Annotated in this window: 52 protein-coding genes, 3 tRNA genes and 3 pseudogenes; 37 read left to right on the plus strand and 21 right to left on the minus strand. The window is 63.7% G+C overall.

What is annotated here, in order from left to right; genetic code table 11:
• Positions 1 to 70 precede the first annotated feature (70 nt).
• Positions 71 to 448 (minus strand): annotated as a pseudogene (locus tag L6639_RS10385) (IS5/IS1182 family transposase); the annotation flags it as partial.
• Between the two features lie 995 nt (positions 449 to 1,443).
• Between L6639_RS10385 and L6639_RS10395 the strand changes: the two are divergent.
• Positions 1,444 to 1,611, plus strand: coding sequence for a hypothetical protein (locus L6639_RS10395; protein WP_237861325.1), 168 nt, complete (start codon positions 1,444 to 1,446; stop codon positions 1,609 to 1,611).
• Between the two features lie 165 nt (positions 1,612 to 1,776).
• Positions 1,777 to 1,941 (plus strand): hypothetical protein, encoded by a 165-nt coding sequence (locus tag L6639_RS10400; RefSeq protein WP_237861326.1) that lies wholly within the window; start codon positions 1,777 to 1,779, stop codon positions 1,939 to 1,941.
• Between the two features lie 1,447 nt (positions 1,942 to 3,388).
• Here the strand turns inward: L6639_RS10400 and L6639_RS10405 are convergent.
• Both L6639_RS10405 and L6639_RS10410 read right to left on the minus strand, forming a co-directional pair.
• Complete coding sequence (locus L6639_RS10405) at positions 3,389 to 4,588, minus strand: IS256 family transposase (protein WP_237861327.1); 1,200 nt, start codon at positions 4,586 to 4,588, stop codon at positions 3,389 to 3,391.
• Between the two features lie 780 nt (positions 4,589 to 5,368).
• On the minus strand, positions 5,369 to 5,665 hold the full coding sequence (locus L6639_RS10410) for a helix-turn-helix domain-containing protein (RefSeq protein WP_237861328.1): 297 nt from the start codon (positions 5,663 to 5,665) through the stop codon (positions 5,369 to 5,371).
• Positions 5,666 to 5,718: 53 nt separating this feature from the next.
• Here L6639_RS10410 and L6639_RS10415 point away from each other — a divergent pair, with 53 nt between their 5' ends.
• Together L6639_RS10415 and L6639_RS43450 are read left to right on the plus strand one after the other, a co-directional pair.
• Complete coding sequence (locus L6639_RS10415) at positions 5,719 to 5,910, plus strand: hypothetical protein (protein WP_237861330.1); 192 nt, start codon at positions 5,719 to 5,721, stop codon at positions 5,908 to 5,910.
• A pseudogene (locus tag L6639_RS43450) lies at positions 5,891 to 6,958 on the plus strand (recombinase family protein); the annotation flags it as partial. The gene L6639_RS10415 and the pseudogene L6639_RS43450, both read left to right, overlap by 20 nt.
• A gap of 565 nt (positions 6,959 to 7,523) precedes the next feature.
• Here the strand turns inward: L6639_RS43450 and L6639_RS10420 are convergent.
• Positions 7,524 to 7,598 (minus strand) — tRNA-Thr (locus L6639_RS10420).
• Positions 7,599 to 7,763: 165 nt separating this feature from the next.
• Entirely contained in the window at positions 7,764 to 8,216 is a 453-nt protein-coding gene (locus L6639_RS10425) for a hypothetical protein (RefSeq protein ID WP_237861332.1), read from the minus strand.
• A gap of 304 nt (positions 8,217 to 8,520) precedes the next feature.
• Here L6639_RS10425 and L6639_RS10430 point away from each other — a divergent pair, with 304 nt between their 5' ends.
• Together L6639_RS10430 and L6639_RS10435 are read left to right on the plus strand one after the other, a co-directional pair.
• Positions 8,521 to 9,006, plus strand: coding sequence for a hypothetical protein (locus L6639_RS10430; RefSeq protein WP_237861333.1), 486 nt, complete (start codon positions 8,521 to 8,523; stop codon positions 9,004 to 9,006).
• Between the two features lie 41 nt (positions 9,007 to 9,047).
• Positions 9,048 to 9,548 (plus strand): hypothetical protein, encoded by a 501-nt coding sequence (locus tag L6639_RS10435; protein ID WP_237861334.1) that lies wholly within the window; start codon positions 9,048 to 9,050, stop codon positions 9,546 to 9,548.
• Positions 9,549 to 9,610: 62 nt separating this feature from the next.
• Here the strand turns inward: L6639_RS10435 and rlmB are convergent, their stop codons facing one another.
• Entirely contained in the window at positions 9,611 to 10,441 is an 831-nt protein-coding gene (gene rlmB, locus L6639_RS10440) for a 23S rRNA (guanosine(2251)-2'-O)-methyltransferase RlmB (RefSeq protein ID WP_237861335.1), read from the minus strand.
• 207 nt (positions 10,442 to 10,648) lie between these two features.
• On the opposite strand from rlmB, the gene L6639_RS10445 reads away from it, so the two are divergent.
• A tRNA-Tyr gene (locus tag L6639_RS10445) sits at positions 10,649 to 10,734 on the plus strand.
• A gap of 114 nt (positions 10,735 to 10,848) precedes the next feature.
• On the opposite strand, the gene L6639_RS10450 is transcribed toward L6639_RS10445, so the two are convergent.
• On the minus strand, positions 10,849 to 11,172 hold the full coding sequence (locus L6639_RS10450) for a GNAT family N-acetyltransferase (protein WP_271605984.1): 324 nt from the start codon (positions 11,170 to 11,172) through the stop codon (positions 10,849 to 10,851).
• Between L6639_RS10450 and L6639_RS10455 the strand changes: the two genes are divergently transcribed.
• Positions 11,121 to 11,528: a hypothetical protein gene (locus L6639_RS10455; protein ID WP_237861336.1), complete on the plus strand. Its 408-nt coding sequence runs from the start codon at positions 11,121 to 11,123 to the stop codon at positions 11,526 to 11,528. The two genes, L6639_RS10450 and L6639_RS10455, sit on opposite strands and share 52 nt — an antisense overlap.
• 75 nt (positions 11,529 to 11,603) lie before the next feature.
• On the plus strand, positions 11,604 to 12,386 hold the full coding sequence (locus L6639_RS10460; RefSeq protein ID WP_237861337.1) for an efflux RND transporter periplasmic adaptor subunit: 783 nt from the start codon (positions 11,604 to 11,606) through the stop codon (positions 12,384 to 12,386).
• A gap of 58 nt (positions 12,387 to 12,444) precedes the next feature.
• On the opposite strand, the gene ppk2 is transcribed toward L6639_RS10460, so the two are convergent.
• From ppk2 to L6639_RS10480, 4 genes are all read right to left on the minus strand, one after another.
• A complete protein-coding gene (gene ppk2 / locus L6639_RS10465) occupies positions 12,445 to 13,578 on the minus strand; it encodes a polyphosphate kinase 2 (protein WP_237861338.1) in 1,134 nt (377 codons plus the stop codon).
• A gap of 85 nt (positions 13,579 to 13,663) precedes the next feature.
• Positions 13,664 to 14,695, minus strand: coding sequence for an LLM class flavin-dependent oxidoreductase (locus L6639_RS10470; RefSeq protein ID WP_237861339.1), 1,032 nt, complete (start codon positions 14,693 to 14,695; stop codon positions 13,664 to 13,666).
• 96 nt (positions 14,696 to 14,791) lie between these two features.
• Complete coding sequence (locus L6639_RS10475) at positions 14,792 to 15,772, minus strand: NADPH:quinone oxidoreductase family protein (RefSeq protein ID WP_237861341.1); 981 nt, start codon at positions 15,770 to 15,772, stop codon at positions 14,792 to 14,794.
• Between the two features lie 56 nt (positions 15,773 to 15,828).
• Positions 15,829 to 17,886, minus strand: a complete 2,058-nt coding sequence (locus L6639_RS10480; RefSeq protein ID WP_237861342.1) for an ATP-dependent helicase — start codon at positions 17,884 to 17,886, stop codon at positions 15,829 to 15,831.
• 138 nt (positions 17,887 to 18,024) lie between these two features.
• Here L6639_RS10480 and L6639_RS10485 point away from each other — a divergent pair, with 138 nt between their 5' ends.
• Positions 18,025 to 18,615, plus strand: coding sequence for a TMEM175 family protein (locus L6639_RS10485; protein ID WP_237861343.1), 591 nt, complete (start codon positions 18,025 to 18,027; stop codon positions 18,613 to 18,615).
• Positions 18,616 to 18,630: 15 nt separating this feature from the next.
• On the opposite strand, the gene L6639_RS10490 is transcribed toward L6639_RS10485, so the two are convergent.
• A complete protein-coding gene (locus L6639_RS10490; protein WP_237862547.1) occupies positions 18,631 to 19,017 on the minus strand; it encodes a YciI family protein in 387 nt (128 codons plus the stop codon).
• A 205-nt stretch (positions 19,018 to 19,222) separates the two neighbouring features.
• Between L6639_RS10490 and L6639_RS10495 the strand changes: the two genes are divergently transcribed.
• A complete protein-coding gene (locus L6639_RS10495; protein ID WP_237861344.1) occupies positions 19,223 to 19,402 on the plus strand; it encodes a hypothetical protein in 180 nt (59 codons plus the stop codon).
• 22 nt (positions 19,403 to 19,424) lie between these two features.
• On the opposite strand, the gene L6639_RS10500 is transcribed toward L6639_RS10495, so the two are convergent.
• On the minus strand, positions 19,425 to 20,138 hold the full coding sequence (locus tag L6639_RS10500; RefSeq protein ID WP_237861345.1) for a substrate-binding periplasmic protein: 714 nt from the start codon (positions 20,136 to 20,138) through the stop codon (positions 19,425 to 19,427).
• A 334-nt stretch (positions 20,139 to 20,472) separates the two neighbouring features.
• Between L6639_RS10500 and L6639_RS10505 the strand changes: the two genes are divergently transcribed.
• From L6639_RS10505 to L6639_RS43045, 3 genes and pseudogenes are all read left to right on the plus strand, one after another.
• Positions 20,473 to 22,878, plus strand: a complete 2,406-nt coding sequence (locus tag L6639_RS10505; RefSeq protein WP_237861346.1) for an ATP-binding protein — start codon at positions 20,473 to 20,475, stop codon at positions 22,876 to 22,878.
• A 348-nt stretch (positions 22,879 to 23,226) separates the two neighbouring features.
• Positions 23,227 to 23,300: transfer RNA gene (locus L6639_RS10510), tRNA-Gly, on the plus strand.
• A gap of 130 nt (positions 23,301 to 23,430) precedes the next feature.
• Positions 23,431 to 23,601 (plus strand): annotated as a pseudogene (locus L6639_RS43045) (HlyD family type I secretion periplasmic adaptor subunit); the annotation flags it as partial.
• Positions 23,602 to 23,689: 88 nt separating this feature from the next.
• Here L6639_RS43045 and L6639_RS10515 read toward each other — a convergent pair.
• The 4 genes from L6639_RS10515 to L6639_RS10530 are packed head-to-tail and all read right to left on the minus strand — an operon-like array spanning position 23,690 to position 27,580.
• Positions 23,690 to 24,679 (minus strand): ABC transporter substrate-binding protein, encoded by a 990-nt coding sequence (locus L6639_RS10515; protein ID WP_237861347.1) that lies wholly within the window; start codon positions 24,677 to 24,679, stop codon positions 23,690 to 23,692.
• A gap of 33 nt (positions 24,680 to 24,712) precedes the next feature.
• Positions 24,713 to 25,834 (minus strand): ABC transporter permease, encoded by a 1,122-nt coding sequence (locus L6639_RS10520; RefSeq protein WP_237861349.1) that lies wholly within the window; start codon positions 25,832 to 25,834, stop codon positions 24,713 to 24,715.
• Positions 25,834 to 26,757 carry an ABC transporter permease gene (locus L6639_RS10525; protein WP_333909341.1) on the minus strand — a complete coding sequence of 308 codons (924 nt, stop codon included), beginning with the start codon at positions 26,755 to 26,757 and terminating at the stop codon, positions 25,834 to 25,836. The genes L6639_RS10520 and L6639_RS10525 overlap by 1 nt, the downstream gene beginning before the upstream one ends.
• On the minus strand, positions 26,747 to 27,580 hold the full coding sequence (locus L6639_RS10530; protein ID WP_237861351.1) for an ABC transporter ATP-binding protein: 834 nt from the start codon (positions 27,578 to 27,580) through the stop codon (positions 26,747 to 26,749). Before L6639_RS10530 ends, L6639_RS10525 begins: the two co-directional genes overlap by 11 nt.
• A 198-nt stretch (positions 27,581 to 27,778) precedes the next feature.
• Here L6639_RS10530 and L6639_RS10535 point away from each other — a divergent pair, with 198 nt between their 5' ends.
• The 7 genes from L6639_RS10535 to L6639_RS10565 are packed head-to-tail and all read left to right on the plus strand — an operon-like array spanning position 27,779 to position 35,695.
• Complete coding sequence (locus L6639_RS10535) at positions 27,779 to 28,657, plus strand: FAD binding domain-containing protein (protein ID WP_237861352.1); 879 nt, start codon at positions 27,779 to 27,781, stop codon at positions 28,655 to 28,657.
• Positions 28,647 to 29,138, plus strand: a complete 492-nt coding sequence (locus tag L6639_RS10540; RefSeq protein ID WP_237861353.1) for a (2Fe-2S)-binding protein — start codon at positions 28,647 to 28,649, stop codon at positions 29,136 to 29,138. Before L6639_RS10535 ends, L6639_RS10540 begins: the two co-directional genes overlap by 11 nt.
• A complete protein-coding gene (locus tag L6639_RS10545) occupies positions 29,135 to 31,480 on the plus strand; it encodes a xanthine dehydrogenase family protein molybdopterin-binding subunit (protein WP_237861354.1) in 2,346 nt (781 codons plus the stop codon). Before L6639_RS10540 ends, L6639_RS10545 begins: the two co-directional genes overlap by 4 nt.
• Positions 31,477 to 32,592 carry a cyanuric acid amidohydrolase gene (gene atzD / locus L6639_RS10550; protein WP_237861355.1) on the plus strand — a complete coding sequence of 372 codons (1,116 nt, stop codon included), beginning with the start codon at positions 31,477 to 31,479 and terminating at the stop codon, positions 32,590 to 32,592. The genes L6639_RS10545 and atzD overlap by 4 nt, the downstream gene beginning before the upstream one ends.
• Positions 32,593 to 33,795 (plus strand): FAD-dependent oxidoreductase, encoded by a 1,203-nt coding sequence (locus L6639_RS10555; protein ID WP_237861356.1) that lies wholly within the window; start codon positions 32,593 to 32,595, stop codon positions 33,793 to 33,795.
• A 12-nt stretch (positions 33,796 to 33,807) separates the two neighbouring features.
• Positions 33,808 to 34,314 (plus strand): VOC family protein, encoded by a 507-nt coding sequence (locus tag L6639_RS10560; protein WP_237861357.1) that lies wholly within the window; start codon positions 33,808 to 33,810, stop codon positions 34,312 to 34,314.
• Position 34,315: 1 nt separating this feature from the next.
• A complete protein-coding gene (locus tag L6639_RS10565) occupies positions 34,316 to 35,695 on the plus strand; it encodes an amidase (RefSeq protein ID WP_237861358.1) in 1,380 nt (459 codons plus the stop codon).
• Positions 35,696 to 35,745: 50 nt separating this feature from the next.
• On the opposite strand, the gene L6639_RS10570 is transcribed toward L6639_RS10565, so the two are convergent.
• Positions 35,746 to 38,121: a glucose/quinate/shikimate family membrane-bound PQQ-dependent dehydrogenase gene (locus tag L6639_RS10570; RefSeq protein WP_237861359.1), complete on the minus strand. Its 2,376-nt coding sequence runs from the start codon at positions 38,119 to 38,121 to the stop codon at positions 35,746 to 35,748.
• A 252-nt stretch (positions 38,122 to 38,373) separates the two neighbouring features.
• Between L6639_RS10570 and xylB the strand changes: the two genes are divergently transcribed.
• From xylB to L6639_RS10610, 8 genes are all read left to right on the plus strand, one after another.
• Positions 38,374 to 39,819 (plus strand): xylulokinase, encoded by a 1,446-nt coding sequence (xylB, locus tag L6639_RS10575; RefSeq protein ID WP_237861360.1) that lies wholly within the window; start codon positions 38,374 to 38,376, stop codon positions 39,817 to 39,819.
• A 124-nt stretch (positions 39,820 to 39,943) separates the two neighbouring features.
• Entirely contained in the window at positions 39,944 to 41,467 is a 1,524-nt protein-coding gene (locus L6639_RS10580) for a sugar ABC transporter ATP-binding protein (protein WP_237861361.1), read from the plus strand.
• Positions 41,460 to 42,500 (plus strand): ABC transporter permease subunit, encoded by a 1,041-nt coding sequence (locus L6639_RS10585; RefSeq protein WP_237861362.1) that lies wholly within the window; start codon positions 41,460 to 41,462, stop codon positions 42,498 to 42,500. The genes L6639_RS10580 and L6639_RS10585 overlap by 8 nt, the downstream gene beginning before the upstream one ends.
• 94 nt (positions 42,501 to 42,594) lie before the next feature.
• On the plus strand, positions 42,595 to 43,542 hold the full coding sequence (locus tag L6639_RS10590) for an ABC transporter substrate-binding protein (RefSeq protein WP_237861363.1): 948 nt from the start codon (positions 42,595 to 42,597) through the stop codon (positions 43,540 to 43,542).
• 171 nt (positions 43,543 to 43,713) lie between these two features.
• Complete coding sequence (gene fcl / locus L6639_RS10595) at positions 43,714 to 44,673, plus strand: GDP-L-fucose synthase (protein WP_271605980.1); 960 nt, start codon at positions 43,714 to 43,716, stop codon at positions 44,671 to 44,673.
• A 57-nt stretch (positions 44,674 to 44,730) separates the two neighbouring features.
• Positions 44,731 to 45,183, plus strand: a complete 453-nt coding sequence (locus L6639_RS10600) for a DUF2231 domain-containing protein (protein ID WP_237861364.1) — start codon at positions 44,731 to 44,733, stop codon at positions 45,181 to 45,183.
• Entirely contained in the window at positions 45,180 to 46,517 is a 1,338-nt protein-coding gene (locus tag L6639_RS10605; protein ID WP_237861366.1) for a PQQ-dependent sugar dehydrogenase, read from the plus strand. Before L6639_RS10600 ends, L6639_RS10605 begins: the two co-directional genes overlap by 4 nt.
• A gap of 29 nt (positions 46,518 to 46,546) precedes the next feature.
• Entirely contained in the window at positions 46,547 to 46,750 is a 204-nt protein-coding gene (locus L6639_RS10610; RefSeq protein WP_237861367.1) for a hypothetical protein, read from the plus strand.
• Between the two features lie 5 nt (positions 46,751 to 46,755).
• On the opposite strand, the gene L6639_RS10615 is transcribed toward L6639_RS10610, so the two are convergent.
• Both L6639_RS10615 and L6639_RS10620 read right to left on the minus strand, forming a co-directional pair.
• Positions 46,756 to 47,691, minus strand: coding sequence for a diacylglycerol kinase catalytic domain-containing protein (locus L6639_RS10615; protein ID WP_237861368.1), 936 nt, complete (start codon positions 47,689 to 47,691; stop codon positions 46,756 to 46,758).
• Positions 47,675 to 48,718 (minus strand): SPFH domain-containing protein, encoded by a 1,044-nt coding sequence (locus tag L6639_RS10620; RefSeq protein ID WP_237861369.1) that lies wholly within the window; start codon positions 48,716 to 48,718, stop codon positions 47,675 to 47,677. The genes L6639_RS10615 and L6639_RS10620 overlap by 17 nt, the downstream gene beginning before the upstream one ends.
• A 102-nt stretch (positions 48,719 to 48,820) precedes the next feature.
• Here L6639_RS10620 and L6639_RS10625 point away from each other — a divergent pair, with 102 nt between their 5' ends.
• From L6639_RS10625 to L6639_RS10645, 5 genes are all read left to right on the plus strand, one after another.
• Positions 48,821 to 49,549: an NUDIX hydrolase gene (locus L6639_RS10625; RefSeq protein ID WP_237861370.1), complete on the plus strand. Its 729-nt coding sequence runs from the start codon at positions 48,821 to 48,823 to the stop codon at positions 49,547 to 49,549.
• A 226-nt stretch (positions 49,550 to 49,775) separates the two neighbouring features.
• Positions 49,776 to 51,164, plus strand: a complete 1,389-nt coding sequence (locus L6639_RS10630) for an MFS transporter (RefSeq protein ID WP_237861371.1) — start codon at positions 49,776 to 49,778, stop codon at positions 51,162 to 51,164.
• Positions 51,165 to 51,281: 117 nt separating this feature from the next.
• Positions 51,282 to 52,109 (plus strand): 3-oxoadipate:acetyl-CoA acetyltransferase, encoded by an 828-nt coding sequence (locus L6639_RS10635; RefSeq protein ID WP_237861372.1) that lies wholly within the window; start codon positions 51,282 to 51,284, stop codon positions 52,107 to 52,109.
• 144 nt (positions 52,110 to 52,253) lie between these two features.
• Positions 52,254 to 53,459, plus strand: coding sequence for an MFS transporter (locus L6639_RS10640; RefSeq protein WP_237861373.1), 1,206 nt, complete (start codon positions 52,254 to 52,256; stop codon positions 53,457 to 53,459).
• Between the two features lie 169 nt (positions 53,460 to 53,628).
• Entirely contained in the window at positions 53,629 to 54,855 is a 1,227-nt protein-coding gene (locus tag L6639_RS10645; protein WP_237861374.1) for a CaiB/BaiF CoA transferase family protein, read from the plus strand.
• A gap of 42 nt (positions 54,856 to 54,897) precedes the next feature.
• Here L6639_RS10645 and L6639_RS10650 read toward each other — a convergent pair whose 3' ends face one another.
• Entirely contained in the window at positions 54,898 to 55,098 is a 201-nt protein-coding gene (locus tag L6639_RS10650; RefSeq protein WP_338076537.1) for a helix-turn-helix domain-containing protein, read from the minus strand.
• Between L6639_RS10650 and L6639_RS10655 the strand changes: the two genes are divergently transcribed.
• The 3 genes from L6639_RS10655 to L6639_RS10665 all read left to right on the plus strand — a co-directional run bounded on the left by L6639_RS10655 (position 55,065) and on the right by L6639_RS10665 (position 56,233).
• Positions 55,065 to 55,394 (plus strand): autotransporter domain-containing protein, encoded by a 330-nt coding sequence (locus L6639_RS10655; RefSeq protein WP_237861376.1) that lies wholly within the window; start codon positions 55,065 to 55,067, stop codon positions 55,392 to 55,394. The two genes, L6639_RS10650 and L6639_RS10655, sit on opposite strands and share 34 nt — an antisense overlap.
• 137 nt (positions 55,395 to 55,531) lie before the next feature.
• On the plus strand, positions 55,532 to 55,747 hold the full coding sequence (locus L6639_RS10660; protein WP_045008240.1) for a hypothetical protein: 216 nt from the start codon (positions 55,532 to 55,534) through the stop codon (positions 55,745 to 55,747).
• Positions 55,748 to 55,840: 93 nt separating this feature from the next.
• Positions 55,841 to 56,233: a RidA family protein gene (locus L6639_RS10665; RefSeq protein ID WP_237861377.1), complete on the plus strand. Its 393-nt coding sequence runs from the start codon at positions 55,841 to 55,843 to the stop codon at positions 56,231 to 56,233.
• Positions 56,234 to 56,297: the final 64 nt, after the last annotated feature.

Here is a 56,297-nt window from a genome sequence, read left to right on the forward strand (position 1 = left end):
ATGACCAAGACCTCCTGCGAGCGTTGCTGTTGTCCTGGTCCGATGCGCTGGCTAAATGCTGGCGGCGATCTCGCTCAGCGACCGCCTCGAGTTTGTCCACTTCGAGCACTTCTTTGGCTTGCTTCGACATCCGAGCAAGCTGCCCACGGTCGTTGCCGACGTTTATGACCTCATGCGTAACAATCAGATGGTGTTCGGTGTCCACCGCGACCTGGACATTGTAGCCGACGACACCCGATCCGCGTCCGCTGGTGGCCATCGAACGGGCATCCGGGTCGGTCAGCGATATCTGTTGATCCGGCGTGTTGCGCATCTGCGCATCAAGCACTTCCAGGCGGCTCATCTCCTGCTTCAGCCGAGCGATCTTTTTCTTGATCCTCGTCGTCTTGATGCTGATCGCTTCCGATGGCTCCTGCCGATCGGCGCTATCGAGTTGGCGCAGATACCGCAGATGAATTCTTGCGTTACCTTCAGGACCTCGCTGATGGGGCGCCGGATTCAGTCAAAGCCTGTGCTAGTCGCATTTATGGAATTTTGTAAGTCGTTAAGATTCAATCGTACCAATCTTTTCGGTCACGCGGCAGCACGCGACCACGCGCGTAGCCTGGCGAAGCAAGCTCCTCTAGCCGCCGCTCAAGAAATTCGTTGGCAACGATCAAGGCTTTGACAGCTTCACGCGCGTCTCCGCCGCAAGCTTCTATCGCCTGATCGGCCGCGGCTTCGAGGTGGTCGGAATCGGGCTGGCTCGAAGCGGAAACAGGCATCCGAGGAGTGTACCAGTTTTGTTCATGTTCGCAATATGTTCTTATGAGAGGTGGGGCGCTGGCCTATTTCCGAGCGCAGTGATCTGCCTCACGGCACGTTGCGCGGTGGGGCATCTAGTCTCCTCAACCTAACGAGGCGGGTGGTCGCTTCGTTGAACAACAGGAGACAGAGACATGGAACGCGAAATCAATCTGCTTTCGTGCGACGAACTGGAAATGATTTCGGGCGGGGAACCGAATCTTCTCCTCCAGATCCATATTCCTGGGTTTGATTTCAAGTACTATGATAACGGGTCAGGAATAGGCTATTCGTGGGGGCATGTGTGCGCCACCAACGGATCAAGCATAAGATGCGATTAGCAGATAAATGGGCGCTGAAAGAGGCCGCCTCAGTTGGCGGCCTCTTTCACTTAAAGACGACTGATTTATCCGCGCGCAAAACAAAGGCCCCGGTACTCGCGATAGCCGGGGCCTTATCCGCGAGTGGGGGTTGAGAGCATCCCACCCGTCCCCGGACAGCCTGAGGCTAGCCGTCGTCTCCTAATTTCAGGTTATGAATGCTGCGTGGTCGAAGGACGAGAGGGTGTTGGCGCGAAGAATCTGCGTCTTACTACGGATTGCGCGTCTGTCTACGAGCGGTTCATCGTTTGCTTTTTTCATGGCAACTGGATTGCGCCATATGAGCGTGAAGGCGATGCTGGCCAAACTTCTTGAAAGCGAGCTTGCCGCACGTGGCGTGAATTCGCTCGCTCCATCTGATTGCGAAGAAATTGTAGAGCGGCTGATCGAACGGCTAACCGATTTGGAGCTAAGTCTGGCGGCCAACAAAATCAACGGCGAGTCGTGACCTGATGTCGGCATCCAACTCGCGAGCATTTGCAGGAAATACAACTAACGGATAAATGACGAAAATTTGTGCGCCAATGCTGTGAATTGCTTCACAGCGACTTGGCAGACCAAACCTAAAATGGTGTGGCGCAACGAAGCGCCATTTCAGACAGGGAATTTGGTCATGGCAATTGCACACACCATTCCGTCTTCTGTTCGCAGCCACGATGGCTTGATTATTCTCGGCTACATCGCATTCGCAGGAGTTCTACTCGCCGCAATCTATTTTGCATCGGGCGGTCCAAGCTTCAGTGATGCCGATCTGTCAGTAATGGCGATGGTGCCGTGATACGATTGGCAGCGTGGACCGTTTTCAGCGCGCTTGTCTTGTCCCTCGCTATCTGGGCTCTAGTCGGCCCGCCAGAGGCCGACGCGACAAGCGTGCTTCCGGTCATTGCAAGATTGCGCTGAGCAGGGGTCGCGACGCTGTAGCGAGGTTCTTACGTACCAAAGTGCACAGTCGATCCGAAGGATTCATCTGCCGGTAGGAACGACGGCGGCGCTCGTCCTGTTGGGCGGTTGGTGCGCTAGTGTATTCGAGTTGGCGCGCTCGCGGCGCCGGCGTCCCCGTTCCTCTGCCCCTCGCGGCGCTGGGGGCCGTCGCGCTTACTTGGTGACGATATAAACGATGTCCCCCTGCGCGTTCATCACGCAAGCGCGTGTTGCCTTCTTACGCTCGGCTAGAAGGGTGTGCGCTGTCTTGCGCGCTGCGAGTGGGTTGTTGGCCCAAACGGTCGTTCGGTGAATAAGCCACTCTGAACCGTCTAAGGCAGTCCCGTAGATTTCGACCGTGAACGTCATTGACGTGAACGGGCCCATGCTGAACTGGTTCCCGGGCCAAGTCAGGAGCGCGCGATCTGTCTCGGCAGGGATGGCAATCGTGTCGACCCTCCGACAGGGCAAGCAGCGATACGCGTAGGGCTGCAACTCTATTTGACCCTTCGTCGAAATTGACAAGTTCATTCGGCTTCGTGCAAGCCGAGAGGGCTGGGGGTGCAGATGGGATGGATTGCGAATTGGCTTCGCCTGCCGGATGTCGGAGTGAGGCCACGGAAAGGCGCGCAGGTAGACCTGCTACGCTCTCCAAGCGCGGCGGCCGATGGCTAAAGCACAATCTTTTTCGTTTCCCAGGTGCGGTGTGGTCTCGCAAGCGCGGCTGCTTAGAATTGGCAGAGGGCGACGTGATCGCGCTTCATCTTGTCGTCGAGCGGCTGCGGGAAGCTGGGGTACGAGTGCGGTTCGACGGACGCCTGCGACGCTGGGACGGTGCGTCACCTGTTTGGACGTTGCTTGTGCGGGGAAAGCGCTAACGAAGAAGAAAGGGCCGCCTGATCGGACGACCCTTTCCGCTGGTCAAAATGATCGGTCTTAAATCCAGCCCCGGGTGAAATACGTTTAAGGATGAAATCTCGCTCCCGGACGTACGGATTGAAGCGGCAGATTGTTTCAGGATGATTTCGTCGCACATTAAATCGTTGTTCCGTCAGAGGAACACACGTCGGTGTGGCGATTTTAGCACGCCGCTGAATTACTAGCTGTACGGCATTGCTCTCGATTCCAGACTCAGACTTCTTTTGGTTGGGGTCGGAATTGGGGGGACTCGCGTGCACGGCGAAGCCGGATGCATCGTTTGCTGCCGAGCCAGAGCGCTGATTGCGCTTTTTCCGATGATCGTGTCCCGTTGCGTGGTGTAGCTGGCGTCGGGGCACCGCATTCACCGGCAGGAGCCGGGCAGGTCAGCTGGCGATCGCCGGAAGGCTGACGGTTGGATCATCGCTCAATGGCGCGATGGTTTCCAGTGTCATGTAGCGGGCTCGCTGGACGGCCCATTCATCGTTCTGCTCGAGCAGGATCGCGCCGATCAGTCGCACGATCGCATCTTCATTGGGGAAGATGCCGACCACCTCGGTCCGCCGCTTGATCTCGCCGTTGAGGCGCTCGATTGGGTTAGTCGAGTGCAGCTTGGTTCGATGCTGCGGCGGGAAGGTCATATAAGCGAGCACATCGGTCTCGGCCTCATCGAGGAAGCTGGCAAGCTTGGGCAGCTTGGGGCGGAGCTGATCGGCGACCTTCCGCCATTGCGCCCGGGCCGCCTCGGCATCGTCCTGGGCAAAGGCCGTGGCGATGAAGGCTGAGACGACGCGTCGTCCGCTCTTGCCGGCATGGGCCAATGCGTTGCGCATGAAGTGCACGCGGCAGCGTTGCCAGCTGGCATTGAGCACCTTGGCGACGGTGGCCTTGATGCCCTCATGGGCGTCGGAGACGACCAGCTTGACGCCGCGCAGGCCGCGGCGGGCGAGCTTGCGCAGGAACGCGGTCCAGAACGTCTCGGCTTCGGACGGGCCGATATCCATGCCGAGAACCTCGCGCCGGCCGTCACTGTTGACGCCGACGGCGACGATCACTGCGACCGAGACGATGCGGCCATTCTGCCGCACCTTCACGTAGGTTGCATCGATCCACAGATAGGGCCAGTCGCCCTCGATCGGACGGGCGAGGAAGGCCTTCACCTTGTCGTCGATCTCGCCGCACAGCCGGCTGACCTGGCTCTTGGAGATGCCGGTCATGCCCATCGCCTGCACCAGGTCGTCCACCGAGCGGGTCGAGACGCCCTGCACATAGGCTTCCTGCACCACGGCGGTGAGCGCCTTCTCGGCCATGCGGCGCGGCTCCAGGAAGCCCGGGAAATAGGAGCCCTTGCGCAGCTTGGGGATGCGAAGCTCGACCGTGCCGGCCCGGGTCTCCCAGATCCGGTCGCGGTAACCGTTGCGCTGGGCCAGACGCTCGGGGTTCTTCTCGCCGTAAGCCGCCCCGGTCTGGCCTTCGACTTCCAGCTCCATCAGGCGCTGGGCAGCAAAGCCAATCATCTCGCGCAAGAGATCGGCATCAGGGGTCTTCTCCACGAGCGTGCGCAGGTTCATCATGTCGTCGGTCATCGGTGGTTCCTCGGTTGCGTTGGCGTGTCGCAACCCGATCCTACCGGAGAACTGCCGGTGACCACCGCAAAGCCGCCCGCCCGCTACGGCGCTATTTGGGGGCGCGCGTCCGGGCGGCTTTGCTCTACCCAGCTACACCACCCTCGGGGACACGACCTTTTCCGATGGCTGAAGGATGCGAGCTAAAGCTCTATGAATGTGCTGGCTGTGCTAGCAGCATGTGGCTAATCACTAGAGCATCGACGCCGAAGCGCGCGAGAGCAGAAGTGCAGTTCACGACAATCGACGCTGCGTTCGAGGCAGCGGCCTTCCAAGTACGCAGAAATCCTACCGCGCTGGTATAGGGATCGTGTCGACCCTCAGGCAGGGCAAGCAGCGGTAGGCATACACAGCCGGCAAACCTGCAATCTTTGGGAGTGTCGCAAGGTACTCCATGGGCCGCCTGCATTGCCTGCAAATGAGAATAGGAGGATCGGCCCGCCTCATTCAAATGCCCTTAAAAAGCGGGCACCTTAAGGTTTTGGAATTCCGAGCGCACCTCCGGTCGAATACTGCCGATTATCGAAAATTGGCAGCATCTGCGGGGTCCGGGCTTTGCGCTCTGCGCATAGTAACGATGAGTTAGCTTGAACGTGGAACGTGAGAGAGTGCAGGCGCGTTCTGCTGGCCCCATCCTGCTGAACGCACCTTCTGGAAATGAAGCCCTAGCTCTGGCCGGAGCTAGGGTTTTTCCGTTTTCGGTTTGGCGTGGTGTCTCGGGACAGGCCGTCCTGCAGGCGATCACTTCTTCTTCGGGTTCTTGATACCGGCTGGCACATAAGCCTTCGGCGGCCACTTCCGAAACTCAACGCCTGTCTCTGTGAAGACGACACCCGCTGCGGCTAGCTCGCTCATTAGAACCAACAGCGTCGCTTCATGCGGCTCGCGCTTGCCAGTTTCAAGATCGGCTAGCGTGCTGCGATGTATCTTGCAGCCTTTGGATAGGTAATCCTGCGACCAACCAAGCAACCCGCGCGCGGCCCTAATCTGCGCTGCCAACAGGGAGAAATCTCGCTCAACCATTATTTCTGCGGACACATTGAAATCCGACCAATCGTCGGATAATGAATCGGACGATTATTGGAGAAAATATGCAGCCAAATCAATTGCCGACACCGGCCAATAACAATGTTTCTCCGGCCTTTTTGTTTGCCGGGAGCGCCGTCTTAGATGCTCACCTGGAAACCGCGTTGGATCAGTTCGTAATTGCGCTCGCCCGCAACCAAGCCCGTATCGACCACCTTCAGGCAATGAGCGCAGCCGATGACAACACGATCCACTAAGCGGGCCGCGATCTACTCGCGTTATTCGTCTGACTTGCAAAACGATAGGTCTATCGAAGACCAAATTGCTGTCTGCGAAAAGTTTGCAGCGAAGCAGGGCTGGAAGGTCGTAGGAAACTTCTATGATCGCGCCGCGTCGGGTGCTTCGATTTTTGGTCGGCCCCAGTTCGCAAAGATGGTCAGTGAAGCGCACGCAGGATCGTTCGATATTATCCTATCGGAAGACCTAGACAGACTGTCGCGTAGCCAGTCGGATATTGCACAGCTATTCGAAGATATGAATTTCGCGGAAGTGGAGATTCATACGATGGCTGACGGTCTGATCAATGAAATGCACATTGGTGTCAAAGGCACCATGAGCGCCTTGTTCTTGAAGGGGCTTGCTCAGAAGGTTAGGCGCGGACTCGGTGGCGTAGTTCGTCAGGGGCGTAGTGCGGGCGGCGATCTATACGGCTACACACCACGAAAGGGCGAAGCCGGCGTTCTCGATATCAATCCGGAGACCTCCGCAATCGTGCAGCGCATCTTCGAAGAATACGCTGCCGGTTCGTCGCCGCGCGCCATAGCTGCAGGGCTGAATGCGGACAACATTCCCGCGCCTCGTGGCGGTAAGTGGAACGCTTCCACGATCAACGGCAACACCGCGCGCGGGCAGGGCTTACTTCTAAACGAGCGGTACGTGGGTCGTGTGGTTTGGAACAAGAGGCGGTCGATTAAAGACCCAAAAACCGCGCGACGCGTGACCCGAACCAATCCTGAAAGCGAGTGGGTTGTTCAGGAGGTGCATGCGTTGCGCATCCTTGACGACGAACTGTTCGACGCGGTCCGAGCACGACGCCTTGAGGCTGGAACGCCTGCCTCTCGCAGGCGGCCTAAGTCTACCCGCCTTCTGTCTGGTTTGCTCTGCTGCGGTGCCTGCGGTTCCGGCATGTCGTTGATGGGCCATGACCGCTCCGGCCCGCGCGTCCAATGCACGCGCCATCGGGAAAGCGGTTCCTGCGACAACGGCACGCGGTACTATGTCGAGAAAATCGAGGGGCTTGTTCTTACCCGGCTGAAAGCGCAGATCGACAACCCCAAGCAAATGGGCAAGTTTGTCGAAGCCTATCTCGCCGAGAGGAGGGCGCTATCCGCGAGCGCGCGCCGCGATAGGACAAAGATCACGGCGCAGATTGTGGGCTGTCAGAAGGCAATCGACAACTTGATTGCCGCCGTCGAGAAGGGGCTCCTCGGAATGGAGGAAATTGCTTCTCGGCTGGAGCCTCAACGCGCTGAGAAGGCGCGGTTAGAGCGGGAGTTGGCAACGGCAGACGAGAAGATCGTTTCGGTAGACCTGCATCCCACTGCCGTGGCTCGCTTTAGGCAGAATTTGGAGCAAATCGCCGGTGCTGGGGATCGCGCAGACCCTCAAATCGCGGCCAGCTTTCGGGAGCTAGTTGAAAGCGTCGTGGTGCTGCCCAGAAAGCCCGGTGAGCCTTACACAGTGGAAACCCGTGGCCGGCTGGCAGCATTGATTGGGGCGCCCGTTGGGCGCCCTGAGGCCGTGCAGGCGGCCTTAACTATGGGGGGCAGATCGGCCCGCATAGGTAAGTCCGTTGTGTCGGCTAAACCAATGGTGCCGGCTGAGGGGATTGAACCCCCGACCTTCGGTTTACAAAACCGCTGCTCTACCGCTGAGCTAAGCCGGCGACGCGCTTGAGGAAGCGGGCAGGGGCCAGCATGTGCCGGGCCGCCCGTCCGCGCGTCGCAATACCAGACTTGTTTGCCAAGTGCCAGAACCCGCGGCGGCGATTTACCCGGCATGAAACAGGCGGCCCCTCGGCCGCCTGAACCATTTCGCCTGACATCGGGCCTTACTGGCAGAGGTGCTGCCGGCCGTCATCGCCCTTGAACCAGGTGCCGGGTCTGCACACGATGCCGTTGCGGGCGGCATAAGCGTTCCAGTCGCCGTACCAGGCAGGTCCGCCGCGGTCGTAGCTCGCGTAGGAATTGCCCCAGCCCTGGAACGGGGCGCTGGCGACCGCTGCCGCGGTACCGACGGCAGCGCCGGCCACTGCATCCGCGGCGTCGAGCGGCGCGAATCCCGATTGTGTTCCATCATTCGGATTCATCTGCCGATGCGCCATGTGCCGGCGGCGATAGGCGCGGTCATTGGCGGGATGGCCTGGACCGAGATTCTGGCAGCTGGGATCCTGGAAGAGACCTGCGCAGCGGGCCGCATTGTCAGCCGCGGTTTGCGCGAGGGCTGGCGTCGCCAGCGCAGACGCGACGATTGCGGCCAAGCCAACTAGCTTCAGGCTCGTCATGGCACTTCCTCCACGTTTGTTGAGATCAGTGCTAAGTACGACCTGCGGTAGTCGTTCCGCACCTTCTTCGCAGCTGGGGTCACATCGACGTGAGCGCGCCCAGGATGTGAAGTCTATGCCGCGCAACTGCAGGCACATCGGCGCCGGGATGGCGTGTCCCGTTAACACTTCGCTAGTGCGCGTCACGGCATTTGAGCAGTGCGAGATCCTTACGCGTTAGGCTTACCTGAATTTGGTCAGCTGTCCTTAACCCTCTCTGCGTCGCGATCGGATAGTTTGCGGGCCGGATAACCGGGACTCTTTCATGCGCGCATCCGCGCTCGCAATCTTTCTGATCGGACTGCCCGCGACGGCCTTTGCCGGCGGCGGCTTCGACATCGTCGTGCCCGGCCGTCCCGGCGTGCCCATCATCATCAACAATATCGATGCGTCCTACGCCGTGGTCGAAGGTGTCTGGGGCCTGGGCAAGAACGTCCAGGTGCAGCCCACGATCTATGGCGGGGTGTACGTCCCGGAACGGCAGCCCTCCGACGTCGGCCATTATTATCCGAGCCTGGGCCTGCAGCCCGGCTACGGCCGCCTCGAGGTCGAGCCGCCCGCGAACCGCAAATTGCCAAAGCCCGCGGAGAACTACCACCAGAGCTGGGGCGCATCGTCGGCGCCGCTGCCGCCACAGATGGATGTGCCGGTCAACCCGCCGCCGGTGATCCTCGCGCCGGAGATCAACGACCAGCCGCGACCACCACGGCCACGGCCGCGTACAGGAATGCCCGGCAGGCCGCCGGGTTAAGAAACGTCAGACAACAAGACGGAAATCAACAGGAGAGAGTAATGCGTCAGATGATTTCAGGACTGGTCGCGGCAGCTGCCGTGATGTTTGTGGGCGCTGCGCCCGCGATGGCCTGCGGCTTCAACCCGTGCCAGCCGGTTGCCCCGGTCTATTCCGGCTGCAACACCGGTTGCGGCGGTTATGGCTACGGCGCCGGCTATGGTTATGGCTATGAGCGCCTCGCCGAGCCGACCTCGCAGTATTACTACGTCAACCAGGGCCCGACCTACACCGGTCCGGGTGCCTTCGCGCCGACCCCGACCTACCAGGAAGACGCGGTCGTCGCGCCCGCCAATTATGGCTACGGCTATGGCTATCGCGCGGCTGCCGTTGCGCCGTACGCCTATCATCACCGCCCGTACTACCGTCCGTATCGCTACGGCTACGGCCCGCGCTACGGCTATCTGCCGCGCCCGCATTACGGCTACGGTCGGCGCTATGGCTACGCCCATCGCTACGCGCCGTACTATGGCGGCCATCGCGTGCTGCGCCGCTATTACTGATCTCTGATCGGCTGAGCCAACGAAGCGCCCGTTCGCGTGGATGCGGACGGGCGCTTTGCTTTTTAGGGCTTCATCAGCCCCAGCCTGACAGCACCGACATAAAGCGAAAGCACGGCGGCATTCGAGACGTTGAGGCTCTTGATCTCGCCGGGCATGTCGAGCCGTGCCACGACGCTGCAGGTCTCACGCGTCAATTGCCTGAGGCCCTTGCCCTCGGCGCCGAGCACCAGGGCGAGCGGCTCGCGCAAGGTCACGTCAGAGAGATCCGCGCTGCCCTCGCTGTCGAGGCCGACGGTCTGGAAGCCGCGCTCGTTCAGGGCGGTCAGCGCACGGGCGAGGTTTTGCACCGTGACCATGGGCACCAGCTCCAGCGCGCCGGAGGCGGCCTTGGCGAGCACGCCGGTTGCTTCCGGACTGTGACGCGCGGTCGTGACGATCGCCTTCACCGCGAACGCCGCGGCCGAGCGCAGGATGGCGCCGACATTGTGCGGATCGGTGATCTGGTCGAGCACCAGCACCATGCCTTCCTGCTTCAAAGTCTCGATGTCGGGCGAGGGCAGGGGATCGGCCTCGGCGAGCAGCCCCTGATGCACGGCATCGGGCGAGAGCAGGCGGTCGATCTCCTGGGGACGGACGATCTCGGGCGCGATCCGGGTTTGGATGTTTTCATCGGCCAGGCGCCGTGCGGCGTTCTCGGTCAGCGTCAGCTTGCGGATCCGCCGCTGCGGGTTTGCGAGCGCCATGGTGACGGTGTGCCAGCCGTAGAGAATGACGGGCCTATCGGGGTGCGAATCGCGCTCGCGCCAGGCCGGCCGGCCAGCCGATTTTCCTGTTCTGTTGAAGGGCTTAGCCCCGCCACGGGGCCCCCTCGGGGCAATCTTTTTGTCCTTCATGGGCTCGCTTGTGTCACGGGTGCCGGAATATGGCAATTTGGGTGCCTTCAAGGGCGATTTTAGCTGTTCGCCTCGGTTGACTTTGCCCCACCGCATCGCCCATAAACGCGCCCGGTCGCGCCCCCATCCGGGCTGTCGCGGCCTTCACGTTCCATGGCCGTCTTCGGTCCGCCGGCAAGGTCCGGCCCGATTGTGCTGCCGTCGAGCGGGGGAGTGTCCCGAGTGGCAAAGGGAGCTGACTGTAAATCAGCCGCCTCATGGCTTCGCAGGTTCGAGTCCTGCCTCCCCCACCAGCCTTCGCTCGCTTCGCGAGCTACGGCTCGGCAGGCCAGCCCAGATGCTCGTCGCGAAGCTAGCGAAGGCTGCCGCGCCGTAGCCCGAAGGGCGCAGGCGGGCTGTGTACCGGCTCATTCTACCCTTCGTTGCGATCCGTCGACGCTCCATGCGAGCTCGGTATAGAGCGGAAGCGCACCGACCGGCGCGAAGCCGAGACGCAGATAGAGCCGCAGTGCCGCGGGGTTGCTGGATGCGACCTTGAGGCGGATCTCGCGGTTTGTCTGTCGCGCTTCCTCCATGAGGGACTGCAGGATCGCCGTGCCGATGCCGCGGCCGCGCATCTCTGGCACGATCGCCCAATCGACGATCGCGATATGATGACCAGCACGATCGGTGACCAGCCGTGTTCTCTGAACTGCGGCGGTACCAGGCCTATGCCGAGGCGCAGGCTGCACTCGGACGCATCTATGCGACGCTGGGCGTCGATCCGGTGCCGAGCGCGGCCGCTTCCTATGACGTCATCGAGCTGTCCAGGGAGATCAGGCGCGGCATGCTGGAATGGCAGCGCGGCCAGATCGCTGAGCCGGTGGCGGATGCAGGGCAGGGCGCCGCGCCGTCCGACGTTGCCAGCACGGCAACCGCCAAGACTGCAACGACCAAGCCGGAAACCGCCAAGCCGGAAGCGGTGAAGTCAGAAACGGTCAAGTCGGAGACCGCCAAGACCGTTCCGCCGAGCGCCGCGCCATCCAGCGTCGCCACCGCCACCACGGCTGCACCTCCGGCGTCCGATCAGAAGACCGGCGTCAACTGAGCAGGGGCGATGCCGGCGCATGAGCAGAAATGCGGGGCAGATCGAGCAGTCAATCTGCCCACGCGACGCCGCGGCGTGAAGCGCCGCTTTGCTCGGCTCGCTGCACTGGCGGTCCTCCTCGGCGTCTCGGCACCAGGCGCGCGTGCCCAGGCTCTGCCTGATGGCCCGGATGCTGCCGTGCTGGAATCGGGCCAGGAAATTCGCGCCCAGCTCACGCCGCGCCAATACACCACGCTATCGAGCGAGATGGCGGCGCGGATCGATCGCATCGCGACCCGGGTCGGCGAGCGCTTCAAAAAGGGCGATGTTCTCGTGGCTTTTGACTGTGCCGCCCAGAAGGCGCAGCTGGCGCATGCCCAGGCGGTGCTGACCCAGGCTGAGAAAACCTTCGTCATCAACCAGCGGCTGATGCAGCTGAAGTCGACCGGCCAGCTCGAGCTCGATATCGCGGCCGCGGAGGTCGAGAAGGCCAAGGCCGATCGCTCCGCCGCCGAAGCCGCGGTGGCCAAATGCACCATCATCGCACCCTTCGACGGCATTGCTGTGGACCAGAAGGCGCGCGAATTCCAGTACACCAATGCCGGCCAACCTCTGCTCGACATCCTCGATGACCACGGCCTCGAGGTCGAATTGATCGCGCCGTCGCGCTGGCTCGCCTGGCTCAAGCCCGGCATGGCTTTCAAGGTCGAAATCCACGAGACCGAGAAATCCTATACCGCAAAGGTGACGAGGCTCAGCGGGCGGGTCGACCCCGTCAGCCAGACCATCAAGGTGATCGGCGAGATCTCGCAGACCGCGCCGGAACTGATGGCCGGCATGAGCGGCCGTGCGGTGATCGCCCCACCGAGCGGGCAGTGAGGCGCGGCAAACATTTGCCGTTCGCTCGCTGTTACGCCGAATATCGGCCGTTCTCTTCCTATCTTGCGTGCTCTTCGCGCTCGTGGATCACGTTGGCGCGCCCGACCAGGAGATCGTCGACCATTCCGATCCGCTTGGTGTCCTTGCCGGCATAGGGCATCGCATGCAGCACGTAGCGCATCGCATTGAGCCGCGCGCGCTTCTTGTCGTCGGACTTGATGACGATCCACGGGCAGTCCGCCGTGTCTGTGTGGAAGAACATGCCTTCCTTGGCCCGCGTGTAGTCGTCCCATTTGTCGAGCGAGGCGAGATCGATCGGCGACAGCTTCCACTGCTTCAGCGGATGGCCCTCACGCTCCTTGAAGCGGCGCCGCTGCTCCTCGCGGCTGACGGAGAACCAGAACTTGATGAGATGCAGGCCGCTGCGAACGAGGTTGCGTTCGAATTCCGGAACCTGGCGCAGGAATTCATCGTATTCCGTCGGCGAGCAGAAGCTCATGACGCGCTCGACGCCAGCACGATTGTACCAGCTGCGGTCAAACAGCACGATCTCGCCGGCGGTCGGCAGATGCTGCACATAGCGCTGGAAATACCATTGCCCGCGTTCGACATCGCTTGGCTTTTCCAGGGCCACGACGCGGGCGCCGCGCGGGTTGAGATGCTCCATGAAACGCTTGATTGCGCCGCCTTTACCGGCCGCGTCGCGGCCCTCGAACAGAAGAACGAGGCGTTGCCTGCTCTCTTTCATCCAATTTTGCAGCTTCAACAACTCTGTCTGAAGAACGAACTTCTGCTCTTCGTAGTCGCGGCGGTACATCCGGGACTTGTAAGGGTAGCCGCCAAACCGCCAGTCGTCGGCCAACTCGTCGCTGGTGGTCCGCTTGGCACGCTTGGCTTCCTTGCCAACCAGAAGCGCCTGCAGATGCTTCGCATCGTCGGGCGCCGCGCCCGTGAGAATGGCTTGTACCGGCTCGCTATCCGGTCCGAGGGCCGGCGGCCCCGTCAAGACGCTGTCGAGTGCGGCCATCTCGGCCTGCAATGCGCCGGCGGATGATTGCTCGGCGAAGGAGCGCTCGATCGGAGTAAGCTCGATCGCTTGCGTCCGCGCGGCCGCTGATTTGGCCCGCCGGACCGGCTTGACGTCATTCTTTCGAGCGCGAGCCTGCCGGGACTGCCGGGGAAGAGATGTCATTCGTCTGCCTGCCCTGAGATGCGCCGGAATCCGCTTCTACCCGGAAATCGCCCGCATGCGGCTTGACGTGGATCAAACGGGAGCTTCAGGCGAGCATCTCCCTGACCATCGGCACCACCTTCCGCCCGTAAAGCTCGATGCCCTTCATCAGCTTTTCGTGCGGCAGCGGCCCCGCCGAATATTTCAGCTGAAACCGCGCAATGCCGAGCGCCTTGGCCGTCTTCGCGATCTTGCGCGCCACCGTTTCCGGTGAGCCCACATAGAGCGAGCCGTGCTCGGCCTCGCTGACGAACTCGTCGCGACCCATCGGCGGCCAGCCGCGCTCGCGGCCGATGCGGTCGCGCATCGCCTTGTAGTCGGGCCACAGCTCCTCGCGCGCCTGCTCATCCGTTTCGGCGACATAGCCGGGCGAATGGACGCCGATCGACTGCGCCGGACGGCCGAACTCCTTGAAGGCACGGTGATAGAGATCGACGTAAGGCGCGAAGCGCTCTGGATCGCCGCCGATGATGGCGAGCATCAGGGGCAGATCGTAATGCGCGGCGCGCACCACCGATTTCGGACTGCCGCCGACGCCGATCCAGGTTTTGAGCTGGCCGTTCTCGACCGGCGGATAGACCAGCTGCTCCTTCAGCGGCGGGCGCAGCTTGCCTTGCCACGTCACCGGATTCTGCGCCAGCAATGCGGCGAACAGATCGAGTTTTTCCTCGAACAGCTCTTGGTATTTGCGCAGGTCGAAGCCAAACAGCGGGAAGGACTCCGTGAACGAGCCGCGGCCGAGGATGACCTCGGCGCGTCCATTGGAAAGTGCATCCAGCGTCGCAAAGCGCTGGAACACGCGGATCGGATCGTCCGAGCTCAGCACCGTTACCGCTGAGCCGAGATGAATGCGCTTGGTGCGCGAGGCGACCGCCGCGAGCACGGTCTCCGGCGAGGAGATCGCAAAATCAGAACGGTGGTGTTCGCCGAGGCCGATGAAGTCGAGGCCGAGCTCGTCGGCCAGCACTGCCTCGTCGACGACGTTGCGGATCACCTGCGCATGCGGAAGCATGTTGCCGGTGGCGTCCTTGGTGACGTCGCCAAAGGTATCCATTCCGAATTCGAGCGGTGCGGTCATCGATCAGGTCTCTGTGGGGAGGATCGACCAGATTTAATTGATAGCCGCGACGTCACAAGGCTGCATTCCGGAAATGCTCGGTTTCCGTTTGTGCGTCTATTTCGAGATGCGCACGACCATCTTGCCGAGCGCCCCGCGTGTCTGCATCGTCCTGAACGCCTCGCGAAAGTCTTCCAGCGAGAAGACGCGGCCGACGACGGGCTTCAGCTTGCCGTCGGCGAGCCAGCCGGTCAGCTGCGCCATCAGGCGCTTCTGCACATCGGGCTCGCGTGTGGGGATCTGCGCGAGGTCGACACCCAGCAGGGCGCCGCCCTTCAGCAGCGGCAGATTGAACGGCAGCGCGGGGATCGCACCGCCGGCAAAGCCGACCACCAGGTGGCGCCCGCGCCAGGCGATCGAGCGAAAGGCCTGCACCGAGATGTCGCCGCCGACGGGGTCAAAGATCACGTCGGCGCCATGTCCTGACGTCAATTCTTTCAGCGTGTCGCGCCAGCCGGCCTGCGTGTAGTCGATGACAGCATCGGCACCGTGCGCCAGTGCGAATTCGCGCTTCTCCGGCGTCGACGCCGCTGCGATCACGCGAGCGCCGAGCAGCTTGCCGATCTGCACCGCCGCGATGCCGGTGCCGCCCGCTGCCCCCAGCACGAGTAGCTGCTCACCCGCGACGATTGTGGCGCGCGCACTCAGCGCATAGAGCGCCGTCAGATAATTGGCGCGAAACGAGGCGGCGACCTCGGCGGCAACGCCGTCCGGCAGAGGATAGACCGCCGACGGGTCGACGACGATTTCCTCGGCAAGTGCGCCCGACCGCGTCATTCCCACCACGCGCATGCCGGGCTGAAAGCCGCCAGGCCTGCCCGGAGCCTCGGCCACGACCCCAGCGAATTCAGTCCCGGGAGTGAAGGGCAGTGGATCCTTGGTCTGATAGCGTCCCTCGATCTTCAAGCCGTCGACAAAGCCGATTCCGGCTGCTTCCACCCGAATGCGCAGCTGCCCGGGCTCCATGATCGGGTACGGGATGTCCTTCAGCTCGATTTGATCGATGGGCGCGTATTGCTCGACGACGACAGCTTTCATCTCGGACCTCAGTTGTTCCAGTCATCCTAGCAGATCCCGAGACCAGCCTCTTGCGTCTACCGCCACATCCCCCGCATCCGCGCCCCGATGTCAATCTTCGGCCCCTGTGATCCGGTGCGCGCGGCTCCCGCAGCGGCCTTCGGCCAGGCGGTACGCTCGAACAGATAGACGAGCTGCTCCGGGATGAAGCGGGTGCGCGAGGCGTAGACATGACGATCGCCCTTGGCGGCCTGGCCGTGCACGAAGAAGCGCTGCGGCACGACGAGATGCAGATCATCCTTGGCGCGGGTCATCGCGACATAGAGCAGGCGGCGCTCTTCTTCCAGCTCGGCGCTGGTGCCGGCGCCGAGATCGGAGGGCATGCAGCCGTCGACGACGTTGAGCACGTACACCGACTTCCATTCCTGGCCCTTCGCTGAGTGAATCGTGGAGAGGATCAGATAGTCCTCATCGCGGAGCGGAGGTCCGGATTTGTCGCTGGTCGCGTCAGGCGGATCGAGCGTGAGCTCGGTCAGGAATTTCTCGCGCGAGGAATAGCCGCTCGCGATCTGCTCGAGCTGCATCAGATCGGCGCGTCGTGTCTCGGAATCCTCGTGGATGCGATCGAGATGCGGTTCATACCAGAGCCGCACGCGCTCGAGATCCACAGGCCATTCCGAGTAGCGCAAATTCTCGACCGTGCGGACGAAGCTGGTCCAGTCATCGCCGGTGCGCGCCGGCACCGGGAGATGGGCGAGCGCGTGCAGCGGGTCCATACTCTCCGCCATCTGGTCGAGCACGCGCTGCGCGGTGGCTGGGCCGATGCCCGGCAATAGATGCAGGATGCGAAAACCGGCGACGCGGTCGCGCGGATTTTCGGCGAAACGCAGCAAGGCCAGCACGTCCTTGACATGCGCGGCGTCGAGGAATTTCAGCCCGCCGAACTTCACGAACGGAATGTTGCGGCGGGTCAGCTCGATTTCGAGCGGGCCGGAGTGCGAGGACGTCCGGAACAGTACCGCCTGGTGCTTGAGCAACGCACCTTGCTCGCGGTTCGCCAGCACCTGCTCGACGATATAGCGCGCCTGGTCGGCCTCGTCATGGACGGTGACGAGCTGCGGCTTTTGCGTGGAGGTGCGGTCGGTCCAGAGGTTCTTGGTGAAGCGCTCGCGCGCGAGGCCAATAACGCCGTTTGCCGCCGCCAGCACGGGTTGCGTCGAGCGGTAGTTGCGGTCGAGCGTGATCATTTCCGCGCGCGGCGAGAAGCTCTGCGGAAAGTCCAGGATGTTGCGCACGGTCGCAGCGCGGAAGGAGTAGATCGACTGCGCATCGTCCCCGACGACGGTGAGCCCGCGGCCGTCAGGCTTGAGCGCCAGAAGGATCGAGGATTGCAGGCGATTGGTGTCCTGATATTCGTCGACCAGCACATGATCGAAGCGGCCGCCGATCTCGTCGGTGATCAGCGCATCGCTCATCATCTGCGACCAATAGAGCAGGAGGTCGTCGTAATCGAGCACGTGCTGCGCCTGCTTGGCCTCGACGTAAGCGGCGAACAGCCCCTTCAATTCGGCCGCCCAGCCCGCGCACCAGGGATAATGCTGACCGAGCACTTTCTCGATCTCCATCTCGGCATTGACGCAGCGCGAGTAGATCGACAAGCATGTGCCCTTGGCCGGGAAGCGGCTCTCGGTCTTCGACAATCCACGCTCGTGCCGGACCAGGTTCATAAGGTCCGCGGAATCCTCGCGGTCGTGGATGGTGAAGGCGGGATCGACGCCGATGCGCTCGGCATATTCGCGCAAGAGCCGCGCGCCGATGCCGTGGAAGGTGCCGGCCCAGGTCAGCGCGTCGCGCATGATCGCGGCATTGTTCTCGCCCAGCACTTTTCGGGTGATGCGCTCGACGCGTCCGGCCATCTCGGCCGCGGCGCGGCGGGAGAACGTCATCAGTAGGATACGGCGGGGATCGGCGCCGGCGACGATCAGATGCGCGACACGATGGGCGAGCGTATTGGTCTTGCCGGAACCGGCGCCGGCAATGACGAGCAGGGGTGCGCCCACGGTCGCGCCATCGGCCACGCCATGCTCTACGGCGCGGCGCTGCTCCGCATTGAGCGTGTCCAGATATGACGTCACGAATCGCCCCGATGAAGTGGTCAGAATCAACGATCCCCCGCCGAATCGCAATGCGGCTGGACGCCAGTCGCCTGAGGATTTAGGGGAGAGGGCAGCTCAAGTTCCAGTCCGGACGGATTGCAGACGCGGATTGCAGACATGGCCGATCCCACGCCCGACCTTTTCGAGATGCGCCGGCTGGAATCGCTGAGCAACACCATCTTTGGTGTGGCGATGACACTGCTCGCCAACGATCTGCCCAAGGCCGGCGAGTTCAAGGCCATGCCCACCTGGAGCGATCTCGCTCAGCTTTATTCCGGGCGCCTGACCGGATTGATCCTGAGCTTCATCATCGCGGGCGTGTTCTGGATCAGCCATCACCGCCGGCTCGCCCGCCAGCCGGAGGCGGGCCGCCATATTGTGCTGCTCAACCTTTTGTTCCTGCTGTCGATCGTGCTCTTGCCGGTGACCAACGGCCTTTACGGCAATTACGGCGCAAGCAGCGCCGTGGCCGTGCTGTTTGGCCTGCATCTCACTGTCATCGCCGGCCTCAATGCCGCCCTGTGGTGGCTCGTGATGCACGGCTTCCGCCACCAGCTGATCGCAGCCCTGTTTCCGCTGGCCGTATTTTTGCCGGGAACCATCGTGGCTGCGTTTGCCCCGCAATACGCATCCTATTTCTGGTTCCTGGCTTTTGGCGGACTGCTGATCCGCCGCCGCCTGGATACGGCGGCGGCCGGCAAGACCTGACGGCGCGGCTGTCGGTCATCCCTTTGACGGTGTCGCACCGAACCCGTCGGCCGGCACGTAAAGCTTGACCGGCCGGATCTCGTAGACCGCACTCGGGTTGACCTCACGCAGCTTCCGCGCCGCCGCGATCGCCTCTTCATCCGTGTCGTAGTTGACGAGGTGGAAGCCGAGAAGCTGCTCCTTGGTCTCGGCAAACGGGCCATCCAGCACCATGCCTGCGCCTGGGCCGCGCAAGGTCCGGGCCTTTTTGGTGTCATCCAGACGAGCGGCCGGCCCGAGATGTCCGCTGGCCCGCAAGGGTGCCTGAACCTCGATGACCTTGGCGACGACCGCGGCGTCCTGCTGCGGCGTCCATGCCGAAAGCTCGTCTTCCACGTGGTAGGCCAGGATCGCGTAAAGCATTCTCACCTCGCTTGTTTTTTTGGCGCGCAACCGGAAGGATGTATCACCGCCGCCGATGCCGGCAATGGCCGGTGCGCAAAATATTGCGTCACGGCGATGCTGACGAAACCATTCTGAAACCCGATTGCGGCCCGGCACCGTGAACGCCGGCCAAACGCGGGGCGACTGATGGCCACCAAGAGCAATCAAGGACTCGGAGGCGGCCATGTCGACCATCAAGATCATCTGCGACGCGCGGCGGGCGGGGAAGTCGGAGCCGGCTGATCTGCATGACCAGGCAGGCCATCACCGCTACTACGGCAGCTCGGTCGAGAACGGCGGCGAACGCATTGTCGAGAGCCGCCGCGGCAAGCGCGCGTCCGTGCTCGCCATCTTCGGATTTTGAATCGCGCTTTCAGCCGGCATCGTCAGGGCGTGTTCAGCACCTGCTTGACGAGCGCCTCACGCAGCGTCGCCAGCTCGCCGCTCGCCTCCATCTGCGCAATCACCTGTCCAACCTTCGGCACCAGGTCGCGGTGGCTTTCGTGCAGATAATGGAAGATGCGGATACGCTCCAGCGGCGGCGAGAGCGGATAGATTCTCGCTTGCAGATTGAGCTTGCGGACCGCGACCAGCCCGCTGAAGAGGTCGGTGACCATCACGTCGAAACGATCCGCATCCAGCATCGTGATCATGTTCTCGATGCCGGTGGTTGCCGTGACGCGGTCCATGCCGCGCGTGCCGGCTTCCGACGAGCCGACGCCGCGGACGATGCCGATGCGGTAGTCCCGGATCGAATTCCAACCGTCCACGACGAAATGGAGTTTGGTGGTGAACACGGCCGGCTCGATGTAGTTGATCGAGGGCGTCACCTGCAGCAGCGTCGGGTAATCGCGCGACAGCGTTCCGATGCGCTGGATTTCGCCGTCGACCTCGCCGGCGCTAGACAGCGCGAGCGCCCGCTTGCCGGGGACGTCTACGAATTCGAGCTTGATGTTCAGCTTGGCGTAGACGGTGCGCAGCATTTCGCCGCCGACATATTGATCCGGGATGTCGGCGATCCGGGCCAGCCGGATCACCGACTGCGCCTGGGATGCGCCGGCTGCAAACAGCGACAGGCAGACGACGATGATCCGCCACATTAGCGCCTCTCGGCCGTTCCTTGCTACCATTGAGTTCTGATACGAGCGCGATCTACCGGAGATGGCGGCGGCGCGGAGCCACAACGCTCACCGCTCGCCCGCCATGCGCGCGAATCCCTGATATCACCAATGTCATTCTAGCACGCGAAGTGGTAGTTTGCGCGAATATCCTGCTGCTGGGCGCGAGATATGACCCCGCCGACCTCAGATCGCCCAAGGGCCGACAGGATTGCTGCGCGCACCGCGTGCTGAGGAAGATTCAAAATCGTCGAATCGCGTGCGGCTGCGACCAGCAGGCCGAAGAGGAGTGTCGCCATTTTTCGGGGCGGGGTTCATGGGCAACGCAGGTAAAGAGAGTCCCGATCGCAGCCGCGCTGTTGCGCCAGCGGCGGCGAAGCAGGATTTGAGTGGCATCGGAGCTGCGTTCACGTCCCCGATGCTCGCGAGCCTGTCGTCGCGGGCATTCAACTGGTCGCGCAGCGGTATCGGGCCACGCCTGCTTGCGGCCGTGCTGCTGTTCTCATCGATCGTGACGCTGACCCTGACTGCGCTCCAGCTCTATCTGGACTACGATCGCGAAGTCGGCATGATCGAGACAAGGCTCGGGGAGGTCGGCCGCAGCACTACGGGCAGCCTCGGCGAGAGTCTGTGGAGTCTCGATCAGAACCAGCTCAAGCTTCAGCTCGAAGGAATCCTGCGGCTACCTGGTCTGCGCGCCGCCGAGGTCCGCGAGATCGCCGATCGGCCCAACCCTATCAGTGTCGCCGTCGGCGAACGAGGTCGCCGCTCGGTCGTCACGCGCGACTATCCCCTGATTTACACGGTTCAAGGGACCGCACGCCGAATCGGCGTGCTCCATGTCGAGGCGACGCTCAGCGACGTCTATCAGCAATTGCTGAACCGGGCCCTCGTCATCCTGGCAAGTCAGGCCGCAAAGACGTTCCTCGTCTCGCTGTTCATCATCTATATGTTCCACGTTCTGGTGACGCGACACCTGGTCGCCATCGCCGAGTTCGTCAGCAAATACAGTCTGGCGCGGCCGCCTCCTCCATTGCATCTGGAACGCCGGCCCCCTTCCGATCCCGACGAGCTGGACAAGGTAATCGACGCGTTCAACGGCATGTGCACCAACCTCGAGCGTGCCTATGGCGAGCTGCGCGAGGCCAATGCGAATCTCGATCGTGATCTGAACATCCGCCGGCGCGCCGAAGAGGATGCGCGCGCGAGCGAGCAGCGCTTTCGCGACTATGCCGAGACCGCCTCCGACTGGTTCTGGGAAACCGGACCGGATCACGTCTTCACCTACATCTCCGAGCGGGCCGATGCCTTCGGAATGGACCGCCAGGCCCTGATCGGCAAGCGACGTCCGGATGCCGCCTTCGACCAGAACGCCGAAGTGGAGAAGTGGCACGACCACATGGCGACGCTGGACCGCCACGAGCCGTTCCGGAAGTTCGAGTATCGCGGCCGCGACGGGGCCGGGCGTCTGCATTGTTTCAGCGTCAACGGCCAGCCGGTGTTTGGCGACGGCGGACATTTCATGGGCTATCGCGGCTCCTCCACCGATCTCACCGCGCAGCACGAGACCGAGGAGCGGCTTCGCCAATCCCAGAAGATGGATGCGATCGGCCAGCTCACCGGCGGCGTCGCGCACGACTTCAACAACGTGCTGACCGTCATCACAGGCACCATCGAGATCATCCAGGAGGGGCTCGCGGACAAGCCCGAGCTCGCCGCGATCGCCCAGCTGATCGACGACGCGGCCTCGCGCGGCGCCGAGATCACCTCGCAACTCCTGACCTTCGCGCGGCGCCAGCCGCTGGAGCCGCGCGAGATCGATGTCAACGCTCTCGTCGCCGAGACGGCGAAGCTGTTGCGGCCGATCCTCGGCGAGCATGTCGAGATCGTGACCCGGCTCGCTGACGATGCGTGGCCAGCCATGGCCGATCCGTCGCAGCTTTCGTCGGCGATCGTCAATCTCGCGGTCAACGCACGCGATGCGATGCCGGGCGGCGGCAGACTGACGCTCGAGACCGTAAACCGGGAATTCAACGGCACCGACAATGGTGAAGGCGAAGCGGGCTCTTACGTCATGATCGCGGTGGCCGACACCGGTCACGGCATTCCTGCCGAGATTCGCGACCGCGTGTTCGAGCCGTTCTTCACCACCAAGGGGGTCGGTCGCGGTACCGGACTTGGATTGAGCATGGTCTACGGCTTCGCCAAGCAGACCGGTGGCACCGTCGCGATCGAGAGCGAGGAGGGGCGCGGCACGGTGATGCGGCTGTTCCTGCCGCGATCGGCGGGCGAGGCGACGGCGCGGACGGAGCCGGCTCCGACGCCGGCGCTGACGCGTGGACACGAGACCATCCTCGTGGTCGAGGATGATCCGCTGGTGCAAGGCTACGTCATCGCCCAGCTCGGCAGCCTCGGCTATCGCACGCTGACGGCCAGCGAGGGCGCAACCGCGCTGGCGTTAGTCGACCGGGGAGCGAGCTTCGATCTTCTGTTTACAGACATCATCATGCCCGGCGGCATGAACGGGCGGGAATTGGCAGAGTCCGTCCGGCTCCGCCGGCCGGACGTGCGGGTGCTCTACACCTCCGGCTATACCGACAACGCCATCGTTCACGAAGGGCAGCTCGATCCCGACGTGGCGCTGCTCCGCAAGCCATACCGGAAGGCTGACCTGTCGCGAAAGATCCGAGAGGTGCTCGGGGGGCGGGGGCGCTCTGAGTGAGGGGCGCGATATCAGCGAAAATGGCCTGACCAAAGAAAAGGCGCGGCGGGGAGACCCCGTCGCGCCCGATTTCTTGCTCGCTGGTCCAGGGCTGAGAGCGCCCCGATGCCAAGCCCAATCCAAGGCTTAGCGGGCGATCCCAGCGAGGTGACAGCGCTTGGTAAAAGACACTGGATCACCTCCTTTCGTTGATTGCGGGAGACCTCAATATAGGGCGGAAGTCCGTACCTGTTAAGGGGGCGGCAGGCCGAGCGGAACCGGCTCCTGTGCGCAAAGGGCGGAAAGCCCGCGAAAGCCGTCCTGGGGGCAGTTGAGACCGCCGCCCGGCCGTGTTAGGGAGCCCCTGTCGCGGGTGTAGCTCAATGGTAGAGCAGCAGCCTTCCAAGCTGAATACGAGGGTTCGATTCCCTTCACCCGCTCCAGACTTTTCATAGACTTCGCTCAAAGACTTGGCGGGTGGTCGGATTTCATTCTGACCACTGGGCCGCTTGACGCGTTCTGACGCGTCTTTCCCATTGCGTGTTTTGCGTGTCGCTTGATGTATAATCCCGCTCAGCGCGCGTCTCGCTCGACCGAACCCAGATGCAGGTTGACGAAAACATGGTCAACCGGTCACTAGGCATGGCCGTCACTGTTGAAATCAAGACCGGCTCGCGCGCCGTCATCACACATCTGCTCTCGCCACTCCTGCGACGTAAGCAGAAGGCCTTGCGTGAGAGGTAATAGCGACTTGGTGTCGGCTCTCGACTGATCCCACCACATCCCAATTGATCTGGAGGACGGGACGCCGCGCGCCCGTCCTCCCGTTGGGTTACTTCTTCATCGCTTCGATGACGGCGAAGCTGTAGGCGCCTTCGGGCTTCTTGGTGATGACGGGATCGGAACCGCCCGACATCAGCGTGGCCACGGTACGCTCATAGTCCTTGACGTCGAGCTTGCCGTCGGTGTCCCCAAGCAGCTTGCTGATCTCGCCCATCATCCGCTTCTGATCCTTCTCGGTCTTGGCGCCGGTCGTGTCGGCGGCGAGGATGATCTTCACGGCCTCGTCCGGGTGCGCCTTGGCATATTCCCAGCCCTTCATCGAGGCCTTCACGAACTTCGCCATCTTGGCGACGAAGGCCGGGTCCTTAAGGTTCTTCTCCAGCACGTAGAGGCCGTCCTCCAGCGTGGCGACGCCTTCGTCCTCGTACTTGAAGACGACGAGCTGGCTCGGCTTGTAGCCGCCGTCGATGACCTGCCAGTACTCGTTGTAGGTCATCGTGGAGACGCAGTCGGCTTGCTTCTGCAGGATCGGGTCGACATTGAAGCCCTGCTTGATCACCTTGACGCCGCCCGCCGAGCCGTCGGTCTTGAAGCCAAGCTTCGACATCCAGGACAGAAACGGATATTCGTTGCCGCCATACCAGACGCCGAGCGTCTTGCCCTTGAGGTCGGCCGGCTTCTTGATGCCGGTGTCGGCGCGGCAGGTCAGCTCCAGGCCGCTCTTCTTGAAGGTCTGCGAGATATTGACGAGCGGCACGCCCTTCTCGCGCGAGGCGAGCGCGGACGGCATCCAGTCGACGGTCACGTCGGCGCCGCCGCCGGCGATCACCTGCGGGGGCGCCACGTCGGGGCCGCCCGGCTTGATGGTGACGTCGAGGCCGGCCTCCTTGTAGAAGCCCTTGTCCCTGGCGACGAAGTAGCCGGCGAACTGCGCCTGGGCGACCCATTTGAGCTGGATGGCGACGGGTTCGGCTGCTTGTGCGTTCGAAAGCGTCAGGCCGAGCGAAAGAGCTGCGGCCAGTGCCAATGCGTGCTTCATGCAAGACTCCAATTCAACGTGGACCTCGCCGACCTAGGTCCGATAGGACGGATGCCAGAACGTTGTCGCGCGTTCGGCCAGCGTGACAATGCCGTAGAAAGCCATCCCGGCGAGGGCGGCCAACGCGATCTCCGCCCAGACCATGTCGATGGCCATGCGGCCGGCCTCGGTGGAAATGCGAAATCCGATACCCTGCGTCGGAGTTCCGAAAAATTCTGCAACGATCGCGCCAATCAGGGCAAGCGTGGCGTTGATCTTGAGCGCGTTAAAGATGAAAGGCAACGCGGCGGGCAGATGGAGCTTGGTCAGCGCCTGGGCATGGGTGGCGCCGTAGGAGCGCATCAGGTCGCGCTCGATATGGCCGGCTGCATTCAGCCCCGCGATGGCGTTGACCAGCATCGGGAAGAAGGTCACGAGCACGACCACGGCGGCTTTCGACGGCCAGTCGAAGCCGAACCACATCACCATGATCGGCGCGACGCCAACGAGCGGAAGCGCCGAAAAGAAGTTGCCAAGCGGCAACAGGCCGCGGCCGAGGAAGGCGTAACGGTGCGCCAGGATCGCGACAAGAAGCCCGGCGCCGCAGCCGATGACATAGCCCGCCAGCACGCCGCGCACGAAGGTCTGGACGAAGTCGGCCCCGAGGATCGGCAGCGAATGGATGAATTTGGTCGCCGCCGCGCTCGGTGACGGCAAAAGCACGGCTGGCACGCCGAAGCCGCGCACCGCGACCTCCCAGAGATAGAACACGGTGAGGCCGAACAGGAGCGGGACCAGCAGATCGACCGCGCGCCGCCGCCTACCCCGGGCTTGATGCGTCCCGGCGAGATTGACCACGCCAAGTGCCGCCGACAGCCAGCACGCCATCACGATCATCCAGAAGCTGGCACGTGCGGTCCCCGCCATGGCCGGATCCTCCAGCAGGATGAGTGAGGCGGCGGCGGCGAGGATCGCGCCGGCAAGACCGAGAATGGTCGCCCGCTGATCCGACAGCCAGGCCGCCAGCAGGAACAACAAGCCGGCTGCGCCGACGACGGGCCAGAGGGCGGGGCGAGCCGACAAGGGCAGCGATTGCGGCGCGAGCGGAAGGGCGAAGGCGAGCGCCAGAGCGGCGGTTGCGGCGATGAACCCCAGCCTCAGCTTGCGCGGATCCATCAATGCACTCCCATGCGCCGGCCGACGGTTCGTTCGATCAGTCCGATCAGCGCGATCAAGGCGGAGGAGAGGACGGCGGCGGCGACCAGCGCGGACCAGAGTTGGACCGTCTGGCCGTAGTAGGAACCCGAGAGCAGCCGCGCGCCGATGCCGGCTTCGGCGCCGGTCGGCAATTCCGCGACGATGGCGCCGATCAGCGAAATCGTCACGGCGACCTTGAGGCTCGCAAACAGATAAGGCACCGAGGCGGGCCAGCGCAGTTTCCACAACACCTGGCGCGGCGTCGCCGACCATGTCCGCATCAGTTCGAGCTGGAGCGGATCGGGCGAAGCAAAGCCCTTCACCATCCCGATCGTGATGGGAAAGAAGCACAGATAGGCCGAGATGATCGATTTCGGCAGCAGTCCGTGCAGTCCCAGCGCCCCCAGCACCACGATGAAGATCGGCGCCAGCGCCAGCACCGGCACCATCTGCGAGCAGATGATCCAGGGCAGTAAGCTCCGCTCCAGCACCCGGCTGTGCAGGATCAGCAGCGCCAGCACGATCCCGAACAGCGCGCCGAGCAGGAAGCCAAGCAAGGTCGCCGACAATGTCACCAGCGAGTGGTAGACCAGGCTGCGCGGCGCCAGCGGCGGATAACCGAATACGGAATCGAGGAACGCGGCGGCGATCTGGTGCGGCGCCGGCAGCAATGGCCGCTCGGCATCCATCGTGCCCGCGAGCACGTCGCTCATGGTATAGGGCGTCTCTTCGCGCTCGAAGCCGTCGCGGACCAGCGACCAGTTCATGGCAACGGCCGCGACGTACCAGATCGCGACCAGCGCCAGCACCATGGCGAGAACCGGCGCGTAACGCGTGACCAAGGGATGGTCCCGAAGCGCGCGCGAGGGACGCAAGGGCAGGGCGAGCGTGCTACTCGTCATAGGAGTGCCCGGCGCGCAGGCCGTTGCGGACGCGCTGCGCCACCTTCAGAAATTCCGGCGTCTCGCGGATCTCCAAGGATCTCTCGGTCGGGAAATCGCAGTCAATGACATCGATGATGCGGCCCGGGCGCGGCGACATCACGACGATCCTGGTCGACAGGAATACGGCTTCCGGAATCGAATGGGTCACGAACAGCACGGTCTTGCCGGTCGACTTCCATAGCTGGAGGAGTTGCTCGTTGAGGTGATCGCGCACGATCTCGTCGAGTGCACCGAACGGCTCGTCCATCAGCATCAGCGCCGGATCGAACGACAAGGCGCGCGCGATCGAGACCCGCTGCTGCATGCCGCCGGAGAGTTGCCAGGGGAACTTACGCTCGAAGCCGGTGAGGTTGACCATCGACAGATAGCGCTCGACCCGCTGCTGCTGCTCGATCTCGGAATAGCCCATGATCTCCAGCGGCAGCTTCAGGTTCTTCTCGATGGTCCGCCATGGGAACAGGGCCGGCGCCTGGAACACATAGCCATAGCTGCGGGCAAGGCGCGCCGCTTCCGCGCTCATGCCGTTCACCGTGAGCGTGCCGGAGGAGGGCTGCTGCAGATCGGCGATCACCCGCAGCATCGTGGTCTTGCCGCAGCCGGACGGCCCGATGAAGGAGACGAACTCGCCCTCGGCGACTTGCAGGTTGACGTCGGAGAGCGCCTCGACCCGGCCGTCGGCCGTGTCGAAGGTCAGCGAGATGTTTTGGGCGTCGACGACGAGCCGCCCCGGTCGGGAGTCGGCGAGCGGTTCGTCGGGTACGGAGAGACTTGGCTTTGGCATGGCGATGCGAAATATTGTCGCAAAAGCGGATTGTCGTGGCGCGCCCAATGTTTGCGCAGGTGAGGCGCATAATAAGCAGGTTCTTGTCCGATTTCGAAGCAATTGACGCGCGGGTGGCTTTTGACTTGCGTTGTTCACAGCAGATAGTTTCGTGTTCGCTTTCGCAACAAGCGCGCGAGCCCTCGATATGCGAGCCATATGAAGCCTGCTCCGTTCAAATATGTCCTGGCGTCGTCGCTCGACCATGCGCTTGCGCTGAAGGCCGAACATGGCGACGAAGCGCGCTTTCTCGCAGGTGGCCAAAGCCTTATCCCGGCAATGAATTTTCGCCTGGCGCGGCCTTCGGTGCTGATCGACATCAACGGGCTCACCAGCCTCGCCGGCATCGATCGCCCGGAAGCGGGGCAAGTCAGGATCGGTGCTCTGATGCGCTACCGGGCGCTCGAGCGGGATGGCGAGTTTCTCAGGAGCTGTCCGCTGTTTGCCGACGCGCTGCCGCATATCGCGCATCCCCAGATCCGTAACCGCGGCACCATCGGCGGCAATCTCTCCCACGCCGATCCGGCCTCGGAGCTGCCGGCGCTGGCGGTCGCCATGCAGGCGAAGATGCGGATCAGGTCGGCAGCGGGCGGGCGAACGGTGGCGGCGTCCGACTTCTTCGCCGGCCTGCTCACCACCGACCTTGCCAGCGACGAGATGCTGGTCGATATCACTTATCCGGTCCTGGCCCCGCGCAGCGGCACCTGCTTCATGGAAGTCGCGCGCCGCCGCGGCGATTTTGCCATCGCCGGCGTTGCGGCTGTCGTGACCTTGGATGAGGAGCGCCGCTGCGCGAGTGTCCGGCTCGCGCTCTGCGGTGTCGGAGAGACGCCGGTCGATGCCGGCGCGGCAGCATTGCCCATGGTCGGCAGCCGCGTGACGGGCGAGTCGATCGACGCAGTCGCCGCGGGCGTGCGGGAGCTGATCGCGCCGTCCGGCAATGTTCACGCCAGCGCCGACTACCAGCGGCATGTGGCCGGCGTGCTGGTCCGGCGCGCCATCCGCACCGCTCATCAACGGATCAGCCATGCAGCCTGACCAGCACGAGATTGAGCTCACGGTCAACGGCACCCGATATCGGCGCACGGTCGAATCGCGCATGCTGCTGTCCGATTTCCTGCGTCACGAGCTCGAGCTGGCTGGTACCCATGTCGGCTGCGAGCACGGCGTCTGCGGTGCTTGCACCATCCTTCTCGAAAGTGATCCGGTTCGCTCCTGCCTGATGCTCGCGGTGCAGGCCAATGGCCGCGCGCTCGCGACGGTCGAGGGGCTGGCGTCTGCGGACGGGGAGCTGCATCCGGTGCAGCAGGCAATGCACGCGCATCATGGCCTGCAATGCGGCTATTGCACGCCCGGGATCCTGATGACCATGACGGCCTATCTGACCGAGCATCCGTCCCCCTCGGAGGACGAGGTGCGAGAGGCGCTATCAGGCAATCTCTGTCGCTGCACCGGCTATCAGAATATCGTCGACGCGATGATGGACGCGGCCGCGCGGATGCGGGAGGAGGCGTCATGAGCACCCGCTTCTTCGGCGCACCGGTCAAGCGCAACGAGGACAGGAAGCTCCTGACCGGGCAGGCGCTGTTCATCGACGATGTCGAGCTGCCGGGTATGCTACATGTCGCCTTCCTGCGCAGCCAGGTCGCGCATGCCCGCCTGAAGCATATCGACGTATCGCGCGCGCGGAAGCGGCCGGGCGTCGTCGCGGTCTATGTGGCCGAGGACTACGGCGACTATTGGCAGCCCGGCCCGCTTCTGGTGCAGCCGCCGCCGATTCCGGGAAGCACCTTCAATCCGCGCACCCAGGTGCCGCTCGCAAGGGACAAGGTGCGTTATGTCGGCGAGCCACTCGCTGTCGTCGTCGCGGAAAGCCGCTACCTCGCCGAGGATGCACTCGACGATATCGATGTGGAGCTGGAGTCGTTGTCCGCGGTCGTCGACATCGAACGGGCGCTGAAATCCTCATCGGCGCGGGTCCACGACGATCTCGGCTCGAATATCGCGGCGCATGTTCACCAGATGAAGGGCGACTATCGCAAGGCCGCCGCGAACGCGCAGATCATCGTCAAGCGCCGCTTTCGCTATGAGCACGGCATCTCCTCGCCGATCGAGACCCGCGGCGTGGTCGCGCACTGGAATGCACGGGGCCAGCAGATGACGATCTGGGACACGACCCAGGCGCCGGTCTTCATCCGCAACGGCCTTGCCGCCATGCTTGGCCTCGGCGAGCGGCAGGTGCGCGTCATCGCGCCCTTCGTCGGCGGCGGCTTCGGGCCGAAGATCATGATGTTCTATCCGGAAGAGGTGGCGCTGCCGTGGATCTCCATGCGGCTCAACCGTCCGGTCAAATGGATCGAGGACCGGCTCGAGCATTTCGTTGCGACCACGCACGAGCGCGGTCAGATCCACGACGCCGAAATCGCGCTCGCGGCCGACGGACGGATCCTCGGGGTCAAGGACGTCTTCCTGCACGACACCGGTGCCTACAACACGTACGGCCTGACGGTGCCGATCAACAGCCAGTGCACATTGCTCGGGCCCTATGTGATCCCGGCCTACGACAGCACGTTCACGGCCGTGTTCACCAACCTGCCGATCGTCACGCCCTATCGCGGCGCCGGCAGACAGCACGGGGTGTTCGTGATCGAGCGGTTGCTGGATCTCGCCGCACGGGAGCTCGACATCGATCGCGCCGAGATCCGGCGGCGCAACCTGATTCCGCCAGACGCCTTCCCGTACAATAACGAGATCATCTTCCAGGACTTTGCCCCGCTCAGCTATGACAGCGGCAATTACGAGCCTGTTCTCGCCAAGGCGCTCGACGCGATCGGATATCAGCGCTTCCTGAAGGAGGAGCAGCCGAAGTTTCGCGAGGAAGGACGCTGTGTCGGCATCGGCATCGCCTGCTACGTCGAGGGGACCGGCATCGGTCCCTATGAGGGCGCCAAGGTGCAGGTGCAGGCCAACGGCAAGGTCAATGTGGCGACCGGCATCGGCACCCAGGGGCAGGGGCATTTCACGAGCTTCGCGCAGATCGTCGCCGACCAGCTCGGCGTCGATCCTTCCGATGTCGATATCGTCACCGGTGATACCGACCAGTTCTACTGGGGCGCCGGCACCTTTGCCAGCCGCGGCGCGGTGGTGGCGGGCAACGCCGTCAACGAGGCGTCGGCCGCGGTCAGGCGGAAAGCCCTGAAGCTCGCGTCCGACGCCTTCGAATGCGCCGAGGAGGACCTCGTTCTTGCCGACGGAAAGGTGTCTATCGCGGGGATTCCGGGAAAGTTCATCCGCCTCGGCGAACTTGCGCAGCGCGCCAATCCGATGCGCGGTGCGGTGAGGCCGGGCACCGAACCCGGTCTCGAGTCCACGCAATATTTTGGCCCGCCCTCAGGCGCCACCGCCAACGGTGTTCATGCTGCGATCGTCGAGATCGATCCGCTGACCTTCGAGCTGAAGGTGCTTAGATATGTCGTGGTCCATGATTGCGGCACGGTGATCAATCCGATGATCCTCGAAGGCCAGATCCACGGCGGCGTCGCGCAGGGCATCGGCAATGCTTTCTTCGAGAAACTTGCTTTCGACGATCAGGGCCAGCTTCTGAACGCGTCGCTCGCCGACTATCTGCTGCCGACTGCGCTCGACGTCCCGCGCATGGAGCTCGACCATACGGTGACGCCGTCGCCGCTCAACCCGCTCGGTATCAAGGGCGCCGGCGAGGCGGGAGCCATTCCGGTCGGGGCCGTGTTTGCACAGGCGATCGAGGATGCGCTGCAGCTCACCTCGCGCAAGATCGAGCTGTTGGAGATTCCGCTGAGCCCGAGTCGGCTGTTCGAGCTGACCCGACAGGAGGGCACATGAGAACGGCGCGCGTGTTTCGCCTGTCAATGGCCCATCCCGGCGACCTCTCCGAGCTCGACGAACTGATCGTGCGCGGCACGATCAAGGCGGCCGATGTCGCGGCCATCATCGGCAAGACCGAGGGCAATGGCGGCGTCAACGATTTTACCCGCGGCTACTTCACCCAGACGCTGATGGCGCTGCTGTCGAAGCATCTCGGACGGCCGGCCGCCGAGCTGATCCGCGAGGTTCCCTGCGTGCTCTCCGGCGGCACCGAGGGGGTGATGAGCCCGCATTACAGCGTCTTCTGTGTCAGAGAGGGGGAAGCCGCAACGCGATATCCGTCCGCGCTGGCAATCGGAACCGCCTTCAGCGCGCCGGTGCCGGCCGAAGAGGTTGGCCGACGCGCCCATGTCGAGAGCGTGGCGGCGACCGTGCGCGCCGCCATTGTCGATGCCGGAATTGAGAAGCCCGAGGACGTACACTTCGTCCAGGTGAAATGCCCCTGCGTGACGGTGGCGCGTGCGGCCGCGGCTATCGCAGCCGGCAAGGCGCCGCTCACCAGCGATCCCAACAAGTCGATGGCCTTTGCGCGCGCCGCCGGTGCCTTTGGCGTCGCGCTCGGGCTGTCCGAGATCAAGCCGGATGACTTCTCCGATGCCTCGCTGCTCGCCGATTTCTCGATCCAGTCGCCGCGTGCCAGCATTTCTTCGGGTGTCGAAGTCGAGAGCAACGAGGTCGTGGTGCTCGGCAATAGCCAGAGCTGGGCGGGCGATTTGCGCATCGCGCACCGGCCCATGATCGATGCGCTCGACATCGGTGCGGTCGTCGACGTGCTCGCCGATCTCGGCATCGCGGCCAGCCCGCAGGTGTCCGCCGCGGACTCGGAGCGCATCGCTTCGGTTCTGGTCAAGTGCGAGCCGGACCGTCGCGGCCGGATCCGCGGCCACCGCCACACCATGCTCGACGACACCGATATCAACGCGCAGCGCCATGTCCGCGGCGCGGTTGCCGGCCTCGTGGCCGGCGTGATCGGCGATGGACGGATTTTTGTGTCGGGCGGCGCCGAGCATCAGGGGCCGGATGGCGGTGGCCTGATCGCCGTGATCGCGTCGCAGGAGGGGGCTGGCTAGATGCGGATTGTCATCATCGGCGCCGGCGTCGCGGGATGCGTGATGACACGCAAACTCGCAGCTCTCGACGGCGTCGACGTCGTCTGCCTCGAGCGGGTCAGCCGCGACGACCATTCCGAGGCCGGCACCGGGCTCAATGTCGGGCCGAATGCCGTGAAGGCGCTCAGCGCGGTCGATCCGGAGCTTGCCGCGCGCATCACCGCTGCGAGCTTCGTCTGGGCGAATTGGCGCATCTCGCTGACCGACGGCACCGTGCTGTTCGATCTGCCGCTCAAGGACGTCGCCGAGGGGCCCGGCTGGCGCATTCGCTGGTCGGAGCTCTATCGCGTTCTGCGCGAGGCGGCCGGTGAGCGCGTTGCCTATGGCTGCGAGATCACGCAAATCGCACGCGATGCTACCGATCCGCGCAAGACGGAAGTCGCCTGGCGCCAGGATGGCCGCGAGCATCGGCTCGACGGCATTGATCTTTTGATTGCCGCCGACGGTCGTTACTCCGATGTGCGGCGGACCATCTCCGGCGAGGTGCCGGTGCGCCTCACGGGCGTTGCGATCTCGCGCCTGCTGGTGCCGGACAGCTCGCGCGGCCTGATCGATGACTATGAGCAATGGTTCAACGGGCCGAACCGGCTGTTGGCGTTCCGCGTGCCGCCGGATCACGTCTATCTGGCCGGCACGTTCCCCATCGAGTCCGAGATCCCCGAAGCCCGCAAGGCGCCCGAGGCGCTGCGCGCCGCCTATGCGCCGGCTCAAGCGCCGCCGAGCGATCAGGCGCGCTGGCTGATCGACCAGCTCTGCAGTGGTGTCACTGATACGCATTGGGCACGGATGCAGGAGCATGATTTGCTTTACCGCGCCGCCGACTGCAACGTGCTCTATCTTGGCGACGCCGCCCATGGCATGGTGCCGACGCTCGGCCAGGGCGCGACCCAGGCGATCGAGGATGCGGCTTGCGCTGCTGCGCTGATCACGCAACGTCACCAGGCCGGCGCCCGTGACGTCGCGCGTTGGCTGAGCGAGATCGAGGCGCTGCGGTCTGATCGTATGCGCTTCGTGATGGAGTTTTCGCTGGCCGCGAGCGACACGATTCTCGCCGGCGGAGATCCGGTCGCCGGGACGCGCAAGAAAAGCGACGAGCCGTTTCGCAGCAATCTGAAGGCGCTGTATCGTCAAATCGGCCTGCCGGTCGACGGCGGCCAAGCGTGAGGAGATATTGAGATGACCGATCTGCCGCTCGCGACCGTCCATGGTCTCTATCACATTGCGATCAAGACCGATGATCTCGCAGCGACCCGGACGTTCTGGACCGCGATCATCGGGCTGCGCGAATTTCCTCGGCCCGATTTCGGCTATCCCGGTGCCTGGCTCGGCTGCCCCCAACCGGGCGGGCTCGGCATCATCCATGTCTATGCCGGCGGTCCCGCGCTCGGGCCCGAGGGCAAGGCGCCGGCCGGCACGGCGGCGATCGATCACGTCTCGCTGTCCTGCTCGGGCTATCGCTCCTATGTGTCGCGCTTCAAGGCAGCCGGTCTCGACTGGCGCGAGTTCATCGTGCCCGGAACCTCGCTGTGGCAGCTCTTCGTCTACGATCCCTCCGGTGTGCAGCTCGAACTGACGTTCGAATGCGGTGGCGAAGGCGAGGAGAAGCCGGATATGTCGCCGGGCCGCAAATATGTCGCGGGCGCGAGCTTCTTCGACAAGGCGACCTATCCGAAGCTCGCTTGAGATGGACGATCGCGCTCCGCTCTGGGCGATGTCGGCGTGTGAGTTCGCGCGTGCCTTTGCGGATGGCCTTTCGCCGCGCGCGGTGATCGAGGCGACGCTCTCGCATATCGCTGCGACCAATCCGCGCGTCAATGCGATCGTCACGCTGGATGCTTCAGGCGCGCTCGCTGCGGCCGACACAAGCGCGAAGCGTTGGCGCGACGGCCGCCCCGCAAGCGCACTCGACGGCGTGCCTGTTACGGTCAAGGACAACATCCTCGTCGCGGGGCTACGTGCGACCTGGGGGTCAAAGCTCTATCGCGATTTCGTGCCCGGCGAAGACGAATTGCCGGTGCGTCGGCTGCGCGAGGCTGGCGCCATCATCCTCGGTAAAACTAATGTGCCTGAATTCACCGTGCACGGTTACACCGACAATGCGCTGTTCGGTACCACCGGCAATCCCTGGGATCCGGCTCTGACGCCAGGTGGTTCGAGCGGCGGTGCGGTGGCAGCGGTCGCCAGCGGCATGTGCGCGCTTGCGCTCGCCACCGACGGCGGCGGTTCGATCCGGCGCCCGGCCGCTCATACTGGCCTCGTCGGCTTCAAACCCTCACGCGACATTGTGGCGCGCGGCAAGGGCTTTCCGGCGATCCTGGGTGAGTTCGAGGTCATCGGCCCGATCGCGCGCTGCGTCGAGGATATTCGCGCTGCTATGGAGGTGATTGCTGCGCCTCTGTGGTCGCGCCTCATGGCCGAGCCGACCCTGCCGCGGCTGCGCATCGCCTATGTGCCTACATTCGGCGATGCGCCCGTCGACCCCATCATTCGCGACGTGATCGAACGCACGATCGTGCAGGCTCGGGCCCTCGGCCTCGACGTCGAGACCGTCACTCCGTTCACGCTGGCCGATCCGCTTGATGCTGTATGGCCCGTGATCAGCCAGACCGGTATTGCCTGGCTCCTGGAACGGCATCCGGGTTGGCAGGGCCAGGTTAGTCCCGCCATCGTCGAGATGGAGGCGGCCGGGCGCAGCTTGTCAGCGCGCGACTATCTCGATGCACTTGACCAAGTCGCGGCGTTGCGGCGGTCTTTCGATGCGTTGTTCGCCCAGTACGACTTCCTGATCACGCCGTCCACCGCGGCGATGCCGTGGCCGGCCACCGAATCCCATCCCGCCGTCATCGACGGCCAACCGGTCGGGCCGCGCGGCCATGCCGTGTTCACGGCGATCGCAAACGCGCTCGGCCTGCCTGCAATATCTCTTCCCTGTATCATCCCGGACGGTGCACTTCCTGTCGGACTGCAAGTGATCGCGGACCGCGATCATGATGGCCGGCTGATCAGGTTTGCCCGTGAATACGAAGGCCGGTTGTTCGTCCACCGATGGCCGAGTTCACCCTGATGGCTGCTGTGTAACGGCGTGGTTCGGCAGTCTCCAGACGCCCCGGCGGGTCAATCCTTCAACGCGTAGGCGATGACGTAATCACCGCGCTTGGTACCGAACGAGCCGTGACCGCCGGCTGCGGTGACGACATATTGCTTGCCGCCCGCCTCGTAGCTCATCGGTGTCGATTGGGCGCCGGCGGGCAGGCGGTCTTCCCAGAGCACCTTGCCATTGCGCACGTCGTAGGCCCTTATCGTGTACTCGTAGGTCCCGGTGTAGAACGCGACCCCGCCGGCGGTCGTGATCGGCCCGCCCAGCATCGGCACGCCCATCCTGAAAGGCAGCGGCAGCGGCGTGGTGTCCCGGATCGTTCCGTTGGGATGCTGCCAGACAATCTTCATCGTCTTCAGATCGATTGCGGCCATCGAGCCCCATGGCGGCCGGTAGCACGGCACGGAGAGGGGCGAGAGGAAGCTCTGGATATCCACGCCGAACGGCGTGCCATACATCGGCTGGGTGCCGACCTCGCTGCCGACAGGCTTATCGGCCGTCGGCGCGGGCGGATTGCCGGGGCCGCGCGGAATGAGCTTCGAGACGAAGGGCAACGACATCGGATTGGCAATGGCGATCTGTCTCACCGGATCGATCGCGATGCCGCCCCATTCGAACATGCCGAGATTGCCGGGAAAGACGAGCGTGCCCTGCAACGATGGCGGCGTGAACGTGCCCTCGTAACGCAGCCGGTTGAACATGATCCGGCACAGAAGCTGGTCGAAAATCGTGCCGCCCCACATGTCCGCTCCGGTCAGCTTCGCCTCGGGGCGGAATGTCAGCTCGGAGAACGGCTGCGTCGGCGCAGTACGGTCGCCGGGCGCGGGGCCTTGCGGCACGGGGCGCTCCGGTGCCGGCACGATCAACTCGCCGGTCCGTCGATCGAGCACGAAGATGTTGCCCACCTTGGTCGGCTGAACGATGGCGGGAACAACGCCCCTGGCCGTGGTGACATCGACCAGGCTCGGCTGCGAGGGAACGTCCATGTCCCAGAGATCGTGATGCACCGTCTGGTATGACCAGACGCGTTTGCCGGTGTTGACGTCGAGTGCAACGATCGAGCTGGAGTAGCGCTCGACCAGCGCATTGCGATTGCCTCCCCAGATGTCGGGCCCGTTATTGCCGGTGGGGATGTAGACGAGGTTCAATTTCGGATCGAACGAGGCGGTGATCCACGAATTCGGCGAGCCGTTGGTGTAGTGACGCGTCGGCGACGGCAGCTCATTTTCATCGGCTGCACCGGAGTCCCAGGCCCAAACCAGTTTGCCAGTGTAGACGTCGAAGCCGCGGATGACGCCCGACGGCACGTCGACCGCATAATTGTCAATCACAGCGGCGGCGACGACCAAAATCTTGTCGCTGACGACCGGCGGCGATGTCGGCTCGAAGAAGCCCGCCGTCTTGATCCCCATGCCTTGCTGGAGGTCGAGGCTGCCATGGTCGCCAAAACTGTCGCACAGCTTGCCGCTGTCGGCATCGAGCGCGATCATGCGGCCGTCGTTGACCGGCAGGAAAATCCGGCGAGGGCATTCGGCGGGGGCTGGAGCACCGCCGCTGTCGACGGCGCCTGCCGTGGTTTCGTGGTAAGAGACCCCGCGGCAGGTCATGTGCTGGAACGTCTTGTTGAACACCAGCTTGGGATCGTATCGCCAACGTTCCTTGCCGGTGCTGGCGTCGAGCGCAAACAGCACCTGGTGCTGCGAGCAAAGATAAAGCGTGTCGCGCACCTTGATCGGCGTAACCTCGAAGGTCGTTTCGCCGGAATCCTCTGGCGTCGGCACGTCGCCGGTGCGGAAGGTCCAGGCGACCTGCAGCTTGCCGACATTGTCGGGCGTGATCTGCTTCAGCGGTGAGTAGCGCTGTCCGAATTGTGTGCGTCCATAGGCCCGCCAATCGCTATCCGGTTGAGGGTCGGCTTCGCTTTGCGGCACGGCCGATGCTTGCTCGGCGATCTTGCCGTTGACGTCGTGATAGCTGGACACAAGTGCGATGATAAGGACGACGGACGACGCAGCAACGGCGACCCAGAGTGGCAGCGTCGCGCTTCGATACGACACCGGCTGGTCTCGCAGCAGCCCGCGAACGATCACGGGCATGAGCAGCCAGAGCGCCATTGGGAAGACGATGTCGCCGCGCGATGCCAGCGGCCACCAGTCGAACTGCACTTCCGAGATGGCCCACGCCACGGTGCCGACCAGCACGATCGCAAACAGCCATAGCGACTGACGGCGCCGCGCCAGCAACAACGCGGCCGTCGCGAGAATGCCGACACCGAGGACAATATAGAAGATGGATCCGCCCAGCGCGGCGAGCCAGAGGCCGCCCCCCGCGATCACCAGACCGATCAGAGCATAGACGAGACCTGTGACAAAGACGGCCGTGGATCGCTGCATGGCTGCTCCGGCGCGGCAAGAAGATCGAGCACTGTCCGGTGCAAACGCAGCAGACGGCGCTGAGTTGCAGTCACTGTGGTCCAGTCAACCAGGGCTGGCAACCTCCAACTGCTGCGTCGATGCAACATCTGCAGGCAAAAACTTGCGATCCGATGTGATAAGTCTTTGTTCGGAATTGCGCGCTCGTTGAATACGATCATTGTTGCGCATCGCGTCCTCAGGACTCGCACCACCCCGGGAACCACATTAGTCATGTATCTGGGCATCGATCTCGGCACCTCCGCAGTCAAGACCGTTCTCGTCGACGGCGCGCAGCGCGTGATCGCGAGCGAGAGCCGGGCGCTGACGATCGCCTCGCCGCAGCCAGGCTATTTCGAGCAGGATCCGGCGCAGTGGATCGAGGCGACTTTTGTCACGCTGGACGCCCTGAAGGCCTCGCATGGACAAGAGCTGGCGAGGGTCGAAGGCATCGGGCTGTCAGGCCAGATGCATGGCCCGACGCTGCTCGATGCCAACGACACGCCATTGCGGCCCTGCATCCTCTGGAACGACGGACGCTCTGCCGCGGAGTGTCGCATTCTGGAGCAGCGCTGGCCCGCCTTGCGCGCGATAACGGGCAACAAGGCGATGCCTGGCTTCGCAGCGCCAAAGCTGCTCTGGATCGCAAAGCACGAGCCCGGGATCTTTGCGGCGACGAGGCGCGTCTTGTTGCCGAAAGCCTATCTGCGCCTCGTTCTATCGGGCGAGGCAGTCGAGGACGTCTCCGACGCATCGGGATCGCTATGGCTCGACGCGGCGCGCCGGGACTGGTCGGATGCGGCATTGGCCGCGACCGGCTTGTCACGCGCGCACATGCCGCGTCTGGTTGAGGGGTGCGCGTTGGCGGCCACGTTGCGCAGCGAGCTTGCGCAGCGTTGGGGCATGGTTCGCCGGCCGATGATCGCAGGCGGCGCTGGCGACAATCCGGCCGGCGCCGTCGGCATCGGCGCGATCAGTCCGGGGACCGCGTTCATCTCGCTGGGAACCTCGGGCGCATTGCTGGCGCCGACCGACCATATTGCCGCCAATCCGGACCGCGTGGTCCATACCTTCTGCCACGCAATCCCACGCATGTGGATTCAGGCCGGCGCCATCCTCTCGGCGGCGTCGTGCCTTGCCTGGGCCGCGCGCCTGTTCGGCGTCCCGGAAGCGGATCTGCTGGCCCCGCTGGGGGCGCACCCGCAGGCGCCGTCGCCGGTGCGCTTCCTGCCATATCTTGCGGGCGAGCGGACGCCGCACGATGATCCCGTCGTGCGTGGCATGCTCGATGGGTTGAGCCACGGTACCGACCGCACGGCGATCGTGCAGGCCGTGCTGGAGGGTGTTGCCTTCGCGCTGGCCGATTGCCGGGACGCGCTTGGCGATGCCGGCATTGCAGTGACGGAAGCCGATGTCATCGGCGGCGGTTCGCGATCCAGGTTCTGGCTGTCGGTGCTATCAAACGTTTTGAACGTTCCGATTCATCGCTTTGCCGAAGGCGAGACTGGTGCCGCGTTCGGTGCGGCGAGATTGGGGCGGCTTGCTGTCACCGGCGAGGCAATCGAAGCCGTCTGCACGCCACCGCAACGCGTCGAGACTTTCGAACCCGATCGCGTGCTGGTGCAGGCCTATGCCGAGCGGCTTCCCGCCTGGCGCCAGCTATATCGGCCACGCCACTAACATCGCTTTGGTTGCGCATTTCTCCCTGTTCGCTGTTGCCCTGCGCGATGGCCTTTTGTTTAATGGGCGAACCGCGCCTGAAATGAAACGCGGACAAGAAATGCATTGTGCGCCGGGAGGCACGATGAACGATCCAATCCTCGAGATGCGAGGAGTGTCAAAATCCTTCTTCGGCATCAAGGCGCTGCGTGCCGTTGATCTGACCGTCTACGCCGGCGAGGTCCATGCCTTGATGGGCGAGAACGGCGCCGGGAAATCGACCCTTATGAAAATCCTGTCGGGGGCCTACCGGCCCGATCCCGGCGGCGAGATCCGCATCGAGGGCAAGCCGGTGCGGATCGAAGGTCCGCTCGGAGGCCGCGCCGCGGGCATCTCGATCATCTATCAGGAACTATCTTTGGCCCCCAATCTGAGCGTTGCGGAGAATATTTATCTCGGCCGTGAGATGTCGCGTTCAGGTTTGCTGGCGCGCGGTGCCATGCGCGAAGGTGTTGGTCCGATCCTGGAACGGCTGGGCGCGGATTTCCTGCCGTCGACATTGGTGGCGCATCTCTCGATGGGGCAGCGCCAGCTCGTCGAGATTGCGCGTGCACTGCACGCGCGCTCGAAAATCCTGATCATGGATGAGCCGACCACGGCGCTGTCCGCCGGCGAGAGCGAGCGGCTGTTTGCGCTGATCCGGCAACTTCGCGCCGAAGGGCTTGCCATCATCTACATCTCGCACCGCATGGACGAGGTCTATGCGCTCGGCGACCGCGTCACCGTGCTGCGCGATGGCCGGCTGGTCGGTTCGCTCGACAAGCAGGACATCCGCGCCGACGCTATTGTTCGCATGATGGTCGGACGCGACGTCTCCTCCTTTTACAAGAAGGATCACGATCCCGAGGCCGGGAAGGGGCATCCCGTGCTCACGGCCACCGACATGGCGGATGGGCAGCGCGTCAAGGGTTGTTCGCTCACCGTCCATGCGGGCGAGGTGGTGGGGCTTGCCGGATTGATTGGCGCCGGCCGCACCGAACTTGCGCATCTCATTGTTGGCGCCGCACCGAAGACGTCAGGCCATCTCGAACTCGAAGGTCGGCCGATCGACATCCGCACGCCCGGCGAGGCGCTCGAGGCCGGCATTGCCTATCTGACCGAGGACCGCAAGGCGCTTGGCCTGTTCCTCGACATGTCGTGCCTGGACAACATCAATCTCGCCGTAATCGGACGCGATGCCAAGCTCGGCTGGTTCCTGGATCGCGACAAGGCGCGCGAGCGCGCCGACAGGGCGTTTGCGGGACTCAGCATCCGCGCCGCCAATGCCGGCGTACCCGCAGGAGGCCTGTCCGGCGGCAACCAGCAAAAGGTCCTGTTGTCGCGGCTGCTCGCCATTGCACCGAAAGTGCTGATCCTCGACGAGCCGACGCGCGGCGTCGACGTCGGCGCCAAGTCGGAGATCTATTCCATCATCGACAATCTCGCCAAGGCCGGCACCGCAATCCTCGTCATCTCGTCCGATCTGCCAGAAATCATCGGTATCTGCGACCGCGTCCTGGTGATGCGGTCGGGGCATATCGCAGGCGAGGTCAGGCGAATCGAGACAGCGCCTTTGACTCAGGAAGACATCATGGCCCTCGCCACGGGGACGGAGCATCTCGATGCCTGACAACGGATCGACGCAGGCGAAGGCCGCGACTGCAAACGGCCTTGCCGCTGCCCAGGAGACAAAACGTCAGCGCATCAGGCTCCTGATCCGCGCGGCCGGCATGTTGCCGGTGCTGCTATTGCTATGCATCGGCTTCCACTATCTGTCGGAGGGCCGTTTCTTCACCGGACAGAATCTCGGCATCGTCCTGCAGCAGGCTGCCGTCAACACCGTGCTCGCCGCGGGCATGACCTTCGTCATCCTCACCGGCGGCATCGATCTCTCGGTCGGCTCGATCCTGGCGGCGTCGGCAATGGCCGGCCTGACGATGTCCAAACTGCCCGAGTTGAGCGCGCTCTGGCTGCCGGTCGCTGTGCTCACCGGTCTTGGCTTCGGCATCGTCAATGGCGCGCTGATCGCGCTGTTGCGCCTGCCGCCGTTCATCGTCACGCTCGGCTCGCTCACCGCCGTGCGCGGACTGGCGCGGCTGCTCGGCGCCGACACCACGGTGTTCAATCCGTCGATTCCCTATGCCTTCATCGGCAACGGTTCGCTCACGCTGATCCCCGGCGTGGCCTCGATTCCCTGGCTGTCGGTCATTGCGCTGCTCGTCATTTTCGTTTCGTGGGTGGTGCTGCGCCGGACCGTCCTGGGTGTGCACATCTATGCGGTCGGCGGCAATGAGAGCGCGGCGCGGCTTGCCGGCATCAAGGTTTGGGCCGTCCTGATCTTCGTCTATGGCATCTCGGGATTGTTGGCCGGATTGGGCGGCGGCATGCAGGCGGCGCGGCTCTATGCCGCCAACGGCTTGCAGCTCGGACAAAGCTACGAGCTCGACGCCATCACCGCGGTCATCCTCGGCGGCACGTCTTTCGTCGGCGGCATCGGATCGATCTGGGGGACGCTGGTCGGCGCACTGATCATCGCGGTGCTCTCGAACGGGCTGATCCTCGTCGGCGTCTCCGACATCTGGCAATATGTGATCAAGGGCCTGGTGATCATCGGCGCGGTGGCGCTGGATCGCTATCGGTTGCAAGGCTCCGCCAGAACTTGAACGGTTCTGCGCGCATCTGAGCGCGCGGTGTGAAATTCGGTTGCGGCAACTGGTCTGCCGTACCGTCTTTGAAAACAGACCAGGGAGGAAGACAATGTTGAAGATGACCATGCTCGCCGGCGCCGCGATGGCGCTTGCCCTCGCCACCGCACCGGCCTCTGCCAAGGAGCTCAAGTCGATCGGCGTCTCGCTGGGCTCGATGGGCAATCCGTTCTTCGTCGCGCTGTCAAAGGGCGCCGAGTTCGAGGCCAAGAAGACCAATCCCAATGTGAAGATCACCACCGTCGGCTTCGAATACGACCTCGGCAAGCAGGTCACCCAGATCGACAATTTCATCGCCGCTGGCGTCGACCTGATCCTGTTGAACCCCGGCGACCCCAAAGCGATCGGGCCGGCGATCAAGAAGGCGCAGGCGGCGGGCATCGTCGTGGTCGCGGTCGATACCGCGGCCGAAGGCGCCGACGCCACGGTGACCACCAACAACGTCCAGGCCGGCGAGATCTCGTGCCAGTACATCGTCGACAAGCTGGGCGGTAAGGGCGACGTCATCATCGAGAATGGGCCGCAGGTCTCCGCGGTGATCGACCGCGTCACCGGCTGCAAGAACGTCTTCGGCAAGAATGCCGGCATCAAGGTGCTGTCCAGCGACCAGGACGGCAAGGGCTCACGCGAAGGCGGCCTCACCGTCGCGCAAGGCTATCTGACCCGCTTCCCCAAGATCGACGCCATCTTCGCCATCAACGACCCGCAGGCGATCGGCACCGATCTCGCGGCGAAACAGCAGAACCGCAGCGGCATCATCATCACCGCGGTCGACGGCGCGCCCGACATCGAGGCCTCGCTCAAGGATGCCGGGTCGCCGCAGATCCAGGCGTCGGCATCGCAGGACCCGTTCTTCATGGCACGGCGCGCGGTGCAGGTCGGCGTCGGCATCCTCAATGGCCAGAAGCCGGCCTCGACCGTCGAACTGCTGCCCTCGAAGCTCGTGACCCGCGACAATATCAAGGATTACAAGGGCTGGACCTCGGACCGTTCGCAGTAGCGCCTCCGCAGCTTTCGCGGGCTGCGGTCCAATTCGACAGTGGCGCCCGGGAAACCTGCCCGGGCGCTTCTGCGAGGTTGACCTCAGCGATCGATATGTCAAAGAAGGAGGGAATTTTGACAGTGGGGCGACCGTATGGGCGCGCCCACAGGTGCTATCGGGATATTGTGAATGGCAAGCGGACCGTTTGAGCTGAAGGGCAAAAGCGTCTACGTCGCTGGCCATCGCGGCATGGTCGGTAGCGCGATCGTGCGCCGGCTGGTGCGGGAGGACGTGAATCTCGTCACCGTGGACCGTCGCGAGGTCGATCTCTGCAATCAGGCCCAAGTGTTCGACTGGTTCGCGCGCGTGCGGCCGCAGGTGATTTTCCTCGCCGCAGCCAAGGTCGGCGGCATCGTCGCCAACAACACGCTGCGCGCCGAGTTCATCTACGACAACATCGCGATCGCCGCGAATGTGATCCAGGCCGCGCATCAAAACGGCGCCGAGAAGCTGATGTTCCTGGGCTCGTCCTGCATCTATCCGAAGCTGGCGCCGCAGCCCTTGCGCGAGGACTCGATGCTCACGGGCCCGCTGGAGCCGACCAACGAGCCCTATGCGATCGCCAAGATCGCCGGCATCAAGATGGCGGAGGCCTATCGCAGCCAGTACGGCAGCGACTTCATCAGCGTGATGCCGACCAATCTTTATGGCCCCGGCGACAGTTATCACCCTGAATTGAGCCACGTCGTAGCCGCCCTGATCCGCCGCTTTCATGAGGCGAAAGAGTCTGGCGCCAAGAGTGTCGTCGTCTGGGGCACGGGGACGCCGCGGCGCGAGTTCCTCTATGTCGACGACATGGCGGATGCCTGCGTGCATCTGATGAAGACCTATTCAGGCAGCGACCTCGTCAACATCGGCACCGGAGAGGACATCGCCATTGCCGAATTTGCCCGCGTGGTCGCCGAGATCGTCGGCTATCGCGGCGAGATCTCCTACGATACGTCGCGGCCCGATGGCACGCCGCGGAAGCTGCTCGATGTCGGCCGTCTGGAAAGGCTCGGCTGGCGCGCGACGACCTCGCTCAAGGATGGTCTGAAGCGCGCTTACGAAGCTTATCGGGCTGGCTTGGTCGTCCACGCACAACAGTAGGAACTATCGCTCGCAGCACGAGTTGGCCGATCGGGTGGGTAACACACGAGGCCCTCAGTGCAAGACATCGTGCGCGTGCGCTCCATAGCGCAAATCGCAGGCCATCCCATTCATCCGATGCTGGTGCCGATCCCAATCGCGTGCTTCATCGGCGCGTTGCTGACCGACATCGCCTATCTCGTCTCCGCCGAGATCATGTGGGCGGATTTCTCCGCCTGGCTTCTGGTCGTCGGCGTCGTCTTCGGTGTGCTGGCGGCGATCGCAGGCCTGACCGATTTCCTCGGCAATCGCTTGGTGCGTGCGCAGACGCCGGCCTGGCCGCACCTGATCGGCAATGTCTTGGCGATGATCCTCGCAACCATCAATGCGCTGATTCACACGCGCGATGCCTGGACCTCGGTGTGGCCGTGGGGGCTGGTTCTTTCGGTTCTCACCGTGCTGATCCTGCCCGTCACCGGCTGGCTCGGCTGGGCCATGGTATATCGCTACGGTGTGGGAGTTGCGCGATGATGTCTTTTCCCATGCGCGCGCTGCTGTGCGCTTCGTTCCTCGCTCTTCTCGCCGGCTGCAATGACGGCAGCGGCGATCCCAAGGCGCAAATCGGCGCCAATCCTGTACTCCCTGACATCCAGCAATATCTGCTGCCGCCGATGCACATCGCCCGCATCATCGGCTGGAAGGAGGACGAGGCGCCGACGGTTGCACAAGGTTTGCAGGCCAAGGCATTCGCCACCGGCCTGCAGCACCCGCGCTCCATCTACGTGCTGCCCAACGGCGACGTGCTGGTGGTGGAATCCAAGGCGCCGAAGGCCGCCGCGATCAAGCGGCCGAAGGAGATCGTGATGGGCTATATCGAGTCCTGGGCGACCTCGGGCGGCGATACCGGACCCAGCAATCGCATCACGCTTCTCCGCGACACCAACGGTGACGGTGTGCCGGATACGCAGAGCGTCTTCCTCGACCATCTCAATTCGCCGTTCGGCGTGGCCCTGGTCGGCAACGATCTCTACGTCGCCAATACCGATGCGATCGTGAAATATCCCTACGCCGAAGGCGACACCAAGATCACCGCACCGGGCACGGTGCTGGCACCGCTGCCGGGCGGCCCGATCGACCATCACTGGACCAAGAGCCTGGTCGCAAGTCCGGACGGCTCAAAGCTCTATGTCGGCGTCGGCTCCAACAGCAACATCACCGAGAACGGCATGGAGGCCGAGCACAATCGCGCCGATATCCTCGAGGTCGATCGCGCCAGCGGTCGCTGGCGGATTTTTGCCAGCGGCCTGCGTAATCCGAACGGCCTCAGCTTCGAACCGCAGACCCACGCGCTGTGGACCGTGGTCAACGAGCGCGACGAACTCGGGCCGGATCTCGTGCCTGATTACATGACTTCGGTGAAGGACGGCGCCTTCTATGGCTGGCCCTACAGCTATTACGGCCAGCACGTCGATCCCCGCGTCAAGCCGCAGCGGCCGGACCTCGTGAAAAAGGCGATCGCGCCCGACTATGCGCTGAGCTCGCATGTCGCACCGCTCGGACTTGCTTTCTCCACCGGCAGCAGCTTGCCGGAAGCCTATCGCGGTGGCGCCTTCGTCGGCGAGCATGGCAGCTGGAACCGGCAGGTTCTGAACGGCTACAAGGTCGTCTATGTGCCGTTCACGAACGGCAAGCCGAGCGGACCGGCACAGGACGTCGTCACCGGCTTCCTCACCACCGACAACCAGGCGCGCGGCCGTCCCGTCGGCGTCGCCTTGGACAAGACTGGCGCGCTGCTCGTTGCCGACGATAGCGGCAACACGGTGTGGCGGGTGACGGCGGCCCATCCGCAAGTAACGCAGCGATAGACAAGCCGCGCAGCGATAGGAGAGGAATGATGGGCCTTGCCCAATACGCGATCGTACCGGTCCAGGACGAATGGGGCGTGCTGCATGACGGCAACGTCAAGAGCAGATACGCCACGAAGGAGGCCGCGTTCGAGTCGGCGGTTGCTGCAGCATCTCTGGCGCTACGTGAGGGCCACGAAGTCCATGTCCGCGTGCCTGGCCGCCAACAGGGCGAAAACGCGCTCGGAATCTAGCCGCTTCACACGATTAACCGGCCGCGCCGCTTGGCGATCCCGATCGTGACTTCGGCGCCCGCGTTGAAATCGAGCCGGTCGGCTTCGACGCCGTCGCTGAAGATCACGCCGTTCTCGGCCATCAGCGAACGGATGCGCAATTGCTCTTCGGATGCAAGCCGACCGCAGACGAGATTGGTCTGCGAGTGGCGGCTCGGAAAGGGCTCGCGGACGGCAAAGCGCAGCTCGGCTGCGTCCCAGGGCACGGCGTCGTAGCCCGTCAGAGCGGGCGGCTGGCCGAAGCTGCCGGCGATCGCAAGCGAGCCGGTGACGATGCTCTTGAACCAGGCGGTCGATCCGAGCCCGGTCGAGACGATCAGCCCGCTCGAGGATTGCCGCTCCGTCGTCCCGCCGGCCGCGATCTCGTAGATCGCAGAAACATGCGTGCGCGCGCCGATGAAGAGGTCGTTCACGGCGTGAAGCACCTGGCCGTCGCTGAGCCGCGCTTCCGCCATGGTCACGGCCTTGCTGTCCCGCTTGTCGGCGGCGACATCAGGTAGCAGCTTTGCAAGATCGCGCGGCGCGAAGGGCAACAGAATGCCGTCATAACGCGCGGGATCCGGGTTGAGTCCGATCAACGGATGGTCGTCGAGATATTTCATCGTATTGGCGACGACGCCGTCCTGGCCAAGCGCGACGACGATGTCGTCAGGGGCGAACATGAAGTTCGGCAGGAAAGCACGCTCGATCACCTGATAGCGGCCCCATTTCTCGAGCACCTGAACCGTCGCGTGCCGCTGCGCATGATAGATCTCGTGCTCGCGCTCATAGTCGGAGAAGTCGGCGCCGAGATGCTCGACATAGAAGCGTGCCTGCGCCGCCGTCAGGTGACGCGCGACCAGGTCTTCCAGCCTGGTCTTGCGCGTCACCAGCACGATCTTGCGGTCATTGGCGGCGGGCATTGGCAGCCTCCGGCTTCGGCTTCTCGATCAGCTGGCTGAGCAGGTCCGGCGAGACGTTGAGCTGACCGATCTTCTCCGCCTTCTCGGCGATGCCGGTGAAGGCCTGCGCGATCAACTGGCCCGGCTGCATGCCGGAGGCGGCGAGCGCCTGGATCACGCGGGTGTCGACGCCCTCGAAGATCTTCATCAGCGCGCCGACGCGATAGGCCTCGGCATCGGCCAGCGTGCGGGTGTTCTCGGCGTTGAGGCCGACGAAATCCTTACGCTTGCCTTCCAGCACGATATCCGCGGCCATGCCGGCCTCGCGCAGCTCGTTGCGCTTGGCGGCAACGCTCGCCTCGGCGTCCATCTGGGTCTCGCGGATGGAGCGCTTCTTCTGCTCGACCGCGATCTCGGTGTCGAGCTCGCTCTCGCGAATGGCGCGCTCCTGCTCGACGGCGAAATTGCGCCGCGCGAAGATCGCTTCGTCCGCGTTCTTCAGGATTGCCTCGCGTGCCTGCGCCTCCAGCGCCTTGGCTGTATCCGGCGTCGGCTTGATGCCGCGGATCGATACGCCGAGGATTTCGAGGCCAAGCGCTTCAATGTCGGCGCGGCCCCGCAAGCCGCTCGCGATGATGTCGGCGATGCGGTCGGAGGCCTGCAGCGCCTCCTTCAGCGTCAATTCCTTGATCGCCTGCTGCGCGAGTACCTCGACCGTGCCGAGAATGCGCTCAGGCAGCTTCTCGGGATCGTCGCTCTCATAGGTCTTGCCGTCGGGCTTCAGGGTGAAGTTGAGCATCGAGGCCGCCTTCTTCGGCTCGCTGACGCGATAGGTGACGTGGCCCTGCACGGTCAGGGTCTGAAAGTCGCGCGCGATTTGCTGAAAGATGAAGGAAGCGTCGCGGCTGCCGACGGGCACGGCGACCAGCGTGGTCACCGGAGCGTAGTAGAACGCGGAAAGGCCGGTGCCCTCCGCGACAACAGCACCGGCGCGGTACTTCATCAAATAGGTGGAGGGCTGGGCCTTGATGAACCTGATGCCAAACATGGCTGTCTCCAATGGTGAGCTATAAGTTGGTCTGAGCAACTAAGTAAGTTGGACTGTACAACTAACTGTGCTACTGTCAAGACCCAACAGGGGAGGCCGTCGATGGCGGGCGAGGATCGGGCCGAAGGCTCTGAAAAATCAGGACATCTGGACTTCCCGCGGCCCCTGACCACGGTCGACGTCGTGATCTTCTCGATTCGCGACGACAGGCTTCAGGTGCTCCTGGTGCAGCGCCCGGCCGGCGAGGGCGAGCCGTTTCCGCTGACCCTCGCTCTGCCGGGCGGCTTCGTGGACGTCGCGAAGGACCGCGATCTTGCAGCCTGCGCGGCGCGCAAGCTGAAGGAGAAGACCGGGGTCACCAGCCCTTATCTGGAGCAGCTTGGAAGCTGGGGAAGCGCGTCGCGCGATCCGCGCGGCTGGTCGGCAACCCACGCTTATTTCGCGCTGATTCCGGAAGAGGCGGGCGTGCTGACATCGGATGCGCGTTGGTTTCCGATCCGAGACGGCAGGCTCAAGGAAAAGCTCGCCTTCGATCACGGCGATATCCTCGCCAGCGCGATCCAGCGCCTGCGCAACAAGGTGGAGTACACCTCGCTGCCTGCCTACCTGATGCCTCCGGAATTCACGCTGCCTGACTTGCAGCGCGTCTACGAGCGCGTGCTCGACCGACCGCTGGAGAAGAGCGCCTTCCGTACAAGGATCCTGTCGGCCGACATGATCGAGCCGGTCGCAAAGATGCGGCGCGGCCCGAACCGCCCGGCGCAGCTCTATCGCCTGAAGAAGAACAGCGAGCCCGTGTACTTCGTGCGGACGTTCAATCCGCCTGAGTGATGCAGCTCCGGGCGCTCCGGACGCTAGAATAACATCATGTTAGGTTTATCGCATAACTGGGTAATTGTGTTAGGCGAGCGAAAGCCTATTGTCGCGTCATCAAGCAGCTATCGGCAGTGACGAACGCTTGCGGAAAGTCCGCACGGCGCGCGGAGAATGCTGCCCATTTTCTCCAAGAAGCCCGCCCACGGGCCGCCCGCAAAAACAAATTTGGAGGACTCCCAGGATGACCGGAATCCATCACGTGAGCCAGTCAAGGAAGGCCGCTGCGAGCGGCTGGATCGGGTCGGCTCTCGAATATTATGACTTCTTCATCTACGCGACCGCCGCGTCGCTGATCTTCCCGCAGATATTCTTCCCGTCGGAAAATCCGACCGTCGCCATCGTCGCATCGCTGGCCACTTACGGCGTCGGCTATATAGCCCGGCCGATCGGCGCCTTCGTGCTCGGACATTGGGGCGACACCCATGGCCGCAAGACCGTTCTTATCGTCTGCATGTTCATGATGGGTCTGTCGACCATGGCGGTGGGCCTTCTGCCGACCTATCAGCAAGTCGGTATCCTCGCGCCGATCCTGCTGGTCATCCTTCGCCTGATCCAGGGCTTTGCCGTTGCCGGTGAAATCTCCGGTGCGAGCTCGATGATCTTGGAGCACGCGCCGTTCGGACGCCGTGGCTTCTATGCGAGCTTCGCGCTTCAGGGCGTGCAGGCCGGACAGATTCTCGCAGCCGCCGTATTCCTGCCGCTGGCGGCCTATATGCCGACCGACGCCTTCAACAGCTGGGGCTGGCGGATTCCCTTCCTGCTCAGCTTTTTCGTCATCGTCGCAGGCTACATCATCCGCCGCGAGGTCGACGAAACTCCTGCCTTTGCCCGCGAGGACCAAAGAGGAGAAACGCCGCGCTCGCCCATCATCCAGGCCATCAAGCTGAGCTGGCCCGACATGCTCAGGGTCATCTGCATGGCGCTAATGAACGTCATCCCTGTGGTCGCGACCATCTTTGGCGCGGCCTACGCGGTGCAGCCGGCCTATGGCATCGGTTTTGCCAAGGACGTCTATCTGTGGATCCCGGTCCTCGGAAACATGCTGGCCATCTTCGTCATTCCCTTCGTCGGCAATCTCTCCGACAAGGTCGGCCGCAAGCCTCCCATCGTCGTGGGCGCGCTACTCTCCGGCTTGCTCGCCTTCGGCTATCTCTATGCCATCAGCATCAAGAGCGTGCCGCTCGCGATCCTGCTGTCGCTGCTGATGTGGGGGGTGGTCTATCAGGGCTACAACGCGATCTTTCCGAGCTTCTATCCGGAGCTGTTCCCGACGCGCACCCGCGTCTCGGCGATGGCGATCTCGCAGAACATCGGCACCACCATCACCGCGCTGCTTCCGGCGCTGTTCGCGACCGTGGCGCCTCCCGGTTCGGCCAACATTCCCTTGACGGTAGGAGCGATCGCCTTCGGCATCACGGTCATCGCGGCGCTTGCAGCCGTCACGGCTCGGGAAACCTATCGTATTCACATCGACGATCTCGGTAACCCCACGGCCGTCCCGATCGCGCGGGCCGACTATGATCGGCAGCGTGCAGGCGCCGCGCACGGCGCAGCCGCAGCTCGGATCTGACGGCGGGAGGCCGCGCCGCTGCGATTGATAATGTTCGCAGCGGCGCAGCTTCACGATATAAGCGGACTGTCGATCGAAGATTTTCGCGCATGAGCGCGATCATGACGAGGGTGCTGTATGAATCCCGCTGTTGTTGCCGTTGCAATCACTGGCTCCGTTCCGCGCAAAAAGGATAATCCCGCAGTGCCGATCTTGCCGGCCGAGCAGATCGAATCGACGCACCAGGCCTTCGAGGCCGGTGCCACGCTCGCCCATATCCATGTCCGCAACGACGACGAGACGCCGTCCTCCGATCCGGAGCGCTTCGCGCTGGTGCAGGAAGGCATCCGAAAGCATTGCCCCGGGATGATTGTGCAGTTCTCGACCGGCGGGCGCGGCCGCGATCCCTCGGCACGTGGGTCGTCGCTCTATCTGAAGCCGGACATGGCCTCGCTTTCCACGGGGTCGGTGAACTTTCCGACGATCGTCTACGAGAACAGCGCCGCCCTGGTCGAAACTCTCGCCACCGGCATGAAGGCCAATGGCGTTCGTCCGGAAATCGAGATCTTCGATCTGTCGCATCTGCACGGCGCGCGGCGCCTGATCGAGGCGGGGCTGATGGATGCGCGCCCGCATGTGCAATTCGTCATGGGCGTCAAGAACGCGATGCCGGCTGACGAGCATGTGCTCGACATTCTGCTGGCAGAACTGCGGCGCCTGATCCCGAAGGCGACCTGGACCGCGGCCGGGATCGGACGTCATCAGGCCGAGGTCATGGACTGGGCCCTGACGCGCGGCGCCGATGCCGTTCGCACCGGGCTCGAAGACAATATCAGGGTCGACAAGACGCGCCTTGCCGCCAGCAATGCGGAGCTGGTGAGCATCGCCTGCGAGGCTTTGGCGCGCCACGGACGCCGAGCCGCAACCGCAACGGAGGCGCGAACCTTGCTCGGGATTGTGCGCTAGGGACGGCCGTCCGCGCCTGACATTGGCCTGACATGCTCCTGGCTGCCTTCTGCCATTCGGCGGCCGGCGTTCCCGTGTGCTGAGTCTGCGGGTAAGAGGGGCTCACAGGCGCGATCAGCGCCTGCCGGGCGGGCAACGACTGGAATGCGGTTCTTGAAATCTGACAGCAGGCTCATCGGGGTTCTGCTGGTGCTTGCAATCACCCAACTCATTGGATGGGGTACGATCGGCCTTCCGGCCGTGGTCGGTCGCGATCTCGGGGCCGATCTAGGTATGAGCTTGCCGGCGGTGTTCGCGGGCAGTTCGGTCCTCTATGTCACCATGGGCCTGTGCGCGCCCTGGCTCGCCAAGGCCTTTGCGCGGCACGGCGCGCGCAAGGTGATGATGGTGGGCACTGTTGTCTCTGCGCCGGGCTACGTCGTTCTGTTCTTCGCGCGCGAGCCGATCCTCTATTTCGCCGGCTGGATATTTCTCGGCATGGGTGGCAGCGCCACGCTGTCGACCGGCGCCTACATCATGCTGAACGAGGTCGCGGGGCGGGGCGCCAAGAATGCCATTGGCGGGCTGATGCTAGTGACGGGTCTCTCCAGCAGCATCTTTTGGCCGACCACGTCGTTCTTCAGCGATTGGTTCGGCTGGCGCGGGACCTGTCTCGTTTATGCGGCCATGTTGCTCGCCATCAACCTTCCGCTCTATGCGTTTGTTGCGCCGCGCTGCAAGATCGTGACCGACAATCGTGGCGAGGCCTTCAAGGCAGCGCCGCCGCCTGCGATTCCAAGGAGCACCTTCGGACTCGTCGTCTGCGTGATCACGATGAACGCCTTCGTGAATTTCGGCATCAGCGCGATCCTGATCGAGCTGTTGCGAGCGGAGGGCCTCGCGCCCGCGCAGGCCCTTGCATTCGGCTCGATGCTGGGCGTGATCCAGGTCAGCGCCCGCGGCCTCGACTTCCTCGGCGGCGGCCGATGGGACGGCATCACCACCGGGCTCGTTGCCGGCACGGCGCTGCCCATCGCCATGGTAGTGCTGATGCTGAGCGAGGGCGCGACCTGGGCGGTCGCGACCTTCATCCTGCTCTATGGTGCCGGCAGTGGTGCAATGGCGGTGGCGCGCGCGACGATCCCGCTCGTCTTCTACGACCAGGCCGAGTTCGCCAAGGCGATGTCGATGATCGCATTGCCGCTCAATCTGGCCTCCGCCATCTCGCCGCCGCTGCTCGCCGGCCTGCTCACCCAGTTCGGCAGCCGCGGCGCACTCGGCCTCACGCTGGCGATTTCTTGTGCGACGGTGCTGATCCTGGTCCTGCTCGGACGGCGTCGGCCGCGATTGGCTGCGGCAGCCGCGACCTGAGGCGTTATTCGCGGCGTGGAATTCGTCGCTGCGGGACTGCGTCCGCCGCCGGGGCAGGGATGGCCGTATGCCGCCAGTGCAGTGCTCAGGACGCCAAAATGGTGTATCGGCAGGGAGCGCGCGGCCTCGGGCCGCCGCGCCAAGATCCAGTTCCCCGGAGGAAATCGACATGTCGGCCCTGCCGCTCTCAGGCATCAAGATCCTTGATCTCACGCGCGTGCTCGCCGGGCCCTTGTCGGCCCAGATGCTGGGCGATCTCGGCGCCGAGGTGATCAAGATCGAGCGGCCCGGCACCGGCGACGACGCGCGTGCCTTCGGCCCGCCTTACCTCGCCGACCCTGAAGGCAAGGCCAACAACAACAATTCGTTCTATCTCTGCGCCAACCGCAACAAGAAATCAGTCACCGTGAACATCGCCAAGCCCGAGGGGCAGGCGATCATCCGCGAGCTCGCCAAGGACGTCGACGTCTTCATGGAAAACTACAAGGTCGGCGATCTCAAGCGCTACGGCCTCGACTACGAAACCATCAAGGCGATCAATCCCAAGATCATCTATTGCTCGGTGACCGGGTTCGGCCAGACCGGCCCTTACGCGCCGCGTGCCGGTTACGACGCCATTCTGCAGGCAATGGGCGGCCTGATGAGCGTCACCGGTCATATCGACGGCGAGCCGGGCGAGGGCCCGATGAAGGTCGGTCCCTCCATCGTCGATTATATGACCGGCATGAACGCCTCGATCGGGATTCTCTCGGCGCTCTACCATCGCGACGCCAATGGCGGCGTCGGGCAGCATCTCGACGTCTGCCTGTTCGACACCGTGATCGCCTCGCTCAGCCACTGGCTGCAGATCTACCTCGTCAACGGCAAGACGCCGCCGCGCCGCGGCACCTGGGGCAATGGCGGCATGCCGGCCGGCGTGTTCCGCTGCACCGATGGCGAGCTGATGCTGGTGGTCGGCAATGACGGCCAGTTCCAGCGCACCTGCGCCGTGCTCGGCGAGCCCGGGCTTGCCAGCGATCCGCGCTTCGTCAAGAACAACGACCGTGTCGTGCACGGCAAGGAGATCATGGCGATCTTCGCCGGCCTGTTCCTGAAGAAGCCGGTAGCCTATTGGCTGGACAAGCTCGAGGAAGCCGGCGTGCCGTCAGGTCCGATCAATAATTTCGAGCAGGTTTTTTCCGATCCCCACGTACAGTCGCGCGGCATGCGGGTGAAGGTGGACCATCCCTTCCAGCCCGATCTGTCGCTGATCCGCAATGCGCTCACCCTCTCGGGGACTCCGATCACGGACTACCGCGCTCCGCCGCTGCTCGGCGCCGACACCAAGGACGTGCTGGCGACCATCGGCTACGACGAGGCCAAGGTCGAGGCGCTGAAGGCACAGGGGATTTTGTAATCTTCTGCGGCGGCTGGCGCGACCTTCGATAGTAAGGAGCCGTCACGCCTCCGTCGATGATTGCGGCGTGGCGTCGTCGCATCGCCGTCCGGCGCGGATGTCGGACGGCGTCGCACCGTAGCGTTGGCGGAAGCTGCGGTTGAAGTAGGACAAATCGCCGTAGGCGCACTCGAAGGCGATGCGGCGCGCGCGCCCTGGAACCTGCCCACGTGCGCCGCCTCGCGCGTTGCGCCGACGGCCAATGCGAGTTCGACGGCCGCGTCGATCTTGGCAATGGCATGGTCTGGTCGCCCTTTGCCAATGCCGCCTGGGTGCATGAGTTCAATCCGACCCGTAACGTCACGGCGACGCTGGTCAACATGCCGGTGCCGTCATTCACCGTCGAAGGCGCGCGCGCGGCCTCCGATTCCGGACGGGTCGAACTTGGCTCGCGCCTGGCGCTCAACCGCTGGTCAGAGCTGTCTGGAAGGGGCACCGGTGAATTCTCGCGGGCAGGTCAGAGCTATGCCGGCATCGGATCGCTGCGCATCAACTGGTGACGGAAGCATGACGATGGCGCGGCCTTACGTGAGGCTTGCGCGCAATCCCCAGATAAACCCGGTCCGTACTCGCACAGGCTTTCGCTTCGGCCCCGACTCAGATTCGATCTCATCACTGAGTTCGGGGAGACAAGTGCATGTCCTACACGATCGGGTTCCAGGCGAAGAACCAGAAGGCAATTCTGGCGACTGAAGCGGCGACGGCCAACCAGGCTGTCGCGATCATTGCCGCACTGCGGCAAAGTGCCGAGGAGATCAAGTTCATCCGCTCGCCGCAGGAAGGCGACATGGGCATCGAGATGCTGCTGCTGCTCGCCAAGGAAGAGGCCGAGGAGATGCCGCAGCGGGCGTAGTACCGCAACCACACTTCGAGCTTTAGCGAAGCGTGCCGGCCGCAGAATAATGTAGTCAGGCAGCAGTCTCGCTTGAACCGAAGGTGGTTGCCCATGAAACGCGAAGCGCTCCGCGTCGAACCGATCTCGTCCTATCTCGACCGCTGGAAGGCGCCGACCTCACCGGTCACGCGCGCCGGCAACATGATCTTCGTAGCCGGCCTGCCACCATTCAACCCGGAGACGGGCGATCTGGCGGAGATGCCGATCGAGCGGCAAAGCGAGATCGTCATGGAGCAGATGAAGCTGTGCCTTCAGGCGGCCGGCGCCTCGCTCGACAACGTCATGAAGTGCAACATCTACTGCACCTCGACCAAGCACTTCGCCGCGTTCAACACGATCTATGCACGCTATTTCCCTGAAGATCCGCCGGCGCGAATCTTCGTCGTGACGCCGGAATGGTTCGGCCCCTTCGACGTCGAGATCGACTGCATCGCGATGATGTAAGGATCAAAGCGTTTTCGAGCGAAGTGGACTGTCGGTTCGCGTGAAGAAGACGCGTCGAACAAGA

The organism is Bradyrhizobium zhengyangense, from assembly GCF_022012555.1.
GTDB lineage: Bacteria > Pseudomonadota > Alphaproteobacteria > Rhizobiales > Xanthobacteraceae > Bradyrhizobium > Bradyrhizobium zhengyangense.

Bases quoted from the DNA above. Each gene is read 5' to 3' on its own strand.
- fcl (WP_271605980.1), top strand. From the start codon at position 43,714: ATGGCAAGCGGACCGTTTGAGCTGAAGGGCAAAAGCGTCTACGTCGCT.
- L6639_RS10430 (WP_237861333.1), top strand. From the start codon at position 8,521: ATGCGCGCATCCGCGCTCGCAATCTTTCTGATCGGACTGCCCGCGACG.
- L6639_RS10565 (WP_237861358.1), top strand. From the start codon at position 34,316: ATGGACGATCGCGCTCCGCTCTGGGCGATGTCGGCGTGTGAGTTCGCG.
- L6639_RS10660 (WP_045008240.1), top strand. From the start codon at position 55,532: ATGTCCTACACGATCGGGTTCCAGGCGAAGAACCAGAAGGCAATTCTG.
- L6639_RS10425 (WP_237861332.1), bottom strand. From the start codon at position 8,216: ATGACGAGCCTGAAGCTAGTTGGCTTGGCCGCAATCGTCGCGTCTGCG.
- L6639_RS10520 (WP_237861349.1), bottom strand. From the start codon at position 25,834: ATGGATCCGCGCAAGCTGAGGCTGGGGTTCATCGCCGCAACCGCCGCT.
- L6639_RS10525 (WP_333909341.1), bottom strand. From the start codon at position 26,757: ATGACGAGTAGCACGCTCGCCCTGCCCTTGCGTCCCTCGCGCGCGCTT.
- L6639_RS10640 (WP_237861373.1), top strand. From the start codon at position 52,254: ATGCGGTTCTTGAAATCTGACAGCAGGCTCATCGGGGTTCTGCTGGTG.
- L6639_RS10530 (WP_237861351.1), bottom strand. From the start codon at position 27,580: ATGCCAAAGCCAAGTCTCTCCGTACCCGACGAACCGCTCGCCGACTCC.
- L6639_RS10590 (WP_237861363.1), top strand. From the start codon at position 42,595: ATGTTGAAGATGACCATGCTCGCCGGCGCCGCGATGGCGCTTGCCCTC.
- L6639_RS10645 (WP_237861374.1), top strand. From the start codon at position 53,629: ATGTCGGCCCTGCCGCTCTCAGGCATCAAGATCCTTGATCTCACGCGC.
- L6639_RS10545 (WP_237861354.1), top strand. From the start codon at position 29,135: ATGAGCACCCGCTTCTTCGGCGCACCGGTCAAGCGCAACGAGGACAGG.
- L6639_RS10395 (WP_237861325.1), top strand. From the start codon at position 1,444: ATGAGCGTGAAGGCGATGCTGGCCAAACTTCTTGAAAGCGAGCTTGCC.
- xylB (WP_237861360.1), top strand. From the start codon at position 38,374: ATGTATCTGGGCATCGATCTCGGCACCTCCGCAGTCAAGACCGTTCTC.
- L6639_RS10610 (WP_237861367.1), top strand. From the start codon at position 46,547: ATGGGCCTTGCCCAATACGCGATCGTACCGGTCCAGGACGAATGGGGC.
- L6639_RS10665 (WP_237861377.1), top strand. From the start codon at position 55,841: ATGAAACGCGAAGCGCTCCGCGTCGAACCGATCTCGTCCTATCTCGAC.
- L6639_RS10540 (WP_237861353.1), top strand. From the start codon at position 28,647: ATGCAGCCTGACCAGCACGAGATTGAGCTCACGGTCAACGGCACCCGA.
- L6639_RS10635 (WP_237861372.1), top strand. From the start codon at position 51,282: ATGAATCCCGCTGTTGTTGCCGTTGCAATCACTGGCTCCGTTCCGCGC.
- L6639_RS10475 (WP_237861341.1), bottom strand. From the start codon at position 15,772: ATGAAAGCTGTCGTCGTCGAGCAATACGCGCCCATCGATCAAATCGAG.
- atzD (WP_237861355.1), top strand. From the start codon at position 31,477: ATGAGAACGGCGCGCGTGTTTCGCCTGTCAATGGCCCATCCCGGCGAC.
- L6639_RS10495 (WP_237861344.1), top strand. From the start codon at position 19,223: ATGTCGACCATCAAGATCATCTGCGACGCGCGGCGGGCGGGGAAGTCG.
- L6639_RS10585 (WP_237861362.1), top strand. From the start codon at position 41,460: ATGCCTGACAACGGATCGACGCAGGCGAAGGCCGCGACTGCAAACGGC.
- L6639_RS10505 (WP_237861346.1), top strand. From the start codon at position 20,473: ATGGGCAACGCAGGTAAAGAGAGTCCCGATCGCAGCCGCGCTGTTGCG.
- L6639_RS10470 (WP_237861339.1), bottom strand. From the start codon at position 14,695: ATGACCGCACCGCTCGAATTCGGAATGGATACCTTTGGCGACGTCACC.
- L6639_RS10535 (WP_237861352.1), top strand. From the start codon at position 27,779: ATGAAGCCTGCTCCGTTCAAATATGTCCTGGCGTCGTCGCTCGACCAT.
- L6639_RS10515 (WP_237861347.1), bottom strand. From the start codon at position 24,679: ATGAAGCACGCATTGGCACTGGCCGCAGCTCTTTCGCTCGGCCTGACG.
- ppk2 (WP_237861338.1), bottom strand. From the start codon at position 13,578: ATGACATCTCTTCCCCGGCAGTCCCGGCAGGCTCGCGCTCGAAAGAAT.
- rlmB (WP_237861335.1), bottom strand. From the start codon at position 10,441: ATGAAGGACAAAAAGATTGCCCCGAGGGGGCCCCGTGGCGGGGCTAAG.
- L6639_RS10435 (WP_237861334.1), top strand. From the start codon at position 9,048: ATGCGTCAGATGATTTCAGGACTGGTCGCGGCAGCTGCCGTGATGTTT.
- L6639_RS10490 (WP_237862547.1), bottom strand. From the start codon at position 19,017: ATGCTTTACGCGATCCTGGCCTACCACGTGGAAGACGAGCTTTCGGCA.
- L6639_RS10555 (WP_237861356.1), top strand. From the start codon at position 32,593: ATGCGGATTGTCATCATCGGCGCCGGCGTCGCGGGATGCGTGATGACA.
- L6639_RS10405 (WP_237861327.1), bottom strand. From the start codon at position 4,588: ATGACCGACGACATGATGAACCTGCGCACGCTCGTGGAGAAGACCCCT.
- L6639_RS10570 (WP_237861359.1), bottom strand. From the start codon at position 38,121: ATGCAGCGATCCACGGCCGTCTTTGTCACAGGTCTCGTCTATGCTCTG.
- L6639_RS10415 (WP_237861330.1), top strand. From the start codon at position 5,719: ATGCAGCCAAATCAATTGCCGACACCGGCCAATAACAATGTTTCTCCG.
- L6639_RS10630 (WP_237861371.1), top strand. From the start codon at position 49,776: ATGACCGGAATCCATCACGTGAGCCAGTCAAGGAAGGCCGCTGCGAGC.
- L6639_RS10625 (WP_237861370.1), top strand. From the start codon at position 48,821: ATGGCGGGCGAGGATCGGGCCGAAGGCTCTGAAAAATCAGGACATCTG.
- L6639_RS10615 (WP_237861368.1), bottom strand. From the start codon at position 47,691: ATGCCCGCCGCCAATGACCGCAAGATCGTGCTGGTGACGCGCAAGACC.
- L6639_RS10500 (WP_237861345.1), bottom strand. From the start codon at position 20,138: ATGTGGCGGATCATCGTCGTCTGCCTGTCGCTGTTTGCAGCCGGCGCA.
- L6639_RS10560 (WP_237861357.1), top strand. From the start codon at position 33,808: ATGACCGATCTGCCGCTCGCGACCGTCCATGGTCTCTATCACATTGCG.
- L6639_RS10485 (WP_237861343.1), top strand. From the start codon at position 18,025: ATGGCCGATCCCACGCCCGACCTTTTCGAGATGCGCCGGCTGGAATCG.
- L6639_RS10400 (WP_237861326.1), top strand. From the start codon at position 1,777: ATGGCAATTGCACACACCATTCCGTCTTCTGTTCGCAGCCACGATGGC.
- L6639_RS10605 (WP_237861366.1), top strand. From the start codon at position 45,180: ATGATGTCTTTTCCCATGCGCGCGCTGCTGTGCGCTTCGTTCCTCGCT.
- L6639_RS10620 (WP_237861369.1), bottom strand. From the start codon at position 48,718: ATGTTTGGCATCAGGTTCATCAAGGCCCAGCCCTCCACCTATTTGATG.
- L6639_RS10580 (WP_237861361.1), top strand. From the start codon at position 39,944: ATGAACGATCCAATCCTCGAGATGCGAGGAGTGTCAAAATCCTTCTTC.